General features: G+C 73.7%; 48 protein-coding genes and 4 tRNA genes (2 of these 52 running past the window's edge). 42 read left to right on the top strand and 10 right to left on the bottom strand.

From position 1 onward, the window contains the following. Window positions 1-316, bottom strand: partial view of an isochorismate synthase gene (locus BMZ33_RS06525; RefSeq protein ID WP_091108715.1) — the 5' portion only. 956 nt of this gene lie to the left of the window's left edge; the window shows 316 of its 1,272 coding nt (coding positions 1-316); the start codon lies at window positions 314-316; its stop codon lies off the left edge, out of view. Between the two features lie 71 nt (window positions 317-387). On the opposite strand from BMZ33_RS06525, the gene BMZ33_RS06520 reads away from it, so the two are divergent. From BMZ33_RS06520 to BMZ33_RS23105, 21 genes are all read left to right on the top strand, one after another. Next, window positions 388-1,071 carry a demethylmenaquinone methyltransferase gene (locus tag BMZ33_RS06520; RefSeq protein ID WP_169063968.1) on the top strand — a complete coding sequence of 228 codons (684 nt, stop codon included), beginning with the start codon at window positions 388-390 and terminating at the stop codon, window positions 1,069-1,071. 246 nt (window positions 1,072-1,317) lie between these two features. Beyond that, window positions 1,318-1,986 carry a phosphoribosyltransferase gene (locus BMZ33_RS06515; protein ID WP_091108713.1) on the top strand — a complete coding sequence of 223 codons (669 nt, stop codon included), beginning with the start codon at window positions 1,318-1,320 and terminating at the stop codon, window positions 1,984-1,986. Between the two features lie 52 nt (window positions 1,987-2,038). After that, entirely contained in the window at window positions 2,039-3,313 is a 1,275-nt protein-coding gene (locus BMZ33_RS06510; RefSeq protein WP_091108712.1) for a geranylgeranyl reductase family protein, read from the top strand. 166 nt (window positions 3,314-3,479) lie between these two features. Continuing rightward, on the top strand, window positions 3,480-3,842 hold the full coding sequence (locus BMZ33_RS06505) for an NADH-quinone oxidoreductase subunit A (RefSeq protein ID WP_091108711.1): 363 nt from the start codon (window positions 3,480-3,482) through the stop codon (window positions 3,840-3,842). Between the two features lie 78 nt (window positions 3,843-3,920). Further along, on the top strand, window positions 3,921-4,601 hold the full coding sequence (locus tag BMZ33_RS06500; protein ID WP_091108710.1) for a NuoB/complex I 20 kDa subunit family protein: 681 nt from the start codon (window positions 3,921-3,923) through the stop codon (window positions 4,599-4,601). Further along, window positions 4,598-5,335, top strand: coding sequence for an NADH-quinone oxidoreductase subunit C (locus BMZ33_RS06495; protein ID WP_091108709.1), 738 nt, complete (start codon window positions 4,598-4,600; stop codon window positions 5,333-5,335). Before BMZ33_RS06500 ends, BMZ33_RS06495 begins: the two co-directional genes overlap by 4 nt. After that, window positions 5,332-6,666 carry an NADH-quinone oxidoreductase subunit D gene (locus BMZ33_RS06490; protein ID WP_091108708.1) on the top strand — a complete coding sequence of 445 codons (1,335 nt, stop codon included), beginning with the start codon at window positions 5,332-5,334 and terminating at the stop codon, window positions 6,664-6,666. The genes BMZ33_RS06495 and BMZ33_RS06490 overlap by 4 nt, the downstream gene beginning before the upstream one ends. Then, window positions 6,663-7,682: an NADH-quinone oxidoreductase subunit NuoE gene (gene nuoE, locus BMZ33_RS06485; RefSeq protein ID WP_091108707.1), complete on the top strand. Its 1,020-nt coding sequence runs from the start codon at window positions 6,663-6,665 to the stop codon at window positions 7,680-7,682. Before BMZ33_RS06490 ends, nuoE begins: the two co-directional genes overlap by 4 nt. A 4-nt stretch (window positions 7,683-7,686) precedes the next feature. After that, entirely contained in the window at window positions 7,687-9,015 is a 1,329-nt protein-coding gene (gene nuoF, locus BMZ33_RS06480; RefSeq protein WP_091108706.1) for an NADH-quinone oxidoreductase subunit NuoF, read from the top strand. Continuing rightward, on the top strand, window positions 9,012-11,486 hold the full coding sequence (locus BMZ33_RS06475) for an NADH-quinone oxidoreductase subunit G (RefSeq protein ID WP_091108705.1): 2,475 nt from the start codon (window positions 9,012-9,014) through the stop codon (window positions 11,484-11,486). The genes nuoF and BMZ33_RS06475 overlap by 4 nt, the downstream gene beginning before the upstream one ends. Further along, window positions 11,483-12,988: an NADH-quinone oxidoreductase subunit NuoH gene (nuoH, locus tag BMZ33_RS06470; protein WP_091108704.1), complete on the top strand. Its 1,506-nt coding sequence runs from the start codon at window positions 11,483-11,485 to the stop codon at window positions 12,986-12,988. Before BMZ33_RS06475 ends, nuoH begins: the two co-directional genes overlap by 4 nt. After that, window positions 12,981-13,634: an NADH-quinone oxidoreductase subunit NuoI gene (nuoI, locus tag BMZ33_RS06465; RefSeq protein ID WP_091108703.1), complete on the top strand. Its 654-nt coding sequence runs from the start codon at window positions 12,981-12,983 to the stop codon at window positions 13,632-13,634. Before nuoH ends, nuoI begins: the two co-directional genes overlap by 8 nt. Continuing rightward, window positions 13,631-14,443, top strand: a complete 813-nt coding sequence (locus tag BMZ33_RS06460) for an NADH-quinone oxidoreductase subunit J (protein WP_091108702.1) — start codon at window positions 13,631-13,633, stop codon at window positions 14,441-14,443. The genes nuoI and BMZ33_RS06460 overlap by 4 nt, the downstream gene beginning before the upstream one ends. Continuing rightward, complete coding sequence (gene nuoK / locus BMZ33_RS06455) at window positions 14,440-14,739, top strand: NADH-quinone oxidoreductase subunit NuoK (protein WP_075013278.1); 300 nt, start codon at window positions 14,440-14,442, stop codon at window positions 14,737-14,739. The genes BMZ33_RS06460 and nuoK overlap by 4 nt, the downstream gene beginning before the upstream one ends. A gap of 14 nt (window positions 14,740-14,753) precedes the next feature. Continuing rightward, window positions 14,754-16,673 carry an NADH-quinone oxidoreductase subunit L gene (gene nuoL, locus BMZ33_RS06450; protein ID WP_091108701.1) on the top strand — a complete coding sequence of 640 codons (1,920 nt, stop codon included), beginning with the start codon at window positions 14,754-14,756 and terminating at the stop codon, window positions 16,671-16,673. A gap of 8 nt (window positions 16,674-16,681) precedes the next feature. After that, window positions 16,682-16,831 carry a hypothetical protein gene (locus BMZ33_RS23110; protein WP_169063967.1) on the top strand — a complete coding sequence of 50 codons (150 nt, stop codon included), beginning with the start codon at window positions 16,682-16,684 and terminating at the stop codon, window positions 16,829-16,831. After that, entirely contained in the window at window positions 16,828-18,516 is a 1,689-nt protein-coding gene (locus BMZ33_RS06445; RefSeq protein ID WP_091108700.1) for an NADH-quinone oxidoreductase subunit M, read from the top strand. The genes BMZ33_RS23110 and BMZ33_RS06445 overlap by 4 nt, the downstream gene beginning before the upstream one ends. Then, entirely contained in the window at window positions 18,516-20,063 is a 1,548-nt protein-coding gene (gene nuoN / locus BMZ33_RS06440) for an NADH-quinone oxidoreductase subunit NuoN (protein WP_091108699.1), read from the top strand. Before BMZ33_RS06445 ends, nuoN begins: the two co-directional genes overlap by 1 nt. Beyond that, window positions 20,063-21,121, top strand: a complete 1,059-nt coding sequence (locus BMZ33_RS06435) for a polyprenyl synthetase family protein (RefSeq protein ID WP_091108698.1) — start codon at window positions 20,063-20,065, stop codon at window positions 21,119-21,121. The genes nuoN and BMZ33_RS06435 overlap by 1 nt, the downstream gene beginning before the upstream one ends. Window positions 21,122-21,191: 70 nt before the next feature. After that, a complete protein-coding gene (locus BMZ33_RS06430) occupies window positions 21,192-22,373 on the top strand; it encodes a PQQ-dependent sugar dehydrogenase (RefSeq protein WP_169063966.1) in 1,182 nt (393 codons plus the stop codon). 163 nt (window positions 22,374-22,536) lie between these two features. Further along, window positions 22,537-22,674, top strand: coding sequence for a hypothetical protein (locus tag BMZ33_RS23105; protein WP_169063965.1), 138 nt, complete (start codon window positions 22,537-22,539; stop codon window positions 22,672-22,674). 18 nt (window positions 22,675-22,692) lie between these two features. Here the strand turns inward: BMZ33_RS23105 and BMZ33_RS06425 are convergent, their stop codons facing one another. Next, on the bottom strand, window positions 22,693-23,355 hold the full coding sequence (locus BMZ33_RS06425) for a pyridoxamine 5'-phosphate oxidase family protein (RefSeq protein WP_091108696.1): 663 nt from the start codon (window positions 23,353-23,355) through the stop codon (window positions 22,693-22,695). An 83-nt stretch (window positions 23,356-23,438) separates the two neighbouring features. Between BMZ33_RS06425 and pdxR the strand changes: the two genes are divergently transcribed. Continuing rightward, window positions 23,439-24,821, top strand: coding sequence for a MocR-like pyridoxine biosynthesis transcription factor PdxR (gene pdxR / locus BMZ33_RS06420; protein WP_091108695.1), 1,383 nt, complete (start codon window positions 23,439-23,441; stop codon window positions 24,819-24,821). A gap of 78 nt (window positions 24,822-24,899) precedes the next feature. Here pdxR and BMZ33_RS06415 read toward each other — a convergent pair whose 3' ends face one another. Together BMZ33_RS06415 and BMZ33_RS06410 are read right to left on the bottom strand one after the other, a co-directional pair. Next, a complete protein-coding gene (locus BMZ33_RS06415; RefSeq protein WP_169063964.1) occupies window positions 24,900-26,012 on the bottom strand; it encodes a 2-oxoacid:ferredoxin oxidoreductase subunit beta in 1,113 nt (370 codons plus the stop codon). Then, entirely contained in the window at window positions 26,009-27,952 is a 1,944-nt protein-coding gene (locus tag BMZ33_RS06410; RefSeq protein WP_091108694.1) for a 2-oxoacid:acceptor oxidoreductase subunit alpha, read from the bottom strand. Before BMZ33_RS06410 ends, BMZ33_RS06415 begins: the two co-directional genes overlap by 4 nt. 202 nt (window positions 27,953-28,154) lie before the next feature. On the opposite strand from BMZ33_RS06410, the gene htpX reads away from it, so the two are divergent. Beyond that, window positions 28,155-29,030 carry a zinc metalloprotease HtpX gene (htpX, locus tag BMZ33_RS06405; RefSeq protein ID WP_091108693.1) on the top strand — a complete coding sequence of 292 codons (876 nt, stop codon included), beginning with the start codon at window positions 28,155-28,157 and terminating at the stop codon, window positions 29,028-29,030. Between the two features lie 97 nt (window positions 29,031-29,127). On the opposite strand, the gene BMZ33_RS06400 is transcribed toward htpX, so the two are convergent. Continuing rightward, window positions 29,128-30,909, bottom strand: coding sequence for a putative bifunctional diguanylate cyclase/phosphodiesterase (locus BMZ33_RS06400; RefSeq protein ID WP_169063962.1), 1,782 nt, complete (start codon window positions 30,907-30,909; stop codon window positions 29,128-29,130). Window positions 30,910-31,041: 132 nt separating this feature from the next. Here BMZ33_RS06400 and BMZ33_RS06395 point away from each other — a divergent pair, with 132 nt between their 5' ends. Further along, on the top strand, window positions 31,042-32,397 hold the full coding sequence (locus tag BMZ33_RS06395) for an aminotransferase class V-fold PLP-dependent enzyme (protein ID WP_169063961.1): 1,356 nt from the start codon (window positions 31,042-31,044) through the stop codon (window positions 32,395-32,397). 21 nt (window positions 32,398-32,418) lie between these two features. On the opposite strand, the gene BMZ33_RS06390 is transcribed toward BMZ33_RS06395, so the two are convergent. Next, a complete protein-coding gene (locus BMZ33_RS06390) occupies window positions 32,419-34,665 on the bottom strand; it encodes a putative bifunctional diguanylate cyclase/phosphodiesterase (RefSeq protein WP_136697205.1) in 2,247 nt (748 codons plus the stop codon). A 291-nt stretch (window positions 34,666-34,956) separates the two neighbouring features. Between BMZ33_RS06390 and BMZ33_RS06385 the strand changes: the two genes are divergently transcribed. Then, window positions 34,957-35,190 (top strand): hypothetical protein, encoded by a 234-nt coding sequence (locus BMZ33_RS06385; protein WP_091108689.1) that lies wholly within the window; start codon window positions 34,957-34,959, stop codon window positions 35,188-35,190. A gap of 213 nt (window positions 35,191-35,403) precedes the next feature. Here the strand turns inward: BMZ33_RS06385 and BMZ33_RS06380 are convergent, their stop codons facing one another. Then, window positions 35,404-35,895, bottom strand: a complete 492-nt coding sequence (locus BMZ33_RS06380; protein WP_091108688.1) for a YajQ family cyclic di-GMP-binding protein — start codon at window positions 35,893-35,895, stop codon at window positions 35,404-35,406. A 91-nt stretch (window positions 35,896-35,986) separates the two neighbouring features. Between BMZ33_RS06380 and BMZ33_RS06375 the strand changes: the two genes are divergently transcribed. Beyond that, window positions 35,987-36,068 (top strand) — tRNA-Tyr (locus tag BMZ33_RS06375). Between the two features lie 57 nt (window positions 36,069-36,125). Here BMZ33_RS06375 and BMZ33_RS06370 read toward each other — a convergent pair. Further along, entirely contained in the window at window positions 36,126-36,557 is a 432-nt protein-coding gene (locus BMZ33_RS06370) for a pilus assembly protein TadG-related protein (RefSeq protein WP_169063960.1), read from the bottom strand. Window positions 36,558-37,107: 550 nt separating this feature from the next. Between BMZ33_RS06370 and BMZ33_RS06365 the strand changes: the two genes are divergently transcribed. The 7 genes from BMZ33_RS06365 (at window position 37,108) to BMZ33_RS06335 (ending at window position 42,528) form a co-directional block, all read left to right on the top strand. Then, window positions 37,108-39,648, top strand: a complete 2,541-nt coding sequence (locus BMZ33_RS06365; RefSeq protein WP_169063959.1) for a putative bifunctional diguanylate cyclase/phosphodiesterase — start codon at window positions 37,108-37,110, stop codon at window positions 39,646-39,648. A 71-nt stretch (window positions 39,649-39,719) separates the two neighbouring features. After that, window positions 39,720-39,792 (top strand) — tRNA-Thr (locus BMZ33_RS06360). A gap of 45 nt (window positions 39,793-39,837) precedes the next feature. Then, window positions 39,838-39,911: transfer RNA gene (locus tag BMZ33_RS06355), tRNA-Met, on the top strand. Window positions 39,912-40,011: 100 nt separating this feature from the next. Then, window positions 40,012-40,176, top strand: a complete 165-nt coding sequence (rpmG, locus tag BMZ33_RS06350) for a 50S ribosomal protein L33 (RefSeq protein ID WP_091108685.1) — start codon at window positions 40,012-40,014, stop codon at window positions 40,174-40,176. 32 nt (window positions 40,177-40,208) lie between these two features. Next, complete coding sequence (locus BMZ33_RS06345) at window positions 40,209-40,655, top strand: FAS1-like dehydratase domain-containing protein (protein ID WP_091108684.1); 447 nt, start codon at window positions 40,209-40,211, stop codon at window positions 40,653-40,655. Further along, window positions 40,652-41,080 (top strand): MaoC/PaaZ C-terminal domain-containing protein, encoded by a 429-nt coding sequence (locus BMZ33_RS06340; RefSeq protein WP_091108683.1) that lies wholly within the window; start codon window positions 40,652-40,654, stop codon window positions 41,078-41,080. The genes BMZ33_RS06345 and BMZ33_RS06340 overlap by 4 nt, the downstream gene beginning before the upstream one ends. Continuing rightward, window positions 41,077-42,528: a M1 family aminopeptidase gene (locus tag BMZ33_RS06335; RefSeq protein WP_169063958.1), complete on the top strand. Its 1,452-nt coding sequence runs from the start codon at window positions 41,077-41,079 to the stop codon at window positions 42,526-42,528. The genes BMZ33_RS06340 and BMZ33_RS06335 overlap by 4 nt, the downstream gene beginning before the upstream one ends. Before the next feature lie 22 nt (window positions 42,529-42,550). Here BMZ33_RS06335 and BMZ33_RS06330 read toward each other — a convergent pair whose 3' ends face one another. Further along, window positions 42,551-43,789, bottom strand: coding sequence for a pyridoxal phosphate-dependent aminotransferase (locus BMZ33_RS06330; protein WP_091108682.1), 1,239 nt, complete (start codon window positions 43,787-43,789; stop codon window positions 42,551-42,553). A gap of 267 nt (window positions 43,790-44,056) precedes the next feature. Between BMZ33_RS06330 and BMZ33_RS06325 the strand changes: the two genes are divergently transcribed. The 9 genes from BMZ33_RS06325 (at window position 44,057) to BMZ33_RS06285 (ending at window position 56,601) form a co-directional block, all read left to right on the top strand. Beyond that, window positions 44,057-44,129, top strand: a tRNA-Trp gene (locus tag BMZ33_RS06325). Between the two features lie 134 nt (window positions 44,130-44,263). Continuing rightward, window positions 44,264-44,806 carry a preprotein translocase subunit SecE gene (secE, locus tag BMZ33_RS23100; RefSeq protein ID WP_091108681.1) on the top strand — a complete coding sequence of 181 codons (543 nt, stop codon included), beginning with the start codon at window positions 44,264-44,266 and terminating at the stop codon, window positions 44,804-44,806. Between the two features lie 43 nt (window positions 44,807-44,849). Next, window positions 44,850-45,758, top strand: a complete 909-nt coding sequence (gene nusG, locus BMZ33_RS06315; protein ID WP_169063957.1) for a transcription termination/antitermination protein NusG — start codon at window positions 44,850-44,852, stop codon at window positions 45,756-45,758. A 102-nt stretch (window positions 45,759-45,860) separates the two neighbouring features. After that, the gene (gene rplK, locus BMZ33_RS06310) at window positions 45,861-46,292 is read left to right on the top strand and encodes a 50S ribosomal protein L11 (RefSeq protein ID WP_091108680.1); all 432 of its coding nucleotides are present in this window, start codon (window positions 45,861-45,863) and stop codon (window positions 46,290-46,292) included. Between the two features lie 130 nt (window positions 46,293-46,422). Beyond that, window positions 46,423-47,142: a 50S ribosomal protein L1 gene (rplA, locus tag BMZ33_RS06305; protein ID WP_091108679.1), complete on the top strand. Its 720-nt coding sequence runs from the start codon at window positions 46,423-46,425 to the stop codon at window positions 47,140-47,142. A 428-nt stretch (window positions 47,143-47,570) separates the two neighbouring features. Further along, window positions 47,571-48,179 carry a 50S ribosomal protein L10 gene (gene rplJ, locus BMZ33_RS06300; RefSeq protein WP_091108678.1) on the top strand — a complete coding sequence of 203 codons (609 nt, stop codon included), beginning with the start codon at window positions 47,571-47,573 and terminating at the stop codon, window positions 48,177-48,179. Between the two features lie 16 nt (window positions 48,180-48,195). Beyond that, complete coding sequence (gene rplL / locus BMZ33_RS06295; protein ID WP_073421315.1) at window positions 48,196-48,591, top strand: 50S ribosomal protein L7/L12; 396 nt, start codon at window positions 48,196-48,198, stop codon at window positions 48,589-48,591. Window positions 48,592-49,086: 495 nt separating this feature from the next. Beyond that, window positions 49,087-52,596: a DNA-directed RNA polymerase subunit beta gene (gene rpoB / locus BMZ33_RS06290; RefSeq protein WP_091108677.1), complete on the top strand. Its 3,510-nt coding sequence runs from the start codon at window positions 49,087-49,089 to the stop codon at window positions 52,594-52,596. 99 nt (window positions 52,597-52,695) lie between these two features. Then, the gene (locus tag BMZ33_RS06285; RefSeq protein ID WP_091108676.1) at window positions 52,696-56,601 is read left to right on the top strand and encodes a DNA-directed RNA polymerase subunit beta'; all 3,906 of its coding nucleotides are present in this window, start codon (window positions 52,696-52,698) and stop codon (window positions 56,599-56,601) included. 240 nt (window positions 56,602-56,841) lie between these two features. On the opposite strand, the gene BMZ33_RS06280 is transcribed toward BMZ33_RS06285, so the two are convergent. Then, a protein-coding gene (locus BMZ33_RS06280; protein WP_091108675.1) for an LLM class F420-dependent oxidoreductase crosses the window boundary here: on the bottom strand, window positions 56,842-57,671 show its 3' portion. The gene runs 214 nt beyond the window's last position; the window shows 830 of its 1,044 coding nt (coding positions 215-1,044); the start codon falls outside the window, past its right edge — the gene reads right to left on this strand; its stop codon occupies window positions 56,842-56,844.

Genomic DNA, 57,671 nt, shown 5'->3' with positions numbered 1-57,671 from the left:
CCGACGTCCCGGCGGCCGGGTCGAAGGCGATGCTGCCGAACACGACCGGGCCCGAGCCGGGGACGCCGACGCCGTCGTCGACCACCAGGCCGGCGCTGCGGTCGGCCCACCACGCCGCGGCCTCGGCGAGCGCGCCGGGCCCGGAGACCTCGAGCCGGTCGGCCTCGCCCCAGCCCACGAGGCCCTCGCCGCGGCGCACCCAGGACAGCGCGCCGTCGCGGGGCAGCAGGCGCAGCAGGTCGGGGGAGTCGGCCAGGGCGACCGTGGTGACGGCGGGCGCGACGGCGTCCGGCGAGGTCAGCGCAGCCGCGGTCACGCCCCCAGGGTAGGAGCCCGGTAGCGTCGGCCGCCGTGGGTTCCCGGCGAGACAGCGCACACAGGCCCGGGGTGCGGGCCGGACTGGACAAGCAGCCGCGCGACGTCGCCGCCATGTTCGACCGGGTCGCGCGCCGCTACGACGTGACCAACACGGTGCTCTCCGGCGGTCTGGACGCCGGCTGGCGGCGGGCCACCCGCGAGGCGCTGGGGGCGCGGCCGGGCCAGACCGTCCTCGACGTCGCCGCCGGCACCGCGGTGTCCACCGTCGAGCTCGCGGCCGCCGGCGTGCACGCCATCGCCTGCGACTTCTCCCAGGGGATGCTGCGCGCCGGCGCCGCGCGCCCGGTGCCCAAGGTGGCCGGCGACGCCATGGCGCTGCCGCTGGCCGACGCCAGCGTCGACGGGCTGGTCATCTCCTTCGGGCTGCGCAACGTGGCCGACCCCGACGTCGCGCTGCGGGAGTTCGCCCGGGTGGTGCGGCCGGGCGGGACGCTGGTGGTCTGCGAGTTCTCCAGCCCGACCTGGGCGCCCTTCCGCACCGTCTACACCGAGTACCTGGTGCGGGCGCTGCCGCGGATCGCCCGCGCGGTGAGCAGCAACCCCGACGCCTACGTCTACCTCGCCGAGTCGATCCGCGCCTGGCCCGACCAGCCGGCGCTGGCCGCGCGCATCCGCGCGGCGGGCTGGGCCGACGTCGAGTGGCGCGACCTCACCGGCGGCATCGTCGCCCTCCACCGCGCCCGCCGCCCGTAGGCGCTCCTGGTCGGCCCTCTCGCAGGGGCCCGCCGCGAGCTCGCGAGCGGTGGGGGGCGAGGGGGTCCTTCTACTAGCTTTCGTGCATGACGACACCGTTCCCGCTGCCCGAGCCGCCCGGTCCGTCACCGTCGCCGGTGGACCCGGTCCCCCCGCCGTCGCCGGCCCCGGTCCCGCAGCCGAGCCCCACGGACCCGACCGCCCCGCCGCCCACGGGGCCCGCCCCCGTCTGACCGGGCCGCCGCGGTGGCCGACCGCCGCTTCGCCGACCGGCGCGACGCCGGCCGGCAGCTCGCTGCTCTCCTGACCGAGCCCGACCGCGCCGCCGCGGTCCCGCTGGGGCCCGGGGCGCTCGTCCTCGGCCTGCCCCGCGGCGGGGTGCTCGTCGCCGCCGAGGTGGCCGCCGCGCTCGGGGCGGAGCTCGACGTCGTCGCCGTCCGCAAGCTCGGCCTGCCCGGCCGCCCGGAGCTGGCGATGGGGGCGCTCGCGGCGGTGGGGGACGCCGTCGAGAGCGTCCGCAGCGAGGCGGTCCTGGCCCACCACGCGGTCGACGACGACGCCGCCGCCGAGGTCCGCCGGGCCGAGCTCGCCGAGCTGCGCCGCCGCCAGGAGGCCTACCGCGGCGACCGGCCGCCCCCGCGCCTCGCCGGCCGCACCGTGGTCCTGGTCGACGACGGGCTGGCCACCGGCTCGACCGTGCGCGCCGCGCTGGCCGCCGTGCGCCGCGCCGGACCCGCCGCCGTCGTCGTCGCCGTCCCCGTCGGGTCGCCCGACGCGTGCGCCGCGCTGGACGCCGACGAGGTGGTCTGCGCGCTGACCCCGTCGCCGTTCGGCGCGGTCGGCCGGTACTACGACGACTTCGGCCAGACCACCGACGACGAGGTGCGGGCGGCCCTCGCGCGAGCCCCCGCCTAGGCTCGGACGGCGGTCCGGCAGGGCCGCAGCCGAGCACCGAGGGGGCCAGCGCGTGACCGATCCGACCGCCGGGGGCACCGCCGACGTCGTGGTGGTCGGGGCCGGCCCGGCGGGGTCGGCCGCCGCGTGGGCGCTGGCCACCGCCGGGCTCGACGTGGTCGTGCTGGAGAAGGCCCGCTTCCCCCGCGAGAAGGTCTGCGGCGACGGCCTGACGCCCCGGGCGGTCAAGGCCCTCGACGACATGGGGATCGACGTCTCGCCGGCCGGCGGCTGGGTGCGCCACCGCGGCCTGCGGGTCTTCGGCGGCGGCCAGGTGGTCGAGGTCGACTGGCCGGTGCTGGACTCCTGGCCGTCGTACGGGCTCATCCGCGCGCGCCGGGACCTCGACCCGGTGCTGGCCGGGCACGCCGTCGCGGCCGGTGCCCGGCTGGAGCAGGAGGTCACCGTCACCGACCCGCTGCTCGACGACGCCGGCCGGGTCGCCGGCGTGCGCGCCCAGGCCGGGCCGGGGAGGGAGCCGGTCACCTGGCGGGCGCCGCTGGTGGTCTCCGCCGAGGGCCTGTCGGGCCGGCTGGCCAAGGCCATCGGGCTCACCCGCCGCGAGGACCGCCCGCTCGGCGTCGCCGTCCGCCGGTACGTCGAGACCCCGCGTGGCGAGGACCCCTGGCTCGACATCTCCTTCGACCTCTCCGCCGAGGGCCCCACCGCCGACTCGATGCCCGGCTACGGCTGGTCGTTCGGCATGGGCGACGGCACCGCCAACGTCGGCTTCGGGCTGCTCGACACCCGCCGCGGCGGGGGGACCGACCCGCGCACCGTGCTGTGCCGCTGGCTGGCCACCCTCCCGCCGGAGTGGCAGCTCGGCGAGGAGCACGCGGTCACCCCGCTGCGCGGCGCCGGCCTGCCCACGGCGCTCAGCCGCGGCCCGGCCTACACCCGGGGCCTGCTGCTGGCCGGCGACACCGCCGGGGTGGTCAACCCGTTCAACGGCGAGGGCATCAGCTACGCCCTGGAGACCGGCCGGATGGCGGGGGAGACGGCGGCCGCGGCGCTGGCCGCCCCGGAGGGTCCCGCCCGCGAGGCGGTGCTGCGCCGCTACCCGCAGCGGCTGCGCGAGGAGTACGGCCGCCACCACCGCCTCGGCACGGCGTTCCTCGCCCTGCTCGACCGGCCGGCGCTGGTCCGCTTCGCGACCGCCCACGGGCTCAAGCGCCCGGCGATGGTGAACGCCGCATTGCGGCTGATGGGCAACCTCTCCGACGGCCGCGACGGCGACCGCTTCGACCGCGCGATCGCGCTGCTCACCCGCCTGACGCCCTCGGTCTGAGCCCGCTCCGCGGCCGGAGCGTGACCAGACCGTGACGCGCCGATGTGAACTCACTCACCCCCCGTGCTTCTCATCGTCGGAGGGGAGGCATAGGCTCGTTCCCGTCCGTTTGTGAATTTCTTCACAAGCACCGTCCCAGGGTCTGGAACGTCGAAGGGGGGAGCCGGTGCTCTCGACCTACGTGCCCATCGTGGGCCTCTTCGCGCTGGCCGCGGCCTTCGCGCTGTTCTCCGTGGCGGTCGCGCCGTTCGTCGGCCCGCGCCGCTACAACCGGGCCAAGCTCGAGGCCTACGAGTGCGGCATCGAGCCGGTCGACCAGCCGCTGCAGGGCGGCCGGTTCCCGGTGAAGTACTACCTCACGGCGATGCTCTTCATCGTCTTCGACATCGAGATCGTCTTCCTCTACCCGTGGGCCGTCGCCAACGACGCGCTGGGCGTGTTCGGCCTGGTCGAGATGGTCGTGTTCATCGCGACGGTCTTCCTCGCCTACGCCTACGTCTGGCGCCGCGGCGGGCTCGAGTGGGACTGACGGCCGTGCCACCGACGGCCACGACACCGACGGCCGTGGACCCGGCGGCCGTGACGACCCCGACGGCAGGGAGCTGACATGGGTCTCGAGGAGAAGCTGCCCAGCGGGTTCCTGCTGACCAGCGTCGAGAAGCTGGTCAACTGGACCCGGAAGTCCTCGCTGTGGCCGGCCACCTTCGGGCTGGCCTGCTGCGCCATCGAGATGATGGCCACCGGCGCCGGCCGCTACGACCTGGCCCGCTTCGGCATGGAGGTCTTCCGCGCCTCGCCGCGCCAGGCCGACCTGATGATCGTCGCCGGCCGGGTGAGCCAGAAGATGGCGCCGGTCCTGCGGCAGATCTACGACCAGATGCCCGAGCCGCGCTGGGTGCTCGCCATGGGGGTGTGCGCCAGTTCCGGCGGCATGTTCAACAACTACGCGGTGGTCCAGGGCGTCGACCACGTCGTCCCGGTGGACATGTACCTGCCCGGCTGCCCGCCGCGCCCGGAGATGCTGATGGACGCCATCCTCAAGCTGCACCACAAGATCCAGAACGAGCCGCTCGGTGAGCGGCGGGCCCGCCAGCTCGAGCGCGACCGGGCCGAGGGCCGCGCGCGCGACCTGCTCGTCGAGATGCCCTCCAGCGTCCGCGTCGACAAGGCGGCCCGCCGGGCCTACGAGGAGGCCGCGGCCGCCGGGCGCACCGGCCAGTTCGCCATCGAGCAGCGCGGCGGCAAGGCCGTCCTGCTGCCCGAGCCGTACGTGCGGGGCGACCGGTGACCGGCCCCGGCGACCGCAGCGGCGTCGACGCCGGCCAGGGCGCCGCCGCCCCCAGCGGCGGGTTCCGCAAGGGTGCCTTCGGCGTCGCGGGCAGCGGCGACACCTCCGGCTTCGGCGGCCTGGTCCGGGTCGAGCCCGGCGGCGCGGTGGCCCTGCACTCCACCGACCGGCCCTACGGCGGCTGGTTCGACGAGGTCACCGACGCGCTCATCGAGGCCGTCGGCGAGGCCACCTACGCCGCTGCGGTCCCGCGGGTGCTGGTCGACCGCGGCGAGATCACCTACTTCGTCGCCCGCGAGCACCTGCTCACCCTGGCGCGGGCCCTGCGCGACGACGACGCGCTGCGCTTCGAGCTGTGCAGCAGCGTCTCCGGCGTCGACTACGAGAGCAGCGGCGGGCCCGCGGCGACGCCGGGGCGGCCGCGGCTGCACGTCGTCTACCACCTGACCTCGATGACCTACCGGCGGCGGATCCGGCTGGAGGTGGCGGTGACGGTGGAGGACCCGCACGTCCCGTCGGTGTCGTCGGTGTACCCCACGGCGGACTGGCACGAGCGGGAGACCTACGACATGTTCGGCGTCGTCTTCGACGGCCACCCGGCGCTGACCCGGATCCTCATGCCCGACGACTGGGACGGGTTCCCGCAGCGCAAGGACTACCCGCTCGGCGGGGTGCCGGTCGAGTACCACGGTGCGACCGTCCCGCCGCCCGACACCCGCCGGAGCTACCGGTGACCACGACCACCCCGGCCGGCGCGGACCCCTACGCCGGGTCGCGCGAGACCACCGAGGGCCGCGTCTACACCGTCACCGGCGGCGACTGGGACCAGGCGTTCGGCAGCGACCTCACCGGCGAGGAGCGCCTCGTCGTCAACATGGGGCCGCAGCACCCCTCGACGCACGGCGTCCTCCGGCTGGTGCTCGACCTCGAGGGCGAGACGGTGACCAAGGCGCGGGTGGTCATCGGCTACCTGCACACCGGCATCGAGAAGAACGTCGAGTACCGCAACTGGACCCAGGGGACGACGTTCGTCACGCGGATGGACTACCTGGCCCCGCTGTACAACGAGACCGCCTACTGCCTGGCCGTCGAGAAGCTGCTCGGCATCGAGGCGCCGCAGCGCGCGCAGACCATCCGGGTGCTGGTCATGGAGATCAACCGCATCGCCTCGCACCTGGTGGGCCTGGCCACCGGCGGCATGGAGCTCGGCGCGCTCACCGGGATGACCAACGGCTTCCGCGAGCGCGAGCTGTGCCTCGACCTGCTCGAGGAGATCACCGGCCTGCGGATGAACCACGCCTACGTCCGGCCCGGCGGCGTCGCGCAGGACCTGCCGCCCGGTGCGGTCGAGTCCATCCGCGAGTGGCTGACCGTCATGCCCGAGCGGCTGGCCGGCTACCACAAGCTGCTCACCGGCCAGCCGATCTGGCAGCGCCGGCTCAAGGACGTCGGCTACCTCGACGTCACCGGCTGCCTGGCGCTCGGCGTCACCGGGCCCGTGCTGCGCGCCACCGGGCTGCCCTGGGACCTGCGCCGGACCGAGCCCTACCTCGGCTACCAGGACTACGACTTCGAGGTGCCGACCGCCGACACCTCCGACGCGTGGGGCCGCTACCTCGTTCGCATGGCCGAGATGTTCGAGTCGCTCAAGATCGTGCGGCAGGCGCTCGACCGCCTCGAGCCCGGCCCCGTGATGGTCGAGGACCGCAAGATCGCCTGGCCGGCGCAGCTGTCGCTGGGCGCCGACGGCATGGGCAACTCCCTCGAGCACGTCCGCCACATCATGGGCACCTCGATGGAGGCCCTCATCCACCACTTCAAGCTGGTCACCGAGGGCTTCCGGGTCCCGGCCGGTCAGGTGTACGTGCCGGTCGAGTCCCCGCGCGGGGAGCTCGGCTACCACGTGGTCAGCGACGGCGGCACCCGCCCGTTCCGCGTCCACGTGCGCGACCCCAGCTTCGTCAACCTGCAGGCGACGGCGGCGATGAGCGAGGGCGGCATGATCGCCGACGTCATCGCGGCCATCGCCTCCATCGACCCCGTGATGGGGGGAGTCGACCGATGAGTGCGCTGCCGGGATCGGCGGAGGGCGCGGCGACGACGGGGCTGGTCGACAGCCCCGTCGAGCCGGTGGCCGCGGACCTGCCGCCGCTGACCGAGCAGACGCGGCTGGAGGCGCGGGAGATCATGTCCCGCTACCCGCAGCCGCGCTCGGCGCTGCTGCCGATGCTGCACCTGGTGCAGAGCTACCAGGGCTACGTCTCGCCCGAGGGCGTGGCGCTGTGCGCCGGGGAGCTGGGCCTGACCAAGGCCGAGGTCGGCGCGGTGGCGACCTTCTACACGATGTACAAGCGCCGCCCGACCGGCCGGCACCTGGTCAGCGTCTGCACCAACACGCTGTGCGCCGTCCTCGGCGGGCAGCGGATCATGGACGCGCTCTCCGCCGACCTCGGCGTCCACCACGACGAGACCGCGGCCGACGGCTCGATCACCCTCGAGCACGCCGAGTGCCTGGCCGCCTGCGACTACGCCCCCGTGGTCACCGTCGACTACGAGTTCTACGACCAGCAGGACGTCGACGGCGCCCGGGCCCTGGTGGCGGCGCTGCGCCGGGGCGAGAAGCCGCACCCGACCCGCGGCGCGCCGCTGACCGACTTCCGCGGCGTCTCCCGCCAGCTGGCCGGCTTCTCCCAGCACGCCGACGCCGCGGCCGCCGGGGCCGCCGTCGACGCGCCGGGGGAGTGGGGCCCGACGCTGGCCGGCGTCCGGCTGGCCGCCGAGCGCGGCGAGACGGCACCGCCCATGAGCGGTCCCGAGCCGGAGGCCGCCGACACCGGCGAGCCCGCCGAGACGGTCGTGCCCTCGGGGCAGGCCGGGCAGACGCCCGAGAAGGAGGCCGCCGACGCCCGTGTCGCCGCGGCCGACAACCCCGCCGAGCGGGCCGGGGCCGCGCAGACCCACCCCGACCAGGGCACCGAGTACGGCCGGAAGACGCCGCCCGGGTCCCGTCCCACCCCCGACACCCCCGCGGGCACCGAGCCGGGCACCTCCGGCCAGGGCCCCGCGACCCGAGAGGCCTGAACCGATGCCGCTCACCCCCGTCCTCACCTCCCGCTGGGGCGCCGACCAGCCCTGGCGGCTGTCCACCTACGAGTCGCTCGACGGCTACACCGCGCTGCGCACGGCGCTGTCCATGTCGCCCGACGAGCTGGTCTCGCTGGTCAAGGACTCCGGCCTGCGCGGCCGCGGCGGCGCCGGGTTCCCCACCGGCATGAAGTGGAGCTTCATCCCGCAGCCCAAGCCGGGGGAGACGCCCAGCGGGCCGGCCGCGCTGCCCAAGTACCTCGTGGTCAACGCCGACGAGGGCGAGCCGGGCACCTGCAAGGACCTCCCGCTGATGATGACCGACCCGCACTCCCTCGTGGAGGGCGTGATCATCTCGGCGTACGCGATCCGCTGCCGGTTCGCCGTCATCTACGTGCGCGGCGAGGCGGTGCACGCGCACCGCCGGCTGGTCAGCGCCGTCGAGGAGGCCTACGCGGCCGGCTACCTGGGCCGTGACGTCCTCGGCTCGGGCTACGACCTCGAGCTGGTCGTGCACGCCGGAGCGGGCGCCTACATCTGCGGCGAGGAGACCGCGCTGCTCGACTCGCTCGAGGGCTACCGCGGGCAGCCGCGGCTCAAGCCACCGTTCCCGGCCGTCGCCGGTCTCTACGGCGCCCCGACGGTGATCAACAACGTGGAGACGCTGGCCACCGTGCCGTTCGTCGTCCGCGGCGGCGCCGAGTGGTTCAAGCGGTTCGGGCCGGAGAAGTCGCCCGGGCCGAAGATCTACTCCGTCTCGGGCCGGGTGGTGCGCCCCGGCCAGTACGAGGCCCCGATGGGCACGACGATGCGCGAGCTGCTGGCCATGGCCGGCGGCGTGCGGCCCGGCCACGAGCTCAAGTTCTGGACGCCGGGCGGCTCGTCGACGCCGTACTTCACCGCCGAGCACCTCGACGTGCCGCTGGACTTCGACTCGGTGGCCGCCGCGGGCTCCATGCTCGGCACCACCGCGCTCATGGTGTTCGACGAGACCGACTCGATCGTCGAGGCCACCCTCCGGTTCACCGAGTTCTACGCCCACGAGAGCTGCGGCAAGTGCACCCCCTGCCGCGAGGGCACCTACTGGCTGGTCCAGGTGCTGCAGCGGCTGGTCGACGGCCGCGGGACGGCGGCCGACCTCGACCTGCTCACCGACACCTGCGACAACATCCTCGGCCGGTCCTTCTGCGCCCTCGGCGACGGCGCGACCAGCTGCATCACCAGCTCGCTGAAGTACTTCCGCGACGACTACGTCGCCCTGCTGCCGCCCGAGGAGCAGGCCCGCCTGGGCCGCTCCCTGCGCCTCGAGCCCGTCGGAGCCGCTTCGTGACACTCACGCCCACCAGTCCCGAGCCCGCGGCGGCGGTGCCGCCCGGCGTGCCGGGGCCGCACACCCCGCCCGACGCCGTCCACTGCACCATCGACGGCTTCGACGTCGCGGTGCCCAAGGGGACGCTGATCATCCGGGCCGCCGAGATGGTCGGCATCCAGATCCCGCGGTTCTGCGACCACCCGCTGCTCGACCCGGTCGGCGCCTGCCGCCAGTGCCTGGTCGAGGTGGAGGGGCAGCGCAAGCCGGTGGCCTCCTGCACCATGCCGGTCACCGACGGCATGGCCGTGCACACCCAACTGACCAGCGCGGTCGCCGACAAGGCGCAGCAGGGCACCATGGAGCTGCTGCTGATCAACCACCCGCTGGACTGCCCGGTCTGCGACAAGGGCGGCGAGTGCCCGCTGCAGAACCAGGCGCTGAGCAACGGCCGCACCGAGACCCGCTTCGTCGACGTCAAGCGGACCTACCCCAAGCCGCTGCCGATCAGCAGCGAGATCCTGCTCGACCGCGAGCGCTGCGTGCTGTGCGCCCGCTGCACCCGCTTCTCCCAGCAGGTGGCCGGCGACCCCTTCATCGAGCTGTTCGAGCGGGGCGCGCTGGAGCAGGTCGCCGTCTACGAGGACGAGCCCTTCTCCTCCTACTTCTCCGGCAACACCACCCAGATCTGCCCGGTCGGCGCGCTGACCAGCGCCCAGTACCGGTTCCGCTCCCGGCCCTTCGACCTGCGCAGCGAGCCCTCGGTCTGCGAGCACTGTGCCTCGGGCTGCGCGATGCGCACCGACTACCGGCGCGGCAAGGTCATGCGCCGGCTGGCCGGCGAGGACCCCGCGGTCAACGAGGAGTGGACCTGCGACAAGGGCCGCTACGCGTTCCGCTACGCGGCCACCAACGACCGGCTGGGCACCCCGCTGGTCCGGGGTGCCGACGGCGTGCTCGCCCCCGCCTCCTGGCCGGACGCGTGGGCCGCCGCCGCGGAGGGGCTGCGCGCCGCGCAGGCCGCCGGGGGCGTCGGGGTGCTGCCCGGCGGCCGGCTGACCGTCGAGGACGCCTACGCCTACGCCAAGTTCGCGCGGGTCGGCCTGCACACCAACGACGTCGACGCCCGCGCCCGCGCGCACTCGCCCGAGGAGCAGGCCTTCCTCGCCGCGCACGTCGCCGGCCGCTCTCCCGGCGACGGCGCGGTCACCTACGACGAGCTCACCGCCGCCCCCGCGGTGCTGCTGGCCGGGTTCGAGCCCGAGGAGGAGTCGCCGATCGTCTTCCTCCGGCTCCGGCGGGCCGCGCGCACGGGGTCGCTGGCCGTCTACGACCTGGCGCCCTTCGCCACCCGGGCCGCGCAGAAGCTGCAGGCCACCGTCCTGGTCACCCGCCCCGGCGACGAGGCCCGCGCGCTGGGCGCGCTGGCCGACGGCAGCTGGGGCGGCCCGGCCGTCGAGGCGCTGCGGCAGCCCGGCGCGGTCGTCCTCGCCGGTGAGCGGCTGGCCGCGGTCCCCGGCGCGTTCACCGCACTGGTCGCGCTCGCCCGCGCCACCGGCGCCCGGGTGGCCTGGGTGCCGCGGCGGGCCGGCGAGCGCGGTGCCGTCGAGGCCGGCGCGCTGCCGGCGCTGCTGCCCGGCGGGCGCCCGGTCGACGACCCCGTCGCCCGCGCCGAGGTGGCCGCGCTGTGGGGCGTCGACCCCGCCGACGTCCCCGCCGTCCCCGGCCGGGACACCACCGGCATCCTCACCGCGGTCCGCGACGGGCGGCTGGCCGGCCTCGTCGTCGGCGGCGTCGACCCCGCCGACCTGCCCGACCCGCGGCTGGCCGAGGCGGCACTGGCCGCGGCCTCGTTCGTGGTCAGCCTCGAGCAGCGGCCCGGCGCCGTCACCGCGCACGCCGACGTCCTCCTGCCGGTGGCCGCCGCGCCCGAGAAGGCCGGCAGCTACCTGGACTGGGAGGGGCGGGTCCGCTCCTTCGACGCCACGCTGCACGGCACCGGCCAGCTGCCCGACGGCCGGGTGCTGCACGGCCTGGCCGAGTACCTCGACGTCGACCTGCGGCTGCCCGGGCCGGAGGCCGCCCGCGCGGAGCTGGCCGCCCTCGGCGCCGCGGTGGGCCCGGCCGAGGTCCCCGGCCTCGACGTGCCGCCCGCGGTCGCCCCGCAGCCCGGCGAGGGCGAGGCGCTGTTGGCCTCGTGGCGGCAGCTGCTCGACGTCGGCACGCTGCAGCGCGACGAGCCCGAGCTCGCCGGCACCGCCCGCCCGCCGGTGGCCCGGCTGGCCCCCGAGGCGGCCGCCCGGCTGGGCCTGGCCGACGGCGACCCGCTCACCGTCACCGGCGCCACCGGCGCGGTGACCCTGCCGCTGTGCGTCACCGACATGCCCGACGGCGTCGTCTGGCTGCCCCTGCGCTCGCCCGGCAGCGAGCTGTACCGCGACCTCGGCACCGCGCCCGGCGCCGTCGTCCGTCTGTCCGGAGGTGCCGCGTGAGGGTGCTCGCCGCCGCCGACCAGCCGACGCTCGAGGACTTCGGGTCCGACGTCTGGTGGATCGTGCTCATCAAGATCGTCGGCGTCTTCGGCGTGCTGGTCGCGATGACGCTGTTCGCGATCGTGTTCGAGCGCAAGGTCGTCGCCCGCATGCAGCAGCGCTCGGGCCCCAACCGGGTGGGCCCGCGCGGGTCGCTGCAGAGCCTGGCCGACGGGCTGAAGCTGGCGTTCAAGGAAGACATCATGCCGGCGCTGGCGGACAAGCCGGTCTACTTCCTGGCACCGGTCATCTCCGCGGTCCCGGCGTTCCTGGCCTTCTCGGTCATCCCGCTGGGCCCGACGGTGAGCATCTTCGGGGAGCGCACCCCGCTGCAGCTGACCGACGCCCCCATCGGCGTGCTCGTCGTCCTCGCCTGCTCGGCCATGGGCGTCTACGGCATCGTGCTCGCCGGCTGGGCCTCCGGCTCGACCTACCCGCTGCTCGGCGGGCTGCGCAGCGCCGCGCAGATGGTCAGCTACGAGATCGCGATGGGGCTGTCGATCGTCGCGGTGTTCCTCTACGCGGGCTCGATGTCGACCTCGGAGATCGTCGCCGCCCAGGCCGACGGCAACCAGGTGTCGTTCTTCGGCCTGGAGTTCACCGGGCCCGGCTGGTTCGCGGTCCTGCTGCCGGTCAGCTTCGTCATCTACGTGGTCGCCGTCGTCGGGGAGACCAACCGGGCCCCGTTCGACCTCCCCGAGGCCGAGAGCGAGCTGGTCGGCGGCTTCCACACCGAGTACACGTCGCTGAAGTTCGCGCTGTTCTTCCTCGCCGAGTACATCAACATGGTCACCGTCTCGGCCCTGGCCGCGACGCTGTTCCTCGGCGGCTGGCGCGCGCCGTGGCCGCTGTCGATCTGGGACGGTGCCAACTCCGGCTGGTGGCCGCTGCTGTGGTTCTTCCTCAAGGTCGTCCTCGCGCTGTTCGTCTTCATCTGGCTGCGCGGGACGCTGCCGCGGCTGCGCTACGACCAGTTCATGCGCTTCGGCTGGAAGGTCCTGGTCCCCACGGCGCTGCTGTGGATCCTCGTCGTCGCCACGATGCGCACCGTCTCCCGGGAGGCGGAGCTCTCCAGCGGCCAGGTGGCGCTGTTCGTGGGCGTGCCGATCGCGCTGGTCGTGCTCGCCGGGCTGCTGGTCGCCAGCCGCACGGCCAACCGCGACACCCGGCTCATGGCCGAGGAGGCCGCCGCCGGCGGGGTGCACGCGACCGACCCCGAGCCCGAGGTGCTGCCCCCGGCCGGGCCGCGGCACCGCCCGGCGCAGCGCACCGGCCCGGCCCGCGCCGAGGGCGGCTTCCCGGTGCCGCCCATGGACCTCACCGTGCCGCCCTCGCCGCGGCTGCGCCGCGCCGAGCCGGTCGGCGCCCCCGCCGGCGGCGGGGTGGTCGGCAGCGGCCGCCGGTCCGCCGGCAGCAGCACGGGCAGCACCGCCACCCGCGCACAGGAGGACAGCGATGCCTGAGCAGGACCCGATGACGACCGGCCAGGAGAAGGGGCTGGCGCAGGCGTCGCGGGGCGCGGTCGAGCGCGCCGGCGGCGGCGGTGGCGCCGCCGCACCCGTGCGGCGCAGTCTGCTCCCGGCGCCGGGCCAGGGCTTCGGCGTCACCTTCGGCCAGATGTTCAAGAAGGTGACCACCGAGCAGTACCCCGAGACGCCCAAGGTGACCAAGCCGCGCTACCACGGGCGGCACGTGCTCAACCGGCACCCCGACGGGCTGGAGAAGTGCGTCGGCTGCGAGCTGTGCGCGTGGGCGTGCCCGGCCGACGCCATCTACGTCGAGGGCGGCGACAACACCGAGGACGAGCGCTACAGCCCCGGTGAGCGCTACGGCCGCGTCTACCAGATCAACTACCTGCGCTGCATCTTCTGCGGCCTGTGCATCGAGGCCTGCCCGACCCGCTCGCTGACCATGAGCAACGACTTCGAGCTGGCCGACGACAACCGGGGCGACCTCATCTACACCAAGGAGCAGCTCATGGCCCCGCTGCTGCCGGGCATGGAGGCCCCGCCGCACGCGATGCGCCTCGGCGAGGACGAGAAGGCCTACTACGTGCGCGAGCCCGAGCAGGGCTCGCCGGCCGAGCCGGTCACCGCGGAGCGGGCATGAGCGCGGTCGCCGCGGCCGCCGACACCTCGGTGCAGCTGGGTGCCGGGGAGGCCGTCGTCTTCTGGGTCCTCGGCCCGATCGCGCTGGCCGGCGCGCTGGGCATGGTGTTCAGCCGCAACGCCGTCCACTCGGCGCTCTGGCTGGTCAACACCATGCTGGCGCTGGGCGTCTTCTACGTCGTGCAGTCGGCGCCGTTCCTCGGCGCGGTGCAGATCATCGTCTACACCGGCGCGATCATGATCCTCTTCCTGTTCGTGCTCATGCTGGTCGGCCGCGACTCCTCGGACTCCGTGGTGGAGACCCTGCGCGGGCAGCGGGTGGCCGCGATCGTGCTGGGCGTCGGGTTCGCCGGCCTGGTCGGCGCCGGCATCGCCCGCGCCACGCAGGACACCGCGGCCGCCGGCCTGGGCGACCAGGGCGGGCGGGGCAACATCGAGGGGATCGCCGAGGTGCTGTTCACCCGGTACCTGCTGGCCTTCGAGGTGACCAGCGCGCTGCTCATCACGGCCGCGGTCGGCGCCATGGTGCTGGCCCACATCGAGCGCGAGCCCGGCACCCGGCAGACCCAGAAGGAGCTCTCCCGGGCCCGCTTCCTCACCGACCGGCCGCAGACGTACCCCGGCCCCGGCGTGTACGCCCGCGCCAACTCCGTCGCCGCGCCCGCGCTGCTGCCCGACGGCAGCACCGCCGAGGAGACCGTCGCCACCGGCATCGAGGCCCAGGAGGTCGAGCAGATGCCGCGCCCCACCGGTCGTGGCCAGCTCGGCAGCCCCGACGCGTCGCTCGGCAGCCTGGAGGGTCCGCGATGACGCTGACGCACTACCTCGTGCTCGCGGCGATCCTGTTCACCATCGGCGCGGTCGGCGTCCTGGTGCGGCGCAACGCGATCGTCGTGTTCATGTGCGTCGAGCTGATGCTCAACTCGGTGAACCTGACGCTGGTCACCTTCGCCCGGGCCACCGGGACCATCGACGGCCAGATCATGGCCTTCTTCGTCATGGTCGTGGCCGCCGCCGAGGTCGTCGTCGGCCTGGCGATCATCATGTCGATCTACCGGACCCGCCGGTCGGCGTCGGTGGACGACGCCAACCTGCTCAAGTACTGACGGGAGCCGGGGACATGGACACCGGGGGACTGGACACCGTCGCCGCCGACGGGCTGCTCTCGGCCACCTGGCTGGTGATCGCGCTGCCGCTGCTCGGCGCCGCGGTCCTCCTGCTGGGTGGCCGCCGCACCGACCGCTTCGGCCACCTGCTGGGGACGGCGACCGTCGTCGCCGCCTTCGTCGTCGGGCTGCTGTGCACCGTCGCGCTGGCCGGCAGCGACCGGCGCTCGGTCGCCGTGGACCTGTTCACCTTCATCGGTGTCGGCGACCTCGACGTGCGGGCCGGCCTGCTGCTCGACCCGCTGTCGGCGACGTTCGTGCTGCTGATCACCGGGGTGGGCGCGCTCATCCACGTCTACTCGATCGGCTACATGGCGCACGACCCGCGCCGCCGCCGCTTCTTCGCCTACCTCAACCTGTTCGTCGCGGCGATGCTGCTGCTCGTCCTCGGCGACAACTACGTGGCCCTCTACGTCGGCTGGGAGGGCGTCGGCCTGGCGTCCTACCTGCTCATCGCCTTCTGGCACGAGCGCCCGGCCGCCGCCACCGCCGCCAAGAAGGCGTTCATCATGAACCGGGTCGGCGACGTCGGCCTGGCCCTGGCGATCTTCGTGATGTTCGCCCAGCTCGGCACGGTGAGCTACGAGGGCGTCTTCGGCGGCATCGGCACCCTGGCCGCCGGGACCATCACCGCCATCGGCCTGCTGCTCCTGCTCGGGGCCTGCGGCAAGTCCGGCCAGTTCCCGCTGCAGGCGTGGCTGCCCGACGCCATGGAGGGCCCGACGCCGGTCTCGGCGCTCATCCACGCCGCCACCATGGTCACCGCCGGCGTCTACCTCGTCGCCCGCTCGGCGCCGATCTACGACCTGACGCCGACCGCCCGCACCGTCGTCCTCGCCGTCGGCGCGGTCACCCTGCTGATCGGGGCGATCGTCGGCTGCGCCCACGACGACATCAAGAAGGTCCTGGCCTACTCCACGGTCAGCCAGATCGGCTACATGTTCCTGGCGGTGGGCCTGGGCCCGGTCGGCTACGCGGCCGGCATCGCCCACCTGCTCACCCACGGCTTCTTCAAGGCCGGGCTGTTCCTCGGTGCCGGGTCGGTCATGCACGCGATGAACGACCAGGTGGACATGCGCCGCTTCGGCGGGCTGGCGCGGAAGCTGCCGGTCACCTTCGTGACCTTCGGCCTGGGCTACCTCGCGCTCATCGGCTTCCCGTTCCTGTCCGGCTACTGGACCAAGGACGCGATCATCGAGGCCGCGCTGGACCGGGGCGGGACGTCGGGCTGGCTGCTGGGCGCCGTCGCCGTCGTCGGCGCCGGGCTGACGGCCTTCTACATGACCCGGCTGATGCTGATGACCTTCCTCGGCCGGCCGCGGTGGACCGACGACGTCCACCCGCACGAGTCGCCGTCGGTGATGACCGCGCCGATGGTCGTGCTCGCCGTCGGCTCGGTGGCCGCGGGCTTCCTGCTGGTCAACGTCTTCCCGCTCGAGGAGTGGCTGGCCCCGGTGTTCGGGGAGCCGCAGGAGGCCGAGCACGTGGTGGCGCCCGCCGTCGTCGGGATCGTGGTCACGGCGGTGATGCTGGTCGGCGTCCTCGCCGCGTGGCTCTTCGTCGGCCGCCGCGAGATCCCGGTGGTCGCGCCGGAGCGCGTCTCGCCGGTCACCCGCGCCGCCCGGAAGGCCCTCTACGCCGACACGGTCAACGAGTCGCTGTTCATGCGGCCCGGCCAGTGGCTGACCCGCGCGCTGGTGTGGGTGGACAACCGCGGGGTCGACGGCGCGGTCAACGGCCTCGCCGCCACCCTCGGCGGCTCCTCCTCGCGGCTGGGCCGCGCCCAGACCGGCTTCGTCCGGTCCTACGCCCTCGGCATGCTCGGCGGCGCGGTCGTCGTGGCCGGGGCCCTGCTGGCGGTGACGGCCGGGTGAGCGGACCCGTGCCCGACGAGACGACGACCGACGACGTGACGACCGACGACGTGACGACCGACGACGTGACGACCGACGACGTGACGACCGACGACGTGACGACCGACGACGTGACGACCGACGACGTGAGGACCATGACGTTCAGGAGCCCGGCGTGAGCGACTCCCTGCTGCTGCTCGCGATGCTGGCGGTGCCCGCGGTGGGCGCCGCCGTCGTCGCCGCGCTCCCCGGCGACCGGGAGGCCACGGCCAAGCAGGCCACCCTCGGGGTGAGCCTGGTCGTGCTGGTCCTGGCTGTGCTGGCCACCCTCGCCTTCGACCCCGACGGCGAGCGGTTCCAGCTGACCAGCTCGGTGCCCTGGATCCCGGGTTTCGGCGTCGACTTCGCCCTCGGCGTCGACGGCATCGCGCTGGTCATGCTGCTGCTGGTCGGCGTCCTGGTGCCGGTGGTGGTGCTGGCCTCCTGGCGGGACACCTCGCCCGGGCGCCGCTCGATGCGCACCTTCTTCGCCTGGCTGCTGCTGCTCGAGGCGTGCATGGTCGGCGTCTTCGCCGCCACCGACGTGTTCCTGTTCTACGTCTTCTTCGAGGCGATGCTCGTCCCGATGTACTTCATCGTGGGCAGCTTCGGCGGCCCGCGGCGGCAGTACGCGGCGGTCAAGTTCTTCCTCTACAGCCTGCTCGGCGGGCTGGTCATGCTGGCCGCCGTCATCGGGCTCTACGTGGTCAGCGAGGCCGCGGGGGAGGGCACCTTCTCCTTCACCGCGCTCAACGACCTCGAGATCGACCCCACGGCGCAGCGGCTGCTGTTCCTCGGCTTCTTCGTCGCCTTCGCCATCAAGGCGCCGCTGGTGCCGCTGCACACCTGGCTGCCCGACGCCGGTGCCGAGGCCCCGATCGGGGGCGCGGTGCTGCTGGTCGGGGTCCTGGACAAGGTGGGCACCTTCGGCTTCCTCCGCTACTGCCTGCCGCTGTTCCCCGACGCGTCGCGGGAGTTCGCCCCGCTGGTGCTCGTGCTGGCCGTCGCGGGCGTCCTCTACGCCGCGCTGCTGGCGATGGGGCAGAGCGACATGAAGCGGCTGGTCAGCTACACCTCGATCGCGCACTTCGGGTTCATCGCGCTCGGCGTCTTCGCCTTCACCACCGAGGCCGCCACCGGCGCGGTGCTGTACATGGTCAACCACGGCATCGCCACCGGCCTGCTGTTCCTCGTCGTCGGGATGCTCATCGCCCGCGGCGGGTCCCGGCTGGTCGGCGACTACGGTGGCGTGGCCGCGCACGCGCCCAAGCTGGCCGGGGTGTTCCTCGTCGCGGGACTGGCCTCGCTGGCGCTGCCCGGCACCAACAGCTTCGTCAGCGAGTTCCTCGTGCTCATCGGCTCGTTCCCGACCCGGCCGGTGTTCACCGTCCTGGCCACCGTGGGCATCGTGCTGGCCGCGCTCTACGTGCTGCTGCTCTACCAACGGACGATGCACGGCCCGCCGCGCGGCGTGCTCTTCCCCGCCGACGACGGCGGGACCGCCGACGGCGGGACCACCGGTGCCGGCCACCCGGCCGGCGGCGCCACCGCCGCCACCGCGATGGCGACGGGGACGGCGACGGGGACGGCGATGGCGACGGGGACGGCGACGGGGACGGCCACGCTCCCCCGGGCCGCCCGCGCCGCCACCCGCGTGCACGACCTGTCCCGCCGCGAGGTCGCCGTCGTCGCGCCGCTCGTGGCGCTGGTCCTGCTGCTCGGCGTCCACCCGCAGCCGCTGATCCGGCTGATCGAGCCGGCCGTCGTCGCCACGATGAGCGACGTCGGTGTCGGCACCACCGACTCCCCCGAGGGGACCGACTGATGCCCATCGAGGCGCCCGACCTCTCGCTGGCCGCGCTCGCTCCGCTGCTGTTCGTCTTCGGCGCCGCCTGCGTCGGGGTCCTGGTGGAGGCCTTCGGCCCGCGCGAGAGCCGCCACCCGGTGCAGGTGGCGGTCGCGCTGGTCGGCACGCTGGGCGGGCTGGTCACCACGCTGCTGCTCGCCGGCACCGCGGAGGTGACCGCGGGCGGGGCGCTCGCCGTCGACGGCCCCGCCGTCTTCCTGCAGGCCACCATCGCCGGGCTGGCGGCCCTGTCGGTGCTGCTGTTCGCCGAGCGCAACCTCGACCCGGCCCGCTCGGCGTTCGTCGTCTCCGCCGCCGTGCCGGCCGGCAGCGCCCGCGACCGCGAGCTGCTCACCGTGCAGCGCGTGCAGACCGAGGTGTACCCGCTGGCCCTGTTCGCCGTCGGCGGGATGATGCTCTTCGTCGCGGCCAACGACCTGCTGGTCATGTTCGTCGCGCTCGAGGTGCTCAGCCTGCCGCTGTACCTGATCAGCGGCCTGGCCCGGCGGCGCCGGCTGCTCTCGCAGGAGGCGGCGGTCAAGTACTTCCTGCTCGGCGCCTTCGCCTCGGCGTTCTTCCTGTACGGCCTGGCGCTGGTCTACGGCGCCACCGGCAGCGTGCGGCTGTCCGACGTCCGCTCGGCCGCGGGCGGCGGCGACGGCGAGGTGCTGCTCGTGCTGGGCCTGGCGCTGCTCGTCGTCGGCCTGCTGTTCAAGGCCAGTGTCGCGCCGTTCCACACCTGGACGCCCGACGTCTACCAGGGCGCGCCCACCCCGGTGACCGCCTTCATGGCCGCCTGCACCAAGGTCGCGGCCTTCGGCGCCATCCTGCGGCTGCTCTACGTCGCCTTCGGTCCGGAGGAGTGGACCTGGCGGCCGCTGGTCTACGGGGTCGCCATCGTCTCGATGGTGGTCGGCGCCGTCCTCGGGCTGACCCAGACCGACCTCAAGCGGATGCTGGCCTACTCGTCGGTGGCCCACGCCGGCTTCCTGCTCACCGGCGTGCTGGGCTACCCGGGCACCGGCGACCCCGCGGGCTCCGGCGTGCCGGCCACGATGTTCTACCTGCTGGCCTACGGCCTGACCACGCTCGGCGCCTTCGCCGTCCTCACCCTGGTGCGCAGCGGCGACGGCGAGGCCACCCACCTGTCGCAGTGGGCCGGACTGGCGCAGCGCTCGCCGCTCACCGCCGCGGTCATGGGCCTGTTCCTGCTCGCGCTGGCCGGGATCCCGCTCACCAGCGGCTTCACCGGCAAGTTCGCCGTGTTCCGGGCCGCGATCGAGGACGGCGCCTGGCCGCTGGTCCTGGTCGCGCTGCTCACCAGCGCGGTGGCGGCGTTCTTCTACCTGCGGGTCATCGTGCTCATGTACTTCTCCGAGCCCGCGGCCGACGGACCCACGGTGGGCGTGCCCGGCCTGCCCACCACGATCGTGCTGGCGGTGACGGCGGCGGCCACCCTGGTCCTCGGCATCGTCCCCGGGTCGGTGCTCGGTCTGGCGGACCAGGCGGCTATCTTCGTCGGTTGATGACCGGACCCCGTGCCGCCGTCGACGGGACCGCCCCGGCCGAGGTCTGGCACCGCATCTCCACACCCGCCTCCACCGTCGGGGCCTGGCTGCCCGACGGGCCGCTCGGGGCGTCCCTCGGCGACGGGCTCGCCCGCGTCGAGGCCGCCCTGGCCACCGCCGTGGACAGCGACCACTCGTTCGTGTCCGAGGCGGCCGGTCACCTCATGGCCGCGGGGGGCAAGCGGTTCCGGCCGATGCTCGCGCTGCTGGCCGCCCAGCTCGGCGACGCGCAGGCCCCCGACGTCGTCCGGGCGGCCGTGGTCTGCGAGCTCACCCACCTGGCGACGCTCTACCACGACGACGTGATGGACGAGGCCTCCGTCCGCCGCGGGGCGCCCAGCGCCAACAGCCGGTGGACCAACAGCGTGGCCATCCTGACCGGCGACTTCCTCTTCGCCCGCGCCTCCGACATCCTCGCCGACCTCGGCCCCGAGGCGGTGCGCATCCAGGCGCGGACCTTCGAGCGGCTGGTCACCGGGCAGATCCGGGAGACCGTGGGCGCGCGCCCGGGCGAGGACCGGGTGACCCACTACCTCGAGGTGCTCGCCGACAAGACCGGCTCGCTGGTGGCCACCTCCGCGCGCTTCGGCGCCACCTTCGCCGGGGTCGACCCCGCGCTCGTCGAGGCACTGACCCGTTTCGGGGAGCTGGTCGGCGTCGCCTTCCAGCTCTCCGACGACCTGCTCGACATCGTGAGCGAGGACGGCGCCTCCGGGAAGTCGCCGGGCACCGACCTGCGCGAGGGCATCGCCACGCTGCCGGCGCTCATCGCGCTGACCGGCGACGACCCGGCCGAGGAGCGGCTGCGGGAGCTGGTGGCCCGCCCGCTCTCCGACGACACCGAGCACGCCGAGGCGCTGGCCCTGCTGCGCGGCTCGACCGCGCTGGCCCGCGCCACCGAGGTGCTGCGCGACTACGCCGCCCGGGCGCAGGCGTCGCTGGCCGACGTCCCGGCCGGCGAGGTGCGCGAGGCGCTGGCCGCACTGTGCGACTACGTGGTCACCCGCACCAGCTGACGACGGACCCGTGCCCCCCTCCGCTCGCAGGCCCACGGCGGGACCCTGCACGGCGGCCGTCCTGTCCGCCGTGCTCGTGCTGACCGGCTGCTCGGCGGGCGGGACCGGCGACCTGCCCGGCGGCCAGGAGGACAAGGGCGCCACCGACGTCCCCGACGCCGGCGGGACGGCGGCGGGGCTCCCGGCGCTCGAGGTGGAGACCGTCCTCGACGGGCTCGACCACCCCTGGGACGTCGCCCGGGCGCCCGACGGCACGCTGCTGCTCGACGAGCGCGGCGGCGGCCTGACCGCCGTCCTCCCCGACGGCACGGCGCGGGAGCTCGACGCCGACCTCTCCGACCTCTTCGTCGACGGCGAGACCGGCCTCATGGGCCTGGTCCTCAGCCCGGCGTTCGCCGAGGACCGGCGGTTCTACACCTGCCAGGGCGTCGAGGAGGACGGCGGAGCGGAGATCCAGGTGGTGGCCTGGACCGTGGACGCGGAGTGGACGGCGGCGACCCGGGTGGCCGACCCCCTCGTCGGGGACATCCCGGTCAACGAGTCCTCCGGCCGGCACGGCGGCTGCCGCGTGCGGTTCGACCCGACCGGCGCGCTGCTGGTCGGCACCGGCGACAACGCCGTCGGCGGCAACGCGCAGGACCTCGGCACCCTGGCCGGCAAGGTCCTGCGCGTCGACCCGGCTACCGGCGGCCCGGCTCCCGGCAACCCGTTCGCCGGCGACGCCGACCCCGTCACCCGGCTGGTCCTGAGCTACGGGCACCGCAACGTGCAGGGCATCGCCGTGCAGCCGGGCACCGGCGCGGTCTACACCGCCGAGCAGGGCCCCGACCGCGACGACGAGGTCAACCTGTCGCAGCCCGGTGGCAACTACGGCTGGGACCCCGACGGCGCCGGCGGGCGCTACGACGAGAGCGTGCCGATGACGGACCCGGCGATCCCGGGCGCGATCGCGGCGGTCTGGTCCTCCGGCGCCCCGACGATCGCCACCAGCGGCGCGGAGTTCCTCAGCGGCCCGCAGTGGGGTGGCTACGACGGCGTCCTGCTGGTCGGCGTGCAGAAGGACACCGGCGTGCTCGCGCTGCGGGTCGAGGGCGGCCGCCTGGTCGAGCAGTTCCGCGTGCCCGAGCTGGAGGACACCTACGGCCGGGTGCGCACCCCGGTGCTCGGGAGCGACGGCGCGCTGTACCTGACCACCGACAACGGCGAGGGCGACGACCGCCTGCTCCGGGTGACGCCCGGTCCGCTGCGGTGACGGTCCTGCTGGTGACCGGCGCGCAGGCCGCCGCGAAGACGACGGTCGGGCGGGCCGTGACCGCGCCAGCGGACCGGGAGGTCCTCCTCGACGGCGACGTCTTCTGGCAGGCGGTCGTCTCCGGGCGCTCGGCCTGGCGGCGCGGGTCCACGCCGAGGCCGGCTTGCGCACCGTCGTGGCCGACAACGTCCACGGCGAGGACCTGCAGGTGCTGCGCGCGGCGGTGGCGCCCCTCCGCCTGCTCACCGTCGCCCTGACCTCGTCACCGGAGGCGGTCGCGGCCCGCGAGCGCGGGTGCTGAACGCCGGCTGACGGGGGCTCAGCCGAGCCGTCGGCCGGACACGCGACCGGGCACGCCGATCCCCTCGGGCAGCAGGGGGTCGGGTTCGGGTTCTCCGAGGACGGTGCGCAGCGGCAACACCCCCGCCCACACCGGCGCGGCCAGGTCCTCCTCGTCGTCGACGGGCGGGCCGGTGCGCACCTTGACGCTGGCCTCGGCGAGGTCGAGCGCCAGCACCGCGGTGGCGGCGAGCTCCTTGCGGGTCGGCTGTCGGGTCGCCGTCCACGAGCCCGGTGCCAGGTGCTCGGTGAGCACCTCGAGACCGAGCAGCTGCTCCCCGGGGTCGGTCACCGCGCGGGCGGTGCCGTGGACGACGGCGCAGCGGTAGTTGACCGAGTGGTGGAACGCCGAGCGGGCGTAGACGACGCCGTCGAGGTGGGTGACGGTGAGGCAGACCGGCGCCCCGGCCGCCGCGGCCCGCAGCGTGGCCGCGCCCGTGGAGCCGTGCAGGTACAGCGTGTCCCCGTGGCGCCCGTAGCCGGTGGGCAGCACCACCGGCGCGCCGCCGAGCACGACCCCGAGGTGGCCGACGAGCCCGGCGTCGAGGACGGCGTGCAGCTGGGCGCGGTCGGTGCGCGCCCGCGCCGCCCCCCGGCGGACGGTGCTCCGGGCGGTGGGGGAGAGCGGCGGTGCGGTGTCCATGGCACCACCCTCGGCGACGCGGTGGCATCCTCCAAGGGCCACTCCGGAGCATCTCCGGCAGGCCACTGGGAGGAGGCGATCGCGTGGTCGAGGTCCCGCCGGTCGTGCTGCACCGCGGGTCCGGGACACCGCTGTCGGTGCAGCTCGCCGACGCCCTCCGCGCGGCCGCCGCCGGCGGCGCGCTGCGGCCCGGCGACCGGCTGCCCTCCACCCGCGAGCTGGCCACGGCGCTGCGGGTCAGCCGGACGGTCACCTCCGCCGCCTACGACCAGCTGGTGGCCGAGGGGTGGGCCGCCGGGCGGCACGGCGCGGGCACCTTCGTCGTCGGCGCGGCCCCGGCCGCCCCGGTGCGGTCGGGGCACGGGACGCCGGCGCGGTCGGCGGCGACGCCGGCCGTGGACCTGCGTGCCGGGGCGCCCTGCCTCGAGGTGCTCGACCGTGCCGCGTGGCGGCGGGCCTGGCGGGCGGCCGGGGACGTCCCGGCCGACCCCGGTCCCGAGCCCGCCGCGGACCCGGGGTTCCAGCTGGCCGTCACCGGGCACCTGCTGCGGCACCGGGGCCTGCCCGCGGCGCCGGACGTGGTGCTGGCGACCGCCGGCACCTCCGCGGCGGTCGGGGAGGTCGCCCGCCTGCTGCCGCCGGGCAGCCGGGTCGGGCTGGAGGACCCCGGCTACCAGCGCGCGGCCGGAGCGCTGCGGGCCGCCGGGCTGGAGGTGGTGCCGTGCCCGGTGGACGGCGACGGGCTGGTCGTCGACGCCCTGCCGGCCGGCCTGGCCGCGGTCTACTGCACACCGGCGCACCAGTTCCCCCTGGGCCGGCGGCTGTCGGCGGCCCGCCGGGTGGCCCTGGTCGCGCGGGCCCGCGCGGAGGGCTGGTGGGTGCTCGAGGACGACTACGACGGCGAGCTGCGCTACGACGTCGCCCCGCTGCCGCTGCTGGCCGCGCTCGGCCCTGACGTCGTGGTGCACCTCGGGACGAGTAGCAAGGTGGTCAGCCCGACCCTGGGCACCGGCTGGCTGGTGGCGCCCGCGCCGCTGCGCGCGGAGCTGGTCGCCGCGCGGACGGCCACCGGGACCCGCCCGCCGCGCGCCGGCCAGCGGGTGCTCGCCGCGCTGGCCGCCTCCGGTGACCTGGCCCGCCACCTGCGGCGGCTGCGCCGCGAGCTCGCCGGACGGCGGGCCGCGGTGCTCCGGGCGCTCGCCGCCGCGGGGGTCGCCGTCACCGGGGACCCGGCCGGCGCCCACGTCTTCGTGCCGCTTCCCGACCGGACGGCGGAGGCGGCCGTCGTGGCCGCGGCCGCCGCGCGCGGGCTGACCGTCGACGGGCTGGCCCGGCACGCGGCCGGGCCCGGACCGGCTGCCGGGCTCGTGCTCGGCTTCGCCGCCCCGGCCCGCGCCGAGCTGGACCGGGCGCTGCCCGTCCTCGCCGACCTCCTCGCCGAGACGCGACGGGCCCGCCTCCCCTGAGGGGGGCGGGCCCGTCACGGCCTCCCTGCAGGGGCCCGCCGCGAGCGTGCGAGCGGTGGGGGGCAGGGAGGTCCTCCTCTAGGCGGACACGGTCCAGGTGTCGTTGCCGGCCAGGAGTGCGCCGAGGTCGCCGGGCGACCCGGTGCGGGCCTCCTCGAGCTGGTCGGCCATCATCCGGTCGTAGGTCGGCTTGCGCACCGCGCGGAACACCCCCATCGGCGTGTAGCGCAGGTCCTGGCTCGACAGTCGCGACAGCGCGAACGCGTAGGACGGGTCCTCGCGGGTGGCGTCGTGGACGACGATCTCGCTCGCGTCGACCTGGTTGGTCTCGGCGATCCGCAGGCCGCCGAAGTCGTCGCGGACCACGCACGAGGCGCCGTCCGGGCCGAAGACCAGCGGCTGGCCGTGCACCAGCGGGATCGTCCACATCGGGCCGGTGGAGGAGTCCTTGAGCAGGTCGAACGCGCCGTCGTTGAAGATGTTGCAGTTCTGGTAGATCTCCACCAGCGCGGTGCCCTCGTGCTCGGCGGCCTGCCGCAGCACCTCGGTGAGGCCCTTGCGGTCGGAGTCCATCGCCCGGCCGACGAAGGTCGCGTCGGCGCCGACGGCCAGCGAGACCGGGTTGAACGGGTGGTCCAGCGAGCCCATCGGCGTGGACTTGGTGACCTTGCCGACCTCGGACGTGGGGGAGTACTGGCCCTTGGTCAGCCCGTAGATCCGGTTGTTGAACAGCAGGATCGTCATGTTGACGTTGCGGCGCAGCGCGTGGATCAGGTGGTTGCCGCCGATCGACAGCGCGTCGCCGTCGCCGGTGACGACCCACACCGACAGGTCCGGCCGGGAGGCGGCCAGGCCGGTGGCGATGGCCGGGGCGCGGCCGTGGATCGAGTGCATCCCGTAGGTGTTCATGTAGTACGGGAAGCGCGACGAGCAGCCGATGCCCGAGACGATGACCATGTCCTCACGGGCGATGCCGAGCGAGGGCAGGAAGCTCTGGACGGCGTTGAGGATGACGTAGTCACCGCACCCGGGGCACCAGCGCACCTCCTGGTCGGTCTTCATGTCCTTGGCCTTGAGGGCGGTCTGCTTCTCGCCCTGGGTGGCCACGGAGTCCGCGATGGCCTGCTGGATGTTCGCGTCGATCGACGTCCCCGGCATGCCGAGGTCGTGGACGTGCGGGGAGGTGGTCACTGGGTGCCTCCGGTGCTGGCAGTCGGAGTGGTGGAGTCGATGACGTCCTGGACGACGGCGGCGAGCTCGGCGGCCCGGAAGGGCAGCCCGCGCACCTGGGTGTGGCTCTGGACGTCGACGAGGTACCTGGCGCGCAGGAGCAGCGCGAGCTGCCCCAGGTTCATCTCGGGGCAGACGACCCGGTCGTAGCGGCGCAGCACGTCGCCGAGGTCGGCCGGGAACGGGCTGATGTGGCGCAGGTGGATCTGGGCGACCTCGCGGCCCGAGCGGCGGATGCGCCGGCAGGCGGCCCCGATCGGCCCGTAGGTGGAGCCCCAGCCGATGACGGCGACGCGGGCGCTGCCGGTCGGGTCGTCGACGTCGGTCGCCGGGATGTCGGCGGCGATGCCGTCGACCTTGGCCTGCCGCAGCCGGGTCATCAGGTCGTGGTTGGCCGGGTCGTAGGAGATGTTGCCGCTCTTGTCGGCCTTCTCCAGCCCACCGATGCGGTGCTGCATGCCCGCGGTGCCGGGGACCGCCCACGGGCGGGCCAGCGTCTGCGGGTCGCGCAGGTAGGGCAGGAACTCCGGCGTCCCGTCGGCGGTGGCACCGTTGGGCTCGGTGGCGAAGTCGACCGACAGGTCGGGCAGGTCCTCGACGTCCGGGACCGCCCACGGCTCGGCGCCGTTGGCCAGGTAGCCGTCGGACAGCAGCATCACCGGCGTCCGGTACTTCAGCGCGATCCGCGCCGCCTCCAGCGCCGCGTCGAAGCAGTCGCCGGGGGAGCGGGGGGCGATCACCGGCAGCGGGGCCTCGCCGTTGCGGCCGAACATCGCCTGCAGCAGGTCCGACTGCTCGGTCTTGGTGGGCAGGCCCGTGGAGGGACCGCCGCGCTGCACGTCGACGACGACCAGCGGCAGCTCGGTCATGACCGCCAGGCCCAGCGCCTCGGACTTCAGCGAGACGCCGGGGCCCGACGTCGTCGTGACGCCCAGCGCCCCGCCGAACGAGGCGCCCAGCGCCGAGCCGATCCCGGCGATCTCGTCCTCGGCCTGGAAGGTGCGCACGCCGAAGGACTTGTGCCGGGACAGCTCGTGGAGGATGTCCGAGGCCGGGGTGATCGGGTAGGCGCCGAGGAACACCGGCAGGCCGGCCCGCTGCCCGGCGGCCACCAGCCCCAGGGCCAGCGCCTGGTTGCCGGAGATGTTGCGGTAGCGGCCCGGCGCCATCGGGGCCGGCTTGATCTCGTAGGAGACCGCGAAGGCCTCGGTCGTCTCGCCGTAGTTGTAGCCGGCGCGGAAGGCCGCGATGTTGGCCGCGGCGATCTCGGGCTTGCGGCGGAACTGCCGCTCGAGGAAGCGCACCGTGCCCTCGGTGGGCCGGTGGTACATCCAACTGAGCAGGCCGAGCGTGAACATGTTCTTGCTCCGCTCGGCCTCCTTCTTGCCCAGGCCGGTGTCCTTGAGCGCCTCCAGCGTCATGCTCGTCAGCGGCACGGCGACGACCTGCCAGCCGTCGAGCGAGCCGTCCTCGAGGGGGTTGGTCGCGTAGCCGACCTTGGCCAGGTTGCGCGGGGTGAACTCGTCGCTGTCGGCGATCACCAGCCCGCCGCCGGGCAGGTCGCCGAGGTTGGCCCTGAGCGCCGCGGGGTTCATCGCGACGAGGACGTCGGGGGCGTCGCCCGGCGTCATGATGTCGTGGTCGGCGAAGTGCAGCTGGAAGGAGCTGACGCCGGGCAGGGTCCCCGTCGGCGCGCGGATCTCGGCGGGGAAGTTGGGCAGCGTCGACAGGTCGTTGCCGAAGGACGCCGTCTCGCTGGTGAAGCGGTTGCCGGTCAGCTGCATGCCGTCGCCGGAGTCGCCGGCCAGCCGGATGACCACGCGGTCGAGCGCGACGACGCTCTTCGCGAGCCCACCGGGGGCCGAGCTGCCGGGCGTGGTGGACGGTTCGAGAGCAGTCATCGTGTGCTACCTCCAAAGGCCCCAGGTTACGGCGGTGTGTCCCGGCTGGACGCGTGAGGCGGATCACGGCGGGCGGTCGTACGAGGGTGTCAGCAGCGGCAACCGCCCGCGGCGGCCGGGGATTCCGCCCGATGCCGTCTCGTGAGCGCCGTCACACTCCGGCCGGCGGGAACGGCGGTCGGGCGCGTTCCGTTCACGAGGGGTGCGGCGCTGGGGCAACGGGGTGCGGACCGCCCTCCTGCTCGGCCTGGTGGCCGGCCTCGTCCTCGCTGCCGGCGCCCTCGTCGGCGGCCGGGGCGGGCTGCTCGTCGCGCTCGTCGTCGCCCTCGGGGTGAACGGCTGGGCCTGGTACCACTCCGACCGGCTGGCGCTGCGCGCGATGCGCGCGTTCCCGGTCACCGAGACCCAGGCGCCCGGGCTGTACGCGGTGGTGCGCGAGCTGGCCACCGAGGCCCGCCACCCGGTGCCGCGCCTCTACGTCAGCCCCACCGACCAGCCCAACGCCTTCGCCACCGGACGCACCCCGCGCCGGGCGGCGGTCTGCTGCACGCAGGGCCTGCTCGAGCTGCTCGACCGCCGGGAGCTGCGGGCGGTGCTGGCCCACGAGCTCTCGCACGTCTACAACCGCGACGTCCTCATCAGCTCGGTGGCCGGCGCCCTGGCCACCGCGGTCACCTACCTGGCGCACCTGGCCACGTTCGGCGCGCTGTCCGGCGGACGCTCCGACGACCGGGGCAGCGGCAACCTGCTCGGCTCGCTGCTGCTGGTGCTGCTCGGCCCGCTGGCCGCGGGGCTGGTCCGGTTCGCGGTCAGCCGCAGCCGGGAGTACGAGGCCGACGCCGCGGGGGCACGCCTGTCCGGTGACCCCCTGGCCCTCGCCACGGCCCTGCGCCGCATCTCCCGGGGGACGACGGCGCGGCCGCTGCCCCGCGAGGAGCGGCTGGTGGCGCAGAGCCACCTGATGATCGCCGCCCCGTTCCGGGCGGCCGGCCTGGCGGCGCTGTTCGCCACCCACCCGCCCATGGCCGAGCGGATCGCCCGGCTCGAGCGGATGGCGCTCGAGCCCGGCCGCGACTGACCCGCAGACGGCCGCGTCCCCCGTGCCGGAGGCCGGCACGGGGGACGCGGGAGGACGCTGCGCAGAGGGGGCAGTGGAGAGGGTGCGGTGGAGGGGGTCAGGCGGGGACGAGCATCCGGGGGTCCGACCGGCGCCCGGTGAGCAGCAGCTTCACCGCGTCGCCGGGGACCAGCGGGCGGGAGAAGTGGTAGCCCTGGCCGAGCGGGCAGGCCAGCGCCTTGAGGATGTCGACCTGGTCGCCGGTCTCGAGCCCCTCGGCGACCACCTCCAGGCGCAGGTCCTGGCCCAGCTGCGTGATCGCCGCGACCACCGCGTGCCCCTCGGGGCTGGAGGCCACGCCGTCGACGAAGGACTTGTCGATCTTCAGCGTGTCGATGGGGAAGCGCCGCAGGTAGCCCAGCGAGGAGTACCCGGTGCCGAAGTCGTCGAGGGCCAGCCGGACGCCGAGGTCCTTGAGCTGCGCCAGCTTGCGGGTCGTCTCCTCGGTGTCGTGCACGAAGAGGGACTCGGTGATCTCCAGCGTCAGCAGCGACGGGGCCAGCCCCGACGTCCGCAGCGCCTCGGCCACGTCCCCGACGAGGTCCGGGTGCTGGAACTGGCGGACCGACACGTTGACGCTCATCCGCAGCCGGCCCAGCGGTGAGCGGTGCTGCCACTCGGCGGCCTGCCGGGTGGCCGCCTGGAGCACCCAGCGGCCGATCGGCACGATCAGGCCGGTCTCCTCGGCCAGCGGGATGAACTCCAGCGGCGACACCAGGCCGCGCTCGGGGTGACGCCACCGCAGCAGCGCCTCGAACCCGACGATCACCTGCGAGGACACGTCGACGATGGGCTGGTAGTGCAGCTCGAGCTGCTCGGCGTCCAGCGCCCCGGACAGCTCGGCCCGGACGGCGTCCCGGCGCACCTGGGCGGTGTGGTGGCTGGGCTGGAACACCTCCAGCCGGCCCTTGCCGTCGGTCTTGGCCGCGTACATGGCCAGGTCGGCGGCGCGCAGCATGGTGATGCCGGTGGGGGCGCACGCGTCGGAGGTGGCCAGGCCGATGCTCACGCCGGTCCGCACCGCGTGCTCGCCGATGCGGGTGGGCGCCCGCAGCGAGTCCAGGATGCGGTGCGCGACGCGCTCGGCCTGGTGGGCGCTGCCCGGGCCGGTGAGCAGGATGGCGAACTCGTCACCGGAGAGGCGGGCGACGGTGTCGGTGTCCCGGACGGAGCCGACCATGCGCTCCCCGAGCAGCTTGATCAGGTGGTCGCCGCCCTCGTGGCCGAGGTTGTCGTTGACCGCCTTGAGGTTGTCCACGTCGAGGAAGAGCACCGCCGACCGGTCACCGGTCCGCGCGTGCGCGGCCTCGGCCTCGGCCAGCCGCTCCATGAAGTAGGCGCGGTTGGGCAGGCCGGTGAGCACGTCGTGGAAGGCCTGGAACCGCAGCCGCTCCTCCAGCTCCTTGCGGCCCTCGACCGCGCCCAGCAGGCTGTTGAAGGCGCGGCCGGCCTCACCGATCTGGTCGTCGGAGTCGACGTCGATCCGCTCGAACACCGCCGCTGACCAGTCGCCGGAGCTCGAGGCCGAGCCGACCACGCTGGTCGCCGACCGCAGGTGGCTGGCCAGCACCTCCATGCGCCCGCCGACGACCCCGCGGCACAGGGCGTAGTTCATGGCGCCCACGAGGAAGCCGGCCACGAGGCAGGCGGTGCCGAACACGGGACGGTGGGCGATCGTCTCCGGGACGCCGAGCAGCACGGCGAACGGCGGGAAGACGACCCCGACGGCCAGGCCCAGACCGACCATGTAGATGGCCATGTCCCAGAACACGCGGGAGGTCAGCCGGAAACCCCGGCGGGTGCGCGGCCGCTGCGGGGCCGGCGGATCGTGCAGCGTCATGCAGGACAGATCGGCCGGCCGCGGTGTGACTTGAGGAACTCCCCGACGTTCCCGGACCATTCCACCATTTGTGAGGAGTTTGCAGCAGTCGTTCAAGGAATGGTCGGAGAGGCCGATCTGCCTTGCATGGAGATGACGCTGTCCTTCACGGCCGGCCAGTACGTGGGCGACGACCTGTGGGTCTCGGTCCTCGACGGCCGCCCGCGCCAGTACGTGGACCTCGACACCGCCGCCACCAGCTCGGCGTCGGTCGTCGTCGCGCGTGCGGTGCAGGACTTCCTGCCGTGGTACGCGAGCGTGCACCGCGGCGCTGGCATCCGGTCCCAGCTCACCAGCGCCCGGTACGAGGAGGCGCGCGAGGTGATCACGCGCTTCGTCGGCGGCGACCCCGCCACGCACGTGGCGCTGTTCCCGCGCAACACCACCGAGGCGATCAACCTGCTCGCCTTCCGCCTGGGCCTGTCCCGGGACGACGTCGTGGTGACCACCGCCGTCGAGCACCACGCCAACCTGCTGCCCTGGCGCCGGCACGCGCAGCTGCGGGTCGTCGACGTCGACCGGAGCGGCACCTTCGACGTCGCCGCGGTCGAGGCCGCCCTCGACCAGCAGCCGCGGCCGCGCGTGCTCGCCGTGACCGGCGGCTCCAACGTCACCGGCTGGCTGCCCGACCTGCGGGCGATCGCGGCGGCCGCGCGCGAGCGCGGTGTGCTCGTGGTCGTCGACGGTGCGCAGCTGGTGCCGCACCGCCCGGTGGACATCACCGCCCTCGGCGTCGACGTCATCGCCTTCTCCGGGCACAAGATGTACGCGCCCTTCGGTGCCGGCGCCCTGGTGGTGCCCCGGGCGCTGCTCACCCGCGGCGAGCCGTTCCTCGTCGGGGGCGGCGCGGTCGGCGCCGTCTCCTTCGACGACGTCATCTGGGCCGACGGTCCCGACCGCGACGACGCCGGCTCGCCGAACGTGGTCGGCGTCGTGGCCCTCACCGCGGCGGCCGACGAGCTGCGCAGCGACGGCTGGTCGACGGTGCGCGCGCACGAGGACCACCTGGTCCGGGCGCTGGACTCCGAGCTGCGCTCGGTGCCCGGGCTGCGCCGGCTGGGCCCGGTCACGGGGGACCGGCTGCCGGTCGCCGCCTTCAACCTCGAGGGCGTGCCCCACGGTCTGCTCGCCGCGCGGCTGGCCAACGAGTACGCGATCGGCACCCGCAGCGGCTGCTTCTGCGCCCACCCCTACATGGGCCGGCTGCTCGGCCTCTCCGACGCCGAGGTCGACCGGTTCCACGCCGACGTGCGGGCGGGGAACCGGCACCGGCTGCCCGGCGCGGTGCGGGTCAGCGCCAACCGGCAGACCTACCTCACCGACATCCCGCTGCTCGGCCAGGCGCTGCGCGAGATCGCCGCCAGTCCCGAGGGCGCCGGGCAGTACGTGCTCGACGAGCGCGGCGACTACGTGCCGCGGGTCCGCCCCCGCGTGGCGGCCCCGGTCTGACGGTCCGACGGTCCGGGACCGTCAGCCGTCGGCCGCGTGCCGGCCGCGGGGCGGGACGGGCGGCCGCGCCGTCATCGGCGTCGGCCCGGCGTCGCCCCGGCCGCGCAGCGGCGCGCCGACCGAGTCGGGGTCCCGGCGCTCGACCCGGCGGATGCCGGGGGTGGGGCAGACCAGCGCGGCCGGCCCCGGCCGGCCGAGGTGGAAGCCCTGGCCGAGGTGGACGCCGAGGGCCTCCAGGCTGCGCAGCTCACCCGGGGTCTCGATGCCCTCGGCGACCAGGTCGAGTTCGAGGGTCTGCCCGAGCGTGACGATGGCGCTCGCGACCGCCTGGTTCTGCCGGTTGGCGTCGATGTCCTCGACGAAGGACTTGTCGATCTTGAGGATGTCGAAGGGGAAGCGGCGCAGGTAGGACAGCGACGAGTAGCCGGTGCCGAAGTCGTCCAGGGCGAGACGGACGCCGAGGTCCTTGAGCCGCTCGAGCTTGAGGGTGACGTCGCGGATGTCCGAGGCGAACAGGCTCTCGGTGATCTCCAGGGTGAGCAGGTGGGGCGGCAGCCCGGAGCGGCGCAGTGCGTCGGCGACGTCGTGCAGCAGGTCCCCGTGGGCGAACTGGCGCACCGACACGTTCACGCTGACGTGCACGCCGGTGGGGTCGGCCGGGTGCTGCCAGGTGGCGGCCTGGGCCGTGGCCTCGCGCAGGACCCACCGGCCGACGGGGACGATGAGCCCGGAGGTCTCGGCCAGGGGGATGAAATCCGCCGGTGACACCAGGCCGCGCTCGGGGTGCTGCCAGCGCAGCAGCGCCTCGTAGCCGTCGATGCGGCCGCTGCCCAGGTCCACCAGCGGCTGGTAGTGGACGACCAGCTGGTCGCCGTCGAGCGCGTGCTGGAGGTCCGCCTGCAGCCGCTCGCGCTCGAGCTGGACGGCGTGGTGGCGGGGCTGGAAGGTCTCGCAGCGCCCCTTGCCGGTGGCCTTGGCGATCGACAGCGCGACGTCGGCGGCCCGCAGGATCCCGATGCCGCTGCTGGCGGCGGCGGTGGAGGTGGCCACGCCCAGGCTGGCCGCCGGCTGGACGAACCCGTCGTCGACGAGCACCGGCTGCACCAGCGCGGCCAGGATGCGCTCGGCGGTGCGCAGCGCCTCGCGCTCGCTGGCGGGACCGGTGAGCAGGACGGCGAACTCGTCGCCCTCCAGGCGCGCGAACACGTCGGCCGGCCGCAGGCAGTCGAGGATCCGGGTGCTCACCACCTGCAGCAGGCGGTCGCCGCCCTCGTGGCCGACGTCGTCGTTGACCGCCTTGAGGTCGTCCATGTCGAGGTAGAGCAGGGCCAGCGGGATGCCGTGGACCTCCAGGGCCTCCTCGGCGGCGCGCAGCCGCTCGAGGAAGAGGCTGCGGTTGGGCAGGTCGGTGAGCGGGTCGTAGAAGGCCTGCGTCCGGAGCTGCTCCTCCAGCTCGCGCCGGTCGCTGACGTCGCGCGTGCTCAGGACGACCCCGCTGACGGCCGGGTCGTGCCGGAGGTCGTTGACGACCGTCTCCGTCCAGCGCCAGGAGCCGTTGCGGTGGCGCATGCGGCACCCGATCGGCGCCGTGGCCGGCAGGCCGGCGCTGGACTCGGCCAGCTGGGCGGCGAAGTGCCCGGCGTCCTCGGGGTGGATCAGCGCGGCCATCTCGGTGCCGACCAGGCCGCCGGGCGGGTAACCGAGCACCCAGCCGACCGACGGCGTCTGGTAGGTGATCCGCCCGGCGGTGTCGACGATGGTGATGACGTCGGAGGCGTTGCGGATCAGCGACCGGAAGTGCTGCCCGACCTCCAGGGCGTCGAGCAGGCTGTTGAAGGCCCGCGCCGTCTCGCCGAGCTGGTCGTCGGAGTCGGCGGGGATCCGGGCGGAGCTGGAGGCCGACCAGTCGCCGGTGCGGCTGGCCTGGGCCACCGCCTCGGCCACCTGGCGGAGGTGGCCGCTCAGCACGGCCAGCCGGCCACCGACCACCCACCGGCAGATCGCGTAGCTCAGGGCACCGACCAGGAACCCGGCGATCAGGCAGGCCGCGCGGAACCAGACGCGCTCGGCGTAGGCACCGGGCACACCCAGGGCGGTCGCGAACGGGGGGAACACGAGACCGACGGCGAGCCCGAGCCCGACCATGTAGACGGCGAGGTCCCAGAAGACGCGGGCGGTCAACCGGAAGCCGGGGCCCCGGCCGGGCCCACCGGCGTCGGCCGCGCCGGTGCCCGGACCGGGCACGGAGCTGTCGAGCGTGGCGTTCACCCGCCCGTCATCGGCGGCGCGGCGTGCGGTGTTGACCGCTCCCGCCCGCCCGGTGCCGGACCGGTCGTCCGACCTCCGCATCGGACACCGCTCTGGTGACGAGACGTCGACCGTCCACGGCACACGGTGACGACATGACGTCTCGTCACCCCGTCGTGATCCTCCGTGCTTGTCTCGCCGGAGTGACGGGGAGCACGGTCGGGGCGCGGTCCTGACACGAACGACGCTCTGCCCCCGCGCGCGAGTGGGTGCCGCTCCCGACCCACCTCAGCCTTGATCCGCGGAGGAACCATGCCAAAGAAGACCCGTCAGAGCAGTCCGACGGTCCGCGAGGAGCCCTCGCTGCCGGCACCGTCGAGTGCGCCGCCGAGCGGGGGGGATCTCGTCGCGATCGTCGCCATCCTGGCCAGCCTGATGGCAGTGACCCTCGTGATCACCCGAGACGTCGACCAGGCGATGCAGGTCGTCGCAGCCATGGCTGCGGTCCTGGTCCTCCTCGGCCTCGGCCGGTCCGCGCGCCACTGATCCGCTCACCGCTGACGCCCGCCCGCCTGGCACGCCGCGCCGGGCGGGCGTCAGCCGGTGGTGCGACCAGGTCGGTGGGGGACCAGGACGGCACGACCTGGCCGGCACCAGCGGGCGCGGCCGCGCACCTGCCGACGGCCGCGGTGCGCGCTCCTGCGGATCGGGTGCGGATCGAGCGCACCGACGGGCCCCGGCGCTGCGCCAGGGGTCAGCTCACCGGTAGTTGTCGAACTGGAGGGCGACGTCGAGGTCCTTGCCGCGCAGCAGCTGCTGCACCGCCTGCAGGTCGTCGCGCTTCTTGCCGGTCACCCGCAACTGGTCGCCCTGGATCTGCGCCTGCACGCCCTTCGGGCCCTCGTCGCGGATGATCTTGGCGATCTTCTTCGCGGTGTCGGACTCGATGCCCTGCTTGATCCGCGCGGAGAGCTTGTAGGCCCGGCCCGAGGCCTGCGGCTCGTCGGCGTCCAGGGCCTTGAGCGAGATGCCGCGCTTGACGAGCTTGTCGCGGAAGACGTCGAGGGCGGCGTTGACCCGCTCCTCGGTGTCGGCCTGCAGCGTCACGCCGTTCTCGCCGGCCCAGCTGATCGAGGCGTTCGTGCCGCGGAAGTCGAAGCGCTGGGCGATCTCCTTGGCGGCCTGGTTGAGCGCGTTGTCGATCTCCTGGCGGTCGACCTTGCTCACGACGTCGAAGGACGAGTCGGCCACGGTGTGCTCCTCACTCCCGCGCGGGGTACCCGCGACGGGACCCGTCGGGCCGTCACCGGCCCGTCTTGTACGCTCTCTCCCGTGGGACCAGGGCGGGTTGCCCGAGTGGCCAATGGGAGCGGACTGTAAATCCGTCGGCTTAGCCTACGAAGGTTCGAATCCTTCACCCGCCACCCCCGTGCAGCGGCCCCCGACCGGCAGGTCGGGGGCCGCTCGCCGTGTGGGGGCGGTCAGCCCAGCGTGGGCGCCCGGGCACTGGCGACGGCGGTGACCTCCAGGGGCCGCCCGCCGAGGAACAGCCAGCCGAAGGCGACCTCCACCGAGCGCGCGCAGCGGACGGTGACCTCCACGCCGTCGGTCTGGGCCGCCCAGGCGTCCAGCGTGCTCCCGCCGTCGGCCAGGTGGTCGGCGACCGCCGTCCGCGCCGTCTCCCCGGTGAGCGGCAGCTGCTCGCCGACCCCCGAGGCGTAGACCCGCCCCTCGTCGGTCCGGTTGGCCGCGGCCAGGGCGGCGCCATCGCAGACCGCCTGGACGTCCTGGTGCTCGAGGACGGCGTCGGAGGCGGCGATCGCGCCCAGTGCCATGAACGCGGCGACCAGCCAGCAGACGAGCACGAAGGGCAGCGCCGAGCCCCGCTCACCCTCCACCGACCCCGCTGGCACGGCGGGAGCGTAGGTCGGCGGGGTCGTCCCCGCCCCCTCTCCACAGGGACGTTCGCCCCTTGCGCCCCAGTCGTCACCCGTATCGGTGACCCTTTGGCGATCGTGTGCAACGCTGCGTGACGACATAACGGCTCGTCACTCTTCCGTGATCGTGCGTGCTTGCCCCGCCGGAGGGACGGGCAGCAGGGTTCCGGGCGCGGTCCGTACACGAACGACGCTCTGCCCCCGCGCCTGGGTGACAGCCCGCAATCCCGGAGAGCTGTCTTCATGCCTGAGGAGGCGTCATGATCATCAACGCTGCTGCCCGTGGTCAGAAGTGGGGTCGCGGTCAGAAGTGGGGCCGCGGTCAGAAGTGGGGTCGTCAGGCCGCCTGAGCGCGTGCGGCGCCGGACCGTCCGGGTGTCCGGGCGGCCGGGCCTACCACCTGGCCCGCGGCCGCACTGACCTCCCTCCCCCGAGGGGGAGGTGGGGCGACGGGCCTGGTATCCGGCCCCTGCGCTGTTAGCCTCTCCTCCGCTCAACTCCCCGGCGAGGACAGGTGCCAGTGGCCGTGCAAGACCCTCCCGCCCCGCGCTGGCCGGTCGCCTCGCTGGGGCCGGCGACCATCGGCTGGCTGAGCGTCCTCGTCGCCCTCGCCGCTGCGTCCCTCGCTCTTCCCACGCGGTTCGAGCCCGCCTCACCGCTCGTGGTGCTCGTGGTGCTCGGCGCCTTCGTGCTCGCCGAGTCGGCCAACATGCACGTGGAGTTCCGCCGGCAGAGCGTGGTGGTGTCGGCCTCGGAGCTGGTCTTCGTCATCGCCCTCGTCGAGGTCGGCCCGACGTGGACCGCCCTCACCCGGGCGGTCGCGGTCGGCGGGGTCTGCGCCGTCCAGCGCTACAGCCCGGCCAAGTCGCTCACCAACACCGCGCTGGCGGTCGTCGAGGTCGCCGTCGCCGTCGCCGTCCTGCGCCTGTTCCCCGTCGGCGACGTCACCGAGCCGGCGACCTGGCTGGCCCACCTCGTCGCCATCGTGGTCGCCACCATCGTCGGTGGGGGACTCATCAGGCTGGCCATCATCGCGACGCAGGGGTACACCGGCCCCGAGCTGTGGTGGAGCGTCCTGCTGCCGGCGGCCACGGTCACGCCGATGGCGGTGCTGAGCGGGTTGTCGGTCCTGCTCGTCGTCGAGGTCAGCCTCTGGGGCGTGGTCCTGGTCCTCCCGCTGCTCGGCGGCCTCGCGCTCATGTACCGGCGCTTCGCCGCGGTGACCCGTGAGGGGCGCGAGCTGGAGGCCGTCTACGCCTTCGCCCGGCAGGTCGAGCAGACCTCGCCGGACGCGGACGGTGCGCGCCGGCTGGTGAAGGCGATCCGGGAGCTCCTCAACGCCGAGCGCGTCGCGCTGTGGCTGCCGCCCTACCTCGACGAGCCGCCCCGGCTCATCGTCGACTCCGACGACGCGGCCACCAGCTGGTACGAGGGCCCGGGTGACTCCGAGGACCCCCTGCGCCGCCGTGTCCTGACCCCGGGGTCCACCGCGCCGTTCCTGTTCGCGCCCGGCCGGGTGGGCCCCGAGGAGGCGGCCGCCCTCGCGCTGCGCGGCGCCCAGGAGGTCCTGGGCGCGCCGGTCACCACGGCCGCCGGCGAGCCCGGCTACCTCGAGGTCTGCGACCGGCGCAGCGACGTCGTCTCGTTCTCCGAGGGCGACCGCTCGGCGCTGGACTCGATGCTCACCCACGTCAACGCGGCGATCCGTCAGCAGCAGCTGCTCACCCAGATCCGCTACGACGCCGACCACGACCGGCTCACCGGTCTGCCCAACCGGCAGCGGCTGGCCGCCGAGATCGACCAGCTCCTCCGCGCCGACCCGGTCGGGGCGCGCGCCGGTCTCGTGCTGACCGCCCTGGACAACCACACCGAGATCGTCGACACCCTCGGGCACGCCGCGGCCGACGAGCTGCTCCTGGTCACCGCCGGGCTGCTGCGCGAGCACGCGCCGCCCGACGCGATGGTCGCCCGCATGGAGGGTGAGCAGTTCGCCGTCCTGCTGCCCGGGCTGTCCCAGGTGGCCGCCGAGCGCGCGGCCCGGCGGTTGCGGGAGGCCACCTCCACCCGCGCCCGGGTGGCCGGCCTGGACCTGGAGGTCACGCTCACCGTGGGCGTCGCCGCCGCCCCTGCGCACGGCACCGACTCGGGCACGCTGATGCAGCGGGCCGACGTCGCCCTGCTGGCCGCCGCCTCCGAGAGCGGCGGCGTGGCCAGCTACCACCAGGTGCTCGACCAGCAGAGCCTGCGCCGGCTGCAGCTGGGCACCGAGCTGGAGCAGGCGATGGCCGGCGGGCAGATCAGCGTGGTCTTCCAGCCGATCATCGACGCCCGGACCTCCGACATCGTCTCGGTGGAGACCCTGGTCCGCTGGGCGCACCCGCGTTTCGGTGCGATCCCGCCGGACGACTTCATCCACCTCGCCGAGCAGATCGGCCGGATCGGCCCGCTGACCGACCACGTGCTGGACCTGGCGCTGGCCCGCTGCCGGCGGTGGCTGGACCAGGACATCGCGCTGTCGGTGGCGGTCAACCTCTCCGCGCGCTGCCTGAGCGAGCCCGACCTCGTCGAGCGGGTGCAGCGGGCGCTGCGCCGCCACGGCGTCCCGGGCGAGCTGCTCATCCTCGAGCTCACCGAGGGCAGCGTGGTCGACGACTCGGTCCGCTCCAGCACCGTCCTGGCCGACCTGCACGCCCTGGGCCTGCGGCTGTCGATGGACGACTTCGGCACCGGCTACTCGTCGCTGTCGCAACTGCGCCAGCTGCCGATCGACGAGGTCAAGATCGACAAGTCCTTCGTGCTGGGGATGTCCACCAGCCAGGGCGAGTCCTTCATCGCCCGCTCGATCATCGAGCTCGCGCACAACCTGGGCCTGCGCGTCGTGGCCGAGGGCGTCGAGGACGAGCTGACCCGCAAGCTGCTCACCGAGATGGGCTGCGACAAGCTCCAGGGCTTCCTGCTCAGCCGCCCGCTGCCCGACGACAAGCTGGAGAAGTGGCTGCTCGCCCGCACCGGCGTCCGGTCGGCCGCACCCGGTGCCCAGCACCGCCGGCTGTTCGTCCGGGTCTGAGGGAGGACCCGCGTCCCCCTGCAGGGAGGTCGGGAGGCGTCGGGTATAGTTCCCGACGGCTCCTCGAGCACGCCCCTTTAGCTCAGTCGGCAGAGCGTCTCCATGGTAAGGAGAAGGTCTACGGTTCGATTCCGTAAAGGGGCTCCGACCAGCCGGTCCAGTCGCGAGACCGGGCCGCGCGGTCATCCCGGCGGTGTAGCTCAGCCTGGTAGAGCAAGCGGCTCATAATCGCTGTGTCACCGGTTCAAGTCCGGTCACCGCTACCCCAGACGGACCCCGGCTCCCGGGGTCCGTCGCCGTGTCGGCACCCGCCGCCACGGTCCCCGGCCGGGAGGCCGGTCCCGACAAGGCGAGGAGTGCCTCATGGCAGCCACCGACGTCCGTCCGAAGATCACCCTGGCCTGCCAGGAGTGCAAGAACCGCAACTACATCACCCGCAAGAACCGGCGCAACGACCCCGACCGGCTCGAGCTGATGAAGTACTGCCCCAAGGACCGGAAGCACACGGTCCACCGCGAGACCCGCTGACGCGGGTCCGCGAGGAGCGAGGGAGGGCGGGAGTGGCGCTGGACGCAGGACTGGTCGGGCGCAGCTACCCGCCCTCCGCCGTCTACGAGGTCGGCCGCGCGAAGATCGCCGAGTTCGCCGCCGCCGTCGGCGCCACGGACCCCGCGCACACCGACGCCGACGCCGCCCGCGCGCTGGGCCACCCCGACGTCGTCGCGCCGCCCACGTTCGCCATCGTGGTCACCCTCGGCGCCGCCGACGTCGTCCTGGCCGACCCGGAGGTGGCCCTCGACTACAGCCGGGTGGTGCACGGCGAGCAGCGCTTCACCCACCACCGCCCCATCCGGGCCGGTGACCGGCTGGTGAGCACCACGACCATCGAGGCGGTGCGCAGCGTGGCCGGCAACGACCTGCTCACCACCCGCGTCGACGTCGCCACCGAGGACGGCGAGGCCGTCTGCACGGCGCTGTCGATGCTGGTCGCCCGGGGGGCGGCGTGAGCGCCCGGCTGCGGGCCGCCGACGTCGCCGTCGGCACCGAGCTGCCCGAGCAGACCCACCGGGTGACCCGCGCCGACCTGGTCCGCTACGCCGGCGCCTCCGGCGACCTCAACCCGATCCACTGGAGCGACCGCGTCGCCACCGGCGTGGGCCTGCCCGGCGTCATCGCCCACGGGATGCTCACCATGGGCCTCGCCGCCCGGGCGGTCACCGAGTGGGCCGGCGACCCCGGCGCGGTGGTGGAGTACCAGGTCCGCTTCGGCCGGCCCGTCGTCGTCCCCGACGACGACACCGGCGCGGAGGTCACCGTCCGCGGGAAGGTCGGCGCCGTGCTGGACGAGGGCCGGGTCCGCGTGGACCTCACGGTCACCAGCGGCGGCGAGAAGGTGCTCTCGCTGGCCCGCGCCACCGTCGCCCTGGCATGACCGCCCGGCGGGTGGCCCCGGCGGCCGTCGCGCTGCTCCTGCTGCCCGGCTGCGCGTCCTTCTCCCAGACGCTCGCCGCCGAGCGGGACGGCGGGTCGCCCACCACCGCCGCCCCGTCGTCCCCCGCGGACGGCGACGACGGGCCGAGCTGCCCGGCCGAGCGCGCCGAGCCCGACCCCGACCGGCCCGTCGTCGACCTGGACTTCCGGCTCTCCGACGACCTGGACACCGTCACCGGCACCGAGACGGTCGTGTTCACCCCCGACGTGGCCACCGACGAGATGGTCTTCCGCCTGGTGCCCAACAGCCCCGGCGCCGCCGGGCTGGGCAACCGGATCACCGTCGACGGCGTCCGCGGGGACGACGTCGACCAGGCCGGCTACGAGGACGCCGGCGCCGACGGGCCTGGCGGGCTCTACGTGCTGCAGCTGGACGGCGAGCTCGCGGCGGGGGAGTCCACCGAGGTGGAGCTGGACTTCACGGTCTCCCTCGGCGAGGGCGGCTTCGAGCGGCTCGGTGCCGTGGAGGGCGCGTCCTGGTGGGCCAGCGGCTTCCCGCTGCTGGCGTGGGAGCCCGGCGTCGGCTGGGCCCGCGACCCCTTCGTCCAGATCCTCGGCGAGACCGCCACCAGCCCGGTCGCCGACACCACGGTCAGCGTCTCGGTGCCCGAGGACCTGACCGTCCTGATGACCGGCGACCAGGACGAGCCCACCGCCGCCGAGGACGGCCGGCGCACCTGGACCTCCCACGAGCCGGTGGCCCGCGACGTCAGCGTGGCCGCCGGTGGGTTCCGCACGGCCACCCTGCGCACCCCCGGGGGGGTCGAGGTGACCACCGGCGTGCTGCCCGGCGCCGACGTCGGCCCCGGTGAGCTGGCCGACTGGGTCAGCGAGGACGTCACCGAGCTGGCCGACCGCTTCGGCGCCTTCCCCTACGCCACGCTCACGGTGCCGCTGCTGCCCGACGAGGGCGGCGGCATCGAGTACCCCGGCTCGATCCTCCTGGCCGGCGCGAACCGCACGGTGCTCGAGCACGAGGTCGCCCACATGTGGTTCTACGGCATGGTCGGCGACTCCCAGTTCCGCGACCCGTGGCTGGACGAGGCCCTCGCCACCTACGCCGAGAGCACGGCCGGCGGGGAGGGGCCGCCGCCCGACCTCGACCGGGTGCTGGCCACCGAGGGCGACGTCGGCGCCGCGATGGACGAGTTCGACGGCACCGAGCGCTACTTCGACGTCGTCTACGGCAAGGGCGGCGCCGCGCTGCTGGCCGCCCGCCAGGCCGCCGGGCCGCCGGCCTTCGACGCGGCGCTGCGCTGCTACGTGCAGGCCAACGCCTGGACGATCGCCACGCCCGCGGACCTCGCGGCCGCGCTGGCCGACCTGCCGGCCGCCCTCGACGTGCTCGTGCGGGCCGGGGCCCTCGACGAGGAGGACCTGCCCGGCTGAGGCCGGGCAGGTCCTCCTCGGGTCAGCCGCCGAGCAGCCGCTGCACCCGGCTGACGCCCTCGACCAGGTCGTCGTCGCCTAGGGCGTAGGACATCCGCAGGTAGCCCGGGGTGCCGAAGGCCTCGCCCGGGACGACGGCCACCTCGGCCTCCTCCAGGACGATCTCGGCGAGCTCCACGCTGCTCGACGCCGTCCGCCCGGCGATCGGGCGGCCCAGCAGCGCCTTGACCGACGGGTAGACGTAGAAGGCGCCCTGCGGCTCCGGGCAGGCGACGCCGGGGATCTCCCGCAGCATCGACACGATGGTCTTGCGCCGCCGGTCGAACGCCGTCCGCATCTCGTCGACCGCCGACAGGTCGCCGGTCAGGGCGGCCACCGCGGCGGCCTGCGACACGTTGGCGACGTTCGAGGTGGCGTGCGACTGGAGGTTGGTGGCGGCTTTCACCAGGTCGGCCGGCCCGACCACCCAGCCCACCCGCCAGCCGGTCATCGCGTAGGTCTTGGCCACGCCGTTGACCACGACGCAGCGGTCGGCCAGTTCAGGCACGACCACCGGGAGCGACGGCGCGGTGACCCCGCCGTAGGTGAGGTGCTCGTAGATCTCGTCGGTGAGCACCCACAGCCCCGCCTCCAGCGCCCAGCGGCCGATGGCCTCCACCTGGTCGGGCGGGTAGACGGCGCCGGTCGGGTTGGACGGCGAGACGAACAGCAGCACCTTCGTGCGCTCGGTGCGGGCCGCCTCCAGCTGCGCCACCGACACCAGGTAGCCGCTCTCCTCGTCGGCCACCACGGGCACCGGCACGCCGCCGGCCAGGCGGATGGCCTCGGGGTAGGTGGTCCAGTACGGCGCCGGGACGAGCACCTCGTCGCCCGGGTCGAGCATGGTGGCGAAGGCCTCGTACACGGCCTGCTTGCCGCCGTTGGTCACCAGCACCTGCGCCGGCGTCACCGCCAGCCCCGAGTCGCGGGCGGTCTTGGCGACGATCGCCTCCTTGAGCGCCGGCAGCCCCCCGGCCGGGGTGTAGCGGTGCATCGCCGGCTGGCGGCACGCGGCGACGGCGGCCTCGACGACGTAGTCCGGCGTCGGGAAGTCCGGCTCCCCGGCGCCGAACCCGATGACCGGCTTGCCCGCCGCCTTCAGCGCCTTGGCCTTGGCGTCGACCGCGAGCGTCGCGGACTCCGAGATGGCGCCGATGCGCCGCGACACGCGGCGCTCGGCGGGGGAGAGGGTGGCGGGCTCCGACGGGGAGACGGCGGTCATGCCCCCATCGTGTCAAAGACCACTCCCACGGGGCCCCCCAGTCCGGGTCGGGCGTAGCAGCGGGTGGGATCCCGGCGGACCCGTCGGGGCTCAGGCCGGAGCGCGGTCACGGGCGCCGTCCGCGGTCCCGTACACTGGCAACCCTGGGGCGATCGACCCCGCCACCGGCGTGCCCCGGGATCCCTCCGGGGACGGGGCGCCGGCCCGGCGGGCCGGCCGTCCCGGGGCAGTCCGGGACCACCGCACGCGTGCGCGGCCCCGGGCACTAGGGGTGTAGCTCAACTGGCAGAGCAGCGGTCTCCAAAACCGCAGGCTGCAGGTTCAAGTCCTGTCACCCCTGCCCGTGCCGCCGGCCCGTGCCGGCGGGCAGCACGACCCGGCACCGACCGTGCGCCGGCACGGCCGTGCCGCACGGACGCACGACCCCCAGAGGACCGCCAGCAGCGGCCACCACCACGACGCGAGCGAGGCGCAGTGAGCGACGAGAAGCCGGGCCGCGGGGAGGACCCCCGCACCGCCTCCGACGCCGAGCTGACCGACGAGCAGCTCGACCGGGAGGCCCCGGGCGTCGAGGACGCCGCCGAGCTGGAGGCCGCCGAGGCCGAGGTCGCCGCCGAGGCCGAGGACGACGAGGACAAGGTCGTCCCCACCGCCGCCCGCCGCCGCGGCGGCCGGATCACCGCCGGCGACGACGAGGACGACGACGAGCCGACCTCCCGGCGCAGCTCCCGCGCGGCCCGGGCCGGGAGCACCGCGGCCGGCCGCGCCGCCGAGGGCGCGGGCACCCGCTCCCGCGCCGCCGCGCAGCGCTCCCGGACCGACGAGGTCCGCCAGCGCCGCAACCTGCGCCGCTTCCTCCGCGAGGTGGTCGCCGAGCTGCGCAAGGTGATCTGGCCCGGCCGCCGCGAGCTGATCACCTACACGACCGTGGTCATCCTCTTCGTGGCCTTCATCGTCGCGCTGGTCGCGGGCCTGGACATCCTCTTCGCGCAGGGCGTGCTGGCCGTCTTCGGCTGACCGTCCCCCGCGCCCGCACGCACCCGACAAGGAAGAAGACCCCGTGACCGACCCCCGCGAGCCCTTCGACACCGACAGCGACGTCGAGACCGTCGACCTCGACGACCAGCGGCTCGACGTCCGCGGCAGCGTCGACCTCGAGACCGGCGCCGGCGAGACCGGCTCGGCCGAGGGCTCCACGGACACCACCGACCAGGACACCGCCACCGGCGTCGCCGACGTGACCCCGGTGGTCGAGAGCGGCGGCCGCGACAGCCTCGTCGGTGACCCGCTGGCCGCGCCGGCGCCCGACCACGACCCGATCGTGACCGAGGCGCTGGCCGAGGCGGAGGCCGGGGACGAGGACCCGCGGGACACGCTCAAGCGGACCCTGCGCACCCAGTTCGGCGACTGGTACGTCATCCACTCCTACGCCGGCTACGAGAACAAGGTGAAGACCAACCTCGAGTCGCGCATCCAGTCGCTGGACATGGAGGACTACATCTTCCAGATCGAGGTGCCCACCGAGGAGGTCACCGAGATCAAGAACGGCAAGCGCACCCAGGTCAACCGGAAGAAGCTGCCCGGCTACCTGCTCGTCCGGATGGACCTCAACGACGAGTCGTGGGGCGCGGTCCGCAACACCCCCGGTGTCACCGGCTTCGTCGGCGCCACCTCCCGGCCCTCGCCGCTGTCGATCGACGAGGTCGTCAACCTGCTCGTCCCGGCGACCCCGCCGCAGGCGGCCAAGGTGGCCGAGAGCGCCAGCCCGGCCGCCGCGGCGTCCGCCCCGACGACCGTCGTCGACTTCGAGATCGGGGAGTCGGTGACCGTCATGGACGGTCCCTTCGCCACCCTCCCGGCGACGATCAACGAGATCAACGCCGAGCAGCAGAAGCTGCAGGTGCTGGTCTCCATCTTCGGCCGGGAGACGCCGGTCGAGCTGTCGTTCACCCAGGTCGCCAAGATCTAGTCGAAGGCCCCGTCGCCCCCACGCCTCGCACACTCGGCGCGGGTCCCTCCGCCGGGGCCTTCCAGCCACCACCACGCACCACGCTCACGAAGAAGGAATGACATGCCCCCCAGGAAGCGGTTGACCGCGGTCATCAAGCTCCAGATCAAGGCCGGTGCGGCCACCCCCGCGCCGCCCGTGGGTCCGGCGCTGGGCCAGCACGGCGTCAACATCATGGAGTTCTGCAAGGCGTACAACGCCGCGACCGAGTCGCAGCGCGGCGACGTCGTGCCCGTGGAGATCTCGGTCTTCGAGGACCGCTCGTTCACCTTCGTCACCAAGACCCCGCCGGCCGCGCGCATGCTGCTCAAGGCCGCCGGTGTCGAGAAGGGCTCGGGCGAGCCGCACAAGACCAAGGTCGCCACCGTCACGCGCGACCAGGTCCGCGAGATCGCCCAGACCAAGATGGTCGACCTCAACGCCAACTCGCTCGACGAGGCCGAGAAGATCATCGCCGGCACCGCCCGGTCGATGGGCATCACCGTCCAGGGCTGAGACGGAAGCCGCCGGACGACGGCGGCGTTGCACGACCGGGTCCGCACGGACCCGTCGCACTCGTGGGAGGGCCGCGCCAGGCCCGTGCACCACACGATCCCCGGCACCGCCCGGGGGAGAGGACACCACCATGGCGAAGCACGGCAAGAAGTACCTGGAGGCGGCCGCCAAGGTCGACCGCGAGAGCCTCTACAGCCCGCTGCAGGCGGCTGGGCTGGCGAAGGAGACCTCGCCGACCTCCTACGACGCCACCGTCGAGGTGGCCATGCGGCTCGGCGTCGACCCGCGCAAGGCCGACCAGATGGTCCGCGGCACGGTCAACCTGCCGCACGGCACCGGCAAGACCGCCCGCGTCATCGTCTTCGCGACCGGTGACAAGGCCACCGAGGCCGAGGCGGCCGGCGCCGACGTCGTCGGCTCCGACGACCTCATCGCGCGCATCCAGGAGGGCTTCCTGGACTTCGACGCCGCGATCGCCACGCCCGACCAGATGGCCAAGGTCGGCCGGATCGCGCGCATCCTCGGCCCTCGCGGCCTGATGCCGAACCCGAAGACCGGCACGGTGACGCCCGACGTCACCAAGGCCGTCGCCGACATCAAGGGCGGGAAGATCAACTTCCGCGTCGACAAGCAGGCCAACCTGCACCTGGTGATCGGCAAGACCTCCTTCGACGACGCGAAGCTCGTCGAGAACTACGCCGCCGCCCTCGACGAGGTGCTGCGCGCCAAGCCGGCCGCCGCCAAGGGCCGGTACCTGAGGAAGGTCACCATCTCCACCACCATGGGCCCGGGCATCCCGGTCGACCCGAACCGCACCCGCAACCTGACGGTGGACGAGCCCACCGCCTGAGGAAGGACCCTCTCGCCCCCCACCGCTCGCTGACGCTGGCGGCGGGCCCCTGCGAGAGGGCCGGTCCAGCACGTCGCCGAGGCCCCGCAGCGCACTGCGCCGCGGGGCCCTCGTCGTCCCGGCACCGCCTCCGGACGGCGAGACCGGCGACTTCGCCAGGTGAGCAGGGTGACGGACGGCGTCCCCGCGACATGGCGTACGCTGTGTCCTGTTCCCCCCACGACCGCTGGTCGTCGCACGTCCGCGTGCGATCGAAGGTCCCGGATCCCCGGGCGGCCCGCGCAGGAGGACGGTTCGATCGACGCGGTGCCCCGTGCCCGCGCCCCTCGCCCCGTGCGTCCTGCGCCGGGGCGTTCCTCGTCTCCGGGCCCGTGATCGCCCGCTCTCGTGCAGCGGCCGGGGGTCGCCCGTCAGACGAGAGGAGGCCCATGCCCACGCAGGCGAAGGCCGCGGTGATCGAGGAGATCACCGAGCGGTTCCAGAAGTCCAGCGCGGCCGTGCTCACCGAGTACCGCGGGCTGACCGTGGCGCAGCTGACCCAGCTGCGCCGTTCCCTCGGTGCGGGCAGCAGCTACGCCGTCGTCAAGAACACCCTGACGAAGCGGGCGGCGGACGAGGTCGGCCACACCGACCTGGCCCCGCTGCTCAACGGCCCCACCGCGATCGCCTTCATCGAGGGCGACGTCGTCGAGGCCGCCAAGGCCATCCGCGACTTCGCGCGCGCCAACCCGCTGCTCGTCGTCAAGGGCGGCGTCGTCGAGGGCCGCACCGTCAGCCCCGCCGAGGTCACCGCCCTGGCCGACGTCGAGCCGCGCGAGGTGCTGCTGGCCAAGCTGGCCGGCGCGATGAAGGGCAACCTGACCAAGGCCGCCGGCCTGTTCCAGGCCCCGCTGTCGCAGGTCGCCCGCTTGGCCGCCGCGCTGCAGGAGAAGAAGGAGTCCACCGAGGGCTCCGCCGCTCCCGCCGCCGACACCGCTGCCGCCGACACCACCACCGACTCCGCCGACGCCGCCGACGCCGCGGCCGGCACCGACTGACCCCCAAGGAGAGATCATGGCCAAGCTGTCCACCACGGAGCTGCTCGACGCGTTCAAGGAGATGACGCTGCTCGAGCTGTCCGACTTCGTGAAGCAGTTCGAGGAGACCTTCGAGGTCACCGCGGCTGCCCCCGTCGCCGTCGCGGCCGCCCCGGCCGCCGGTGGTGCCGGCGACGGCGGTGCCCCCGCCGCCGAGGAGCAGGACGAGTTCGACGTCATCCTCGAGAGCGCCGGCGACAAGAAGATCCAGGTCATCAAGGAGGTGCGCGGCCTGACCTCGCTCGGCCTCAAGGAGGCCAAGGACCTGGTCGACGGCGCGCCGAAGCCGGTCCTGGAGAAGGTCGCCAAGGACGCTGCCGAGAAGGCCAAGGCCGCCCTCGAGGGCGCCGGCGCCACCGTCACCGTCAAGTGACCCCGTCCCCGGCCTGAGCCGGGGACTGCACCACCCGAGCACGCCCCAGGGGCCGCTCTCCTCCGGGAGGGCGGCCCCTGTCGCGTCGGGGGTGTCCGCGCCGACGGAGAGGGCGGATCGGCGAGGAGGACGCGCCTTCGTGGGCGTGGCGGAGACAGCGGGGCCCTCCGGCTGGCATCATGGCCGCGCGGAACCGCCCGGACGACGCGATGCTGTCCTTCCCGGGGGGTGTGGCGCTCGTCGCCCCCACCCTCCCGACGTGGACAGTGTGCGCCAGCGGGGGTAAGGTTCCCTGTTGCGCTGCCCTCTGACTGCCTGCCCGCCGAGACGGGTCACCTGGGGTGCCCGGGATCCCGGTCGCCCCGTGACCCACCCGTCGACCTGACCGTCGACCCGGCGGGCCGGACGCCGCGGACGGCGCCGCCACCTCCGACGACGACCCAGGACGAACCGCACCCCCGCCCGCACGTCGTGATGTCCTTGGAAGGACGCATCTTGGCAGGCTCTCGCCCCACCAGCATCGCCCCCAGCACCACCGAGTCCGGCGGCTTCGGCCAGCAGAACCAGACTCCCCAGGCCGGCCCCCGCACCGGAGAGGCCGACCAGCAGAAGATCCCCGGCGCCCCGCTCCGCGTCTCGTTCGCGAAGATCTCCGAGCCCCTCGAGGTCCCGGACCTCCTGGCGCTGCAGACCGCCTCCTTCGACTGGCTGGTCGGCAGCCCCGAGTGGCGCGCCACCCTCTCGCCCGAGGAGCAGCAGAGCGCCGTCGGCGGCCTCGCCGAGATCCTCGAGGAGATCTCCCCGATCGAGGACTTCAGCGGCTCGATGTCGCTGTCCTTCTCCAACCCGCGCTTCGAGGACGTCAAGGCGTCCCTCGAGGAGTGCAAGGACAAGGACATGACCTACGCGGCGCCGCTGTTCGTCACCGCCGAGTTCATGAACAACACCACCGGCGAGATCAAGTCGCAGACGGTGTTCATGGGCGACTTCCCGATCATGACGAACAAGGGCACGTTCGTCATCAACGGGACCGAGCGCGTCGTCGTCTCGCAGCTGGTCCGCAGCCCGGGCGTCTACTTCGACAAGACCCTGGACAAGACGTCGGACAAGGACGTCTTCAGCGCCAAGGTCATCCCCAGCCGGGGTGCGTGGCTGGAGTTCGACGTCGACAAGCGCGACACCGTCGGCGTCCGGATCGACCGCAAGCGCCGCCAGCCGGTCACCGTGCTGCTCAAGGCGCTGGGCTGGACCGAGGACCGCATCCGCGAGCACTTCCAGTGGTCGCCCACGGTCCTGGCCACCCTGGAGAAGGACCACATCGCCGGGCAGGACGAGGCGCTGCTCGACATCTACCGCAAGCTGCGGCCGGGCGAGCCGCCGACGCGGGAGAGCGCCCAGGCGCTGCTGGAGAACCTCTTCTTCAACCCCAAGCGCTACGACCTGGCCAAGGTCGGCCGCTACAAGGTCAACAAGAAGCTCGGCGTCGAGGTCCCGCAGGCCACCCTCACGCTGACCGAGGACGACATCGTCGCCACCATCGAGTACGTCGTGCGGCTGCACGCCGGCGAGCCCGACCACGGTGTCGACGACATCGACCACTTCGGCAACCGCCGCCTGCGCACCGTCGGTGAGCTGATCCAGAACCAGATCCGGGTCGGCCTCTCCCGCATGGAGCGCGTCGTCCGCGAGCGGATGACGACCCAGGACGTCGAGGCGATCACGCCGCAGACCCTGATCAACATCCGGCCGGTCGTCGCCTCCATCAAGGAGTTCTTCGGCACCAGCCAGCTGTCGCAGTTCATGGACCAGACCAACCCGCTCGCGGGCCTGACCCACAAGCGCCGCCTGTCGGCGCTGGGCCCCGGTGGTCTGTCCCGTGAGCGCGCCGGCATGGAGGTCCGCGACGTGCACCCGAGCCACTACGGCCGGATGTGCCCGATCGAGACCCCGGAGGGCCCGAACATCGGCCTGATCGGCTCGCTGTCGGCCTACGGCCGGGTCAACGCGTTCGGCTTCATCGAGACGCCGTACCGCCGGGTGGACAACGGCGTGGTCAGCGACTCGATCGACTACCTCACCGCCGACGAGGAGGACCGCTTCGTCGTCGCCCAGGCCAACTCGCCGCTGGACGCCCAGGGCCGGTTCGCCGAGGATCGCGTCCTGGTCCGCACCAAGGGCGGCGAGGTCGACTACCTCGCCCCCGAGAACGTCGACTACATGGACGTCTCGCCGCGGCAGATGACCTCGGTCGCGACGGCGATGATCCCGTTCCTCGAGCACGACGACGCCAACCGCGCGCTCATGGGCGCGAACATGCAGCGCCAGGCCGTCCCGCTGCTGCGCAGCGAGGCGCCGCTGGTGGGCACCGGCATGGAGCTGCGGGCCGCCGTCGACGCCGGTGACGTCGTCGTGGCGGAGAAGGCCGGCGTGGTCGAGGACTCCACCGCCGACTACGTCACCGTCATGGCCGACGACGGCACGCGGCAGACCTACCGGCTGCTGAAGTTCCGCCGCTCGAACCAGGGCACCTCGATCAACCAGACCCCCGTCGTCGACGAGGGCCAGCGGGTCGAGGTCGGCCAGGTCATCGCCGACGGGCCGTGCACCGACGAGGGCGAGATGGCGCTGGGCAAGAACCTGCTCGTCGCCTTCATGCCGTGGGAGGGCCACAACTACGAGGACGCGATCATCCTGTCGCAGCGCCTCGTGCAGGACGACGTCCTGTCCTCGATCCACATCGAGGAGTTCGAGGTCGACGCGCGCGACACCAAGCTCGGTGCCGAGGAGATCACCCGGGACATCCCGAACGTCTCCGAGGAGGTCCTCGCCGACCTCGACGAGCGCGGCATCATCCGCATCGGTGCCGAGGTCGTCCCCGGCGACATCCTCGTCGGCAAGGTCACGCCCAAGGGCGAGACCGAGCTGACCCCCGAGGAGCGGCTGCTGCGCGCGATCTTCGGCGAGAAGGCCCGCGAGGTCCGCGACACGTCGCTGAAGGTCAAGCACGGTGAGTCCGGCAAGGTCATCGGCGTCCGCGTGTTCTCCCGCGAGGACGGCGACGAGCTGCCCGCCGGCGTCAACGAGCTGATCCGGGTCTACGTCGCCCAGATGCGCAAGATCTCCGACGGTGACAAGCTCGCCGGCCGCCACGGCAACAAGGGCGTCATCGCGAAGATCCTGCCGCAGGAGGACATGCCCTTCCTCGAGGACGGCACCCCGGTCGACATCGTGCTCAACCCGCTGGGCGTGCCCGGCCGGATGAACGTCGGCCAGGTGCTGGAGACCCACCTCGGGTGGGTGGCCAAGTCCGGCTGGCAGGTCGAGGGGGACCCCGAGTGGGCGGCCAACCTGCCCGCCGCGGCCCGCTCGGCGGCCCCCGGCACCCGGACCGCGACGCCGGTGTTCGACGGCGCGCGCGAGGAGGAGATCGTCGGCCTGCTCGGCTCGACGACGCCGAACCGCGACGGCAACCGGATGGTGCAGCCGACCGGCAAGGCGCGGCTGTTCGACGGCCGCTCCGGGGAGCCCTTCCCCGAGGCGATCTCGGTCGGCTACGTCTACATCCTCAAGCTGCTGCACCTGGTCGACGACAAGATCCACGCCCGGTCGACCGGTCCCTACTCGATGATCACCCAGCAGCCGCTGGGTGGTAAGGCCCAGTTCGGTGGCCAGCGCTTCGGTGAGATGGAGTGCTGGGCGATGCAGGCCTACGGCGCGGCCTACGCGCTGCAGGAGCTGCTGACCATCAAGTCCGACGACATCCTCGGCCGGGTCAAGGTCTACGAGGCCATCGTCAAGGGCGAGAACATCCCCGAGCCGGGCATCCCCGAGTCGTTCAAGGTGTTGCTCAAGGAGCTGCAGTCGCTCTGCCTCAACGTCGAGGTGCTCTCCGGCGACGGGCAGGCGATCGAGCTGCGCGACACCGACGACGAGGTGTTCCGGGCCGCGGAGGAGCTGGGCATCGACCTCAGCCGCCGCGAGCCCTCCAGCGTCGAGGACGTGTGATCGGCCGCCGGCCGGCCCGTCGTGTGACGGGCCGGCCGGCGTCCTCCCAGCCATTCGACTAGAAGTGCAGTAACGAGCCCCGGGAAAGGGGTCCACTCAGTGCTCGACGTCAACTTCTTCGACGAGCTCCGCATCGGTCTGGCCACCGGCGACGACATCCGCCAGTGGTCGCACGGTGAGGTGAAGAAGCCCGAGACCATCAACTACCGGACGCTGCGCCCGGAGAAGGACGGTCTCTTCTGCGAGAAGATCTTCGGTCCCACCCGGGACTGGGAGTGCTACTGCGGCAAGTACAAGCGCGTCCGCTTCAAGGGCATCATCTGTGAGCGCTGCGGCGTCGAGGTGACCCGCGCCAAGGTCCGGCGCGAGCGGATGGGCCACATCGAGCTGGCCGCACCCGTCACCCACATCTGGTTCTTCAAGGGCGTGCCCTCGCGCCTGGGCTACCTGCTCGACCTGGCGCCCAAGGACCTCGAGAAGATCATCTACTTCGCCGCCTACCTGATCACCTCGGTCGACGACGAGGCGCGCCACCGCGACCTCCCGACCGTCGAGGCCGAGATCAGCGCGGAGAAGCACAACCTCGAGAACCGGCGCGACGCCGACGTCGAGGCCCGCCAGCAGAAGCTCGAGGCCGACCTGGCCGAGCTCGAGGCGGAGGGCGCCAAGTCCGACGTCCGCCGCAAGGTGCGCGAGGGCGGCGAGCGCGAGATGCGCCAGCTGCGCGACCGCGCCCAGCGGGAGATCGACCGCCTCGAGGAGGTGCTCGACACCTTCCGCAAGCTCGAGGTCAAGCAGCTCATCGCCGACGAGGGCCTCTACCGCGAGCTGCGCGACCGCTTCGGTGAGTACTTCGAGGGCGGCATGGGTGCCGCGGCCCTGCAGAAGCTGCTGGCCGACTTCGACCTCGACGCCGAGGCCGCGTCGCTGCGCGACACCATCCGCAACGGCAAGGGCCAGCGCAAGCTGCGTGCCCTCAAGCGGCTGAAGGTCGTCGCGGCGTTCCAGCAGACGCGCAACTCGCCCATGGGCATGGTGCTCGACTGCGTGCCGGTCATCCCGCCGGACCTGCGCCCGATGGTGCAGCTCGACGGTGGCCGCTTCGCCACCAGCGACATGAACGACCTGTACCGCCGGGTCATCAACCGGAACAACCGGCTCAAGCGGCTGCTCGACCTCGGCGCACCCGAGATCATCGTGAACAACGAGAAGCGGATGCTGCAGGAGTCCGTGGACGCGCTGTTCGACAACGGCCGTCGCGGCCGTCCGGTCACCGGTCCGGGCAACCGTCCCCTGAAGTCCCTGAGCGACCTGCTCAAGGGCAAGCAGGGCCGGTTCCGGCAGAACCTGCTCGGCAAGCGCGTCGACTACTCGGGCCGTTCGGTCATCGTCGTCGGCCCGCAGCTGAAGCTGCACCAGTGCGGCCTGCCCAAGCAGATGGCGCTGGAGCTGTTCAAGCCCTTCGTCATGAAGCGGCTGGTCGACCTCAACCACGCGCAGAACATCAAGTCCGCCAAGCGCATGGTCGAGCGGGCCCGTCCCGTCGTCTGGGACGTGCTCGAGGAGGTCATCACCGAGCACCCGGTGCTGCTGAACCGGGCGCCGACGCTGCACCGCCTGGGCATCCAGGCCTTCGAGCCGCAGCTGGTCGAGGGCAAGGCCATCCAGATCCACCCGCTGGTCTGCACCGCCTTCAACGCGGACTTCGACGGTGACCAGATGGCCGTGCACCTGCCGCTCTCGGCGGAGGCGCAGGCCGAGGCCCGCATCCTGATGCTGTCCTCGAACAACATCCTGTCGCCGGCCGACGGCCGCCCGATCACCGCGCCGACCCAGGACATGGTCCTGGGCCTGTACCACCTGACCACCCTGGTGCCGAGCCGCCACGAGGCCGACGGCGGCCGTCCGGCGGCCTTCGGCTCCACCGCCGAGGCGATCATGGCCTTCGACAAGGGTGCGCTGGGTCTGCAGGAGCGGGCGCTGATCCGCCTCGACGAGGTGTTCGGCGTCGACAACGGCAAGGTCAACGAGGCCTGGACGCAGCCCGCGGACTGGGCCCCGGGTGCACCGGCGCTGGTCGAGACCAGCCTGGGCCGGGTGCTGTTCAACGAGGCCCTGCCCGAGGACTACCGCTTCGTCAACTACCAGGTGCCGAAGAAGGAGCTCGGGGCGATCGTCAACGACCTCGCCGAGCGCTACCCCAAGGTGCAGGTCGCGGCGACGCTGGACGCCCTCAAGTCGGCCGGCTTCCGCTGGGCCACCCGCTCGGGTGTCACGATCGCCATCGACGACGTCGTCACCCCGCCGGCCAAGCAGGAGATCCTCGACCGGCACGAGGCCGAGGCCCGGCAGATCGAGCGCCAGTACGAGCGCGGCGTCATCACCGACGCCGAGCGTCGTGGCGAGCTGATCGAGATCTGGACCCGCGCGCGGGCCGAGGTCAGCCAGGCGATGGTGGACAACTTCCCGACCACCAACCCGGTCTGGGTCATGGTCAACTCGGGCGCCCGAGGCAACATGATGCAGATCAGCCAGATCGCCGGCATGCGCGGCCTGGTGGCCAACCCGAAGGGCGAGATCATCCCGCGGCCGATCAAGGCCAACTTCCGGGAGGGTCTGTCCGTGCTGGAGTACTTCATCTCCACGCACGGCGCCCGCAAGGGCCTGGCCGACACCGCCCTGCGGACCGCGGACTCCGGGTACCTCACCCGGCGGCTGGTCGACGTCTCCCAGGACGTCATCATCCGCGAGGAGGACTGCGGCACCGAGCGCGGCGTCATCATGCCGATCGCGACCGTGGTCGGCGGCCAGCTCACCCGGGACGCCCACGTCGAGACCGGCGTCTACGCCCGCTCCCTGGCCGCCGACGTGGTGGCCGAGGACGGCACGGTCGTGGCGCGGGCCGGCGAGGACCTCGGCGACGTGCTCATCAGCGCGCTGGTCGAGGCCGGTGTCGCGGAGGTCAAGGTCCGCTGCGTGCTGACCTGCGAGTCGCTGCTGGGCACGTGCGCGACCTGCTACGGCCGCTCGCTGGCCACCGGCAAGCTCGTCGACGTCGGCGAGGCGGTCGGCATCATCGCCGCCCAGTCCATCGGCGAGCCCGGCACCCAGCTGACGATGCGCACCTTCCACACCGGTGGCGTCGCGGGTGAGGACATCACCCACGGCCTGCCGCGTGTGGTGGAGCTCTTCGAGGCCCGCGTCCCCAAGGGCAAGGCCCCGATCGCCGAGCTGGCCGGCTCCGTCCGGATCGAGGACGGCGAGCAGTTCCGCAAGCTGACCATCACCCCGGACGACGGCTCCGACGAGGTCGTCTACGACAAGCTGTCGCGCCGGTCGCGGCTGCGGGTCGAGGACGGCGCCCACGTCGAGGTCGGCGAGCAGCTCACCGAGGGTGCGGTGGACCCGCACGAGGTGCTGCGGATCATGGGCCCGCGCGAGGTGCAGCTGCACCTGGTCCGCGAGGTCCAGGAGGTCTACCGGTCGCAGGGTGTGTCGATCCACGACAAGCACATCGAGGTGATCATCCGCCAGATGCTGAAGCGGGTGACCATCATCGACTCGGGCGCGACCGAGTTCCTCCCGGGCGCGCTGGTCGAGCGGACGCTGTTCGAGACCGAGAACCGCCGCGTCGTCGCCGAGGGCGGCGAGCCGGCCTCGGCCCGTCCGGTGCTCATGGGCATCACCAAGGCCTCGCTCGCGACCGAGTCGTGGCTGTCGGCCGCCTCCTTCCAGGAGACGACCAAGGTGCTCACCGACGCCGCGATCCAGGGCAAGAGCGACTCGCTCCTCGGCCTCAAGGAGAACGTGATCATCGGCAAGCTGATCCCGGCGGGTACGGGCATCAGCCGCTACCGGAACATCACGGTCGAGCCGACCGAGGAGGCCCGGGCCGCCGTCTACACGATGGCCGGGTACGACGACGGGCAGTACTACAGCCCCGACGTCTTCGGGTCGGGCTCCGGTGAGGCCGTGCGCCTCGAGGAGTACGACTGGCGGGGCTGATGAAGGACCTCTCTCTCCCCGCCGTTCGCACGCTCGCGGCGGGTCCCTGAGGGAGGCCGTTCCAGCACCTCACGTGGGAAGGGCCCCCAGGTCGTCGACCTGGGGGCCCTTCCCCGTCCTGGGGGACGGCGATGATCAGGTGGCCTGATCGTGGTGCGTCCCACCCGACCGCCGGCGGTGCGGGCGGACGCGCTGCGGTGCGGGAGGACGACAGCAGCGTCACGTGACGCAACCGGCGTCCTAGCGGTCGGCCAGCCTGCGCATGGTCTCCACGGTCCGCAGCCGGCCCTCGCGGCTGTCGTCGAGGGGCTGCAGCGCGATGGTGGTGACGCCGGCCTCGGCGTAGGCGGCCACCCGCTCGGCGACGTACCCCTCCGGGCCGATGAGGGAGACCTTGCGCACGAACTCGTCGGGCAGGGCGGCGGCGGCCTCGTCCTTCCTCCCACCCAGGTAGAGCTCCTGGACGGTCTCGGCCGCCTCCTCGTAGCCGTAGCGCCGCGCGAGGTCGTTGTAGAAGTTCTTGCCCTTGGCGCCCATGCCGCCGACGTAGAGCGCGAGCTGCGGTCGCACCTGGTCGTGCAGGTGGTCGACGTCGTCCCCGATGGCCACCGGGACGCCGCAGATGACCTGCAGCTCACCCAGCTCCTCGCCGCGCTTGGCCTTCCCGGCGCGCAGGGCGTCGCCCCACACCGCGTCGGCCTTCTCCGGCATGAACCAGATCGGCTCCCACACCTCGGCGATCTCGGCGGCCAGCTCGACGTTCTTCGGCCCGAGCGCGGCGAGCATGACCGGGATCCGCTCGCGGACCGGGGTGTTGATCAGCTTGAGCGGCTTGCCCAGCCCGGTGCCCTGCTCGGCCGGCAGCGGCACGCGGTACTTCGGCCCCTCGTGCACGAGCCGCTCGCGCCGCCACACCTGGCGGCAGATCTCGACGACCTCGCGGGTGCGCTGCAGCGGGGCGTCGTAGGGGACGCCGTGCCAGCCCTCGATCACCTGCGGGCCGGAGGCACCCAGCCCGAGGGTGAACCGCCCGCCCGACACGAAGTCCAGGCCCGCGGCGGTCATCGCCG

This window comes from Geodermatophilus dictyosporus, assembly GCF_900115505.1.
GTDB lineage: Bacteria > Actinomycetota > Actinomycetes > Mycobacteriales > Geodermatophilaceae > Geodermatophilus > Geodermatophilus dictyosporus.
Note: the sequence above shows the minus strand (reverse complement) of the source record. Positions and strands in the feature narration are given on the sequence as shown.

Coding starts and splice junctions, on each gene's coding strand:
- BMZ33_RS06500 (WP_091108710.1), top strand. CDS start 3,921: ATGGGTCTCGAGGAGAAGCTGCCCAGCGGGTTCCTGCTGACCAGCGTC.
- nuoE (WP_091108707.1), top strand. CDS start 6,663: ATGAGTGCGCTGCCGGGATCGGCGGAGGGCGCGGCGACGACGGGGCTG.
- nuoF (WP_091108706.1), top strand. CDS start 7,687: ATGCCGCTCACCCCCGTCCTCACCTCCCGCTGGGGCGCCGACCAGCCC.
- nuoI (WP_091108703.1), top strand. CDS start 12,981: ATGCCTGAGCAGGACCCGATGACGACCGGCCAGGAGAAGGGGCTGGCG.
- BMZ33_RS06460 (WP_091108702.1), top strand. CDS start 13,631: ATGAGCGCGGTCGCCGCGGCCGCCGACACCTCGGTGCAGCTGGGTGCC.
- nuoK (WP_075013278.1), top strand. CDS start 14,440: ATGACGCTGACGCACTACCTCGTGCTCGCGGCGATCCTGTTCACCATC.
- nuoL (WP_091108701.1), top strand. CDS start 14,754: ATGGACACCGGGGGACTGGACACCGTCGCCGCCGACGGGCTGCTCTCG.
- nuoN (WP_091108699.1), top strand. CDS start 18,516: ATGCCCATCGAGGCGCCCGACCTCTCGCTGGCCGCGCTCGCTCCGCTG.
- BMZ33_RS06435 (WP_091108698.1), top strand. CDS start 20,063: ATGACCGGACCCCGTGCCGCCGTCGACGGGACCGCCCCGGCCGAGGTC.
- BMZ33_RS06425 (WP_091108696.1), bottom strand. CDS start 23,355: ATGGACACCGCACCGCCGCTCTCCCCCACCGCCCGGAGCACCGTCCGC.
- BMZ33_RS06410 (WP_091108694.1), bottom strand. CDS start 27,952: ATGACTGCTCTCGAACCGTCCACCACGCCCGGCAGCTCGGCCCCCGGT.
- BMZ33_RS06400 (WP_169063962.1), bottom strand. CDS start 30,909: ATGACGCTGCACGATCCGCCGGCCCCGCAGCGGCCGCGCACCCGCCGG.
- BMZ33_RS06395 (WP_169063961.1), top strand. CDS start 31,042: ATGACGCTGTCCTTCACGGCCGGCCAGTACGTGGGCGACGACCTGTGG.
- BMZ33_RS06385 (WP_091108689.1), top strand. CDS start 34,957: ATGCCAAAGAAGACCCGTCAGAGCAGTCCGACGGTCCGCGAGGAGCCC.
- rpmG (WP_091108685.1), top strand. CDS start 40,012: ATGGCAGCCACCGACGTCCGTCCGAAGATCACCCTGGCCTGCCAGGAG.
- BMZ33_RS06335 (WP_169063958.1), top strand. CDS start 41,077: ATGACCGCCCGGCGGGTGGCCCCGGCGGCCGTCGCGCTGCTCCTGCTG.
- BMZ33_RS06330 (WP_091108682.1), bottom strand. CDS start 43,789: ATGACCGCCGTCTCCCCGTCGGAGCCCGCCACCCTCTCCCCCGCCGAG.
- rplK (WP_091108680.1), top strand. CDS start 45,861: ATGCCCCCCAGGAAGCGGTTGACCGCGGTCATCAAGCTCCAGATCAAG.
- rplA (WP_091108679.1), top strand. CDS start 46,423: ATGGCGAAGCACGGCAAGAAGTACCTGGAGGCGGCCGCCAAGGTCGAC.
- rplJ (WP_091108678.1), top strand. CDS start 47,571: ATGCCCACGCAGGCGAAGGCCGCGGTGATCGAGGAGATCACCGAGCGG.
- rplL (WP_073421315.1), top strand. CDS start 48,196: ATGGCCAAGCTGTCCACCACGGAGCTGCTCGACGCGTTCAAGGAGATG.